This window comes from Actinocrispum wychmicini (assembly GCF_004345645.1).
Taxonomy (GTDB): domain Bacteria; phylum Actinomycetota; class Actinomycetes; order Mycobacteriales; family Pseudonocardiaceae; genus Kibdelosporangium; species Kibdelosporangium wychmicini.
Window position 1 is genome coordinate 516187 of the sequence record NZ_SLWS01000005.1, and the last position, 57671, is coordinate 573857.

General features: G+C 68.9%; 53 protein-coding genes, 2 tRNA genes and 1 pseudogene (1 of these 56 running past the window's edge). 43 read left to right on the forward strand and 13 right to left on the reverse strand.

Annotation, left to right across the window (positions count from 1 at the left end; genetic code table 11):
- The 3 genes from glmU to EV192_RS24390 form a co-directional block, all read right to left on the reverse strand.
- Positions 1–907: the 5' portion of a bifunctional UDP-N-acetylglucosamine diphosphorylase/glucosamine-1-phosphate N-acetyltransferase GlmU gene (gene glmU, locus EV192_RS24380; RefSeq protein WP_132119149.1), read on the reverse strand. It extends 560 nt beyond the left edge of the window; only the first 907 of its 1467 coding nucleotides appear in the window; it begins with the start codon at positions 905–907; its stop codon lies off the left edge, out of view.
- 47 nt (positions 908–954) lie between these two features.
- Positions 955–2697 (reverse strand): tetratricopeptide repeat-containing diguanylate cyclase, encoded by a 1743-nt coding sequence (locus tag EV192_RS24385; RefSeq protein ID WP_243727040.1) that lies wholly within the window; start codon positions 2695–2697, stop codon positions 955–957.
- 38 nt (positions 2698–2735) lie between these two features.
- Positions 2736–2806: transfer RNA gene (locus EV192_RS24390), tRNA-Gln, on the reverse strand.
- 242 nt (positions 2807–3048) lie between these two features.
- On the opposite strand from EV192_RS24390, the gene EV192_RS24395 reads away from it, so the two are divergent.
- The 5 genes from EV192_RS24395 to EV192_RS24415 all read left to right on the forward strand — a co-directional run bounded on the left by EV192_RS24395 (position 3049) and on the right by EV192_RS24415 (position 6172).
- The gene (locus tag EV192_RS24395) at positions 3049–4005 is read left to right on the forward strand and encodes an acyl-CoA desaturase (RefSeq protein WP_132119151.1); all 957 of its coding nucleotides are present in this window, start codon (positions 3049–3051) and stop codon (positions 4003–4005) included.
- Positions 4006–4066: 61 nt separating this feature from the next.
- Entirely contained in the window at positions 4067–4651 is a 585-nt protein-coding gene (locus EV192_RS24400; protein WP_132119802.1) for a TetR/AcrR family transcriptional regulator, read from the forward strand.
- Positions 4652–4762: 111 nt separating this feature from the next.
- Positions 4763–5104 (forward strand): hypothetical protein, encoded by a 342-nt coding sequence (locus EV192_RS24405; protein ID WP_132119153.1) that lies wholly within the window; start codon positions 4763–4765, stop codon positions 5102–5104.
- Between the two features lie 226 nt (positions 5105–5330).
- The gene (locus EV192_RS24410) at positions 5331–5738 is read left to right on the forward strand and encodes an SRPBCC family protein (RefSeq protein ID WP_132119155.1); all 408 of its coding nucleotides are present in this window, start codon (positions 5331–5333) and stop codon (positions 5736–5738) included.
- Positions 5735–6172 (forward strand): MarR family winged helix-turn-helix transcriptional regulator, encoded by a 438-nt coding sequence (locus EV192_RS24415; RefSeq protein ID WP_243727041.1) that lies wholly within the window; start codon positions 5735–5737, stop codon positions 6170–6172. Before EV192_RS24410 ends, EV192_RS24415 begins: the two co-directional genes overlap by 4 nt.
- Here EV192_RS24415 and EV192_RS24420 read toward each other — a convergent pair.
- Positions 6169–6603 carry an AMP-binding protein gene (locus tag EV192_RS24420; RefSeq protein WP_132119157.1) on the reverse strand — a complete coding sequence of 145 codons (435 nt, stop codon included), beginning with the start codon at positions 6601–6603 and terminating at the stop codon, positions 6169–6171. The genes EV192_RS24415 and EV192_RS24420 overlap by 4 nt on opposite strands.
- Before the next feature lie 5 nt (positions 6604–6608).
- Positions 6609–7805 (reverse strand): PQQ-dependent sugar dehydrogenase, encoded by a 1197-nt coding sequence (locus tag EV192_RS24425; RefSeq protein WP_132119159.1) that lies wholly within the window; start codon positions 7803–7805, stop codon positions 6609–6611.
- Positions 7806–7865: 60 nt separating this feature from the next.
- Here EV192_RS24425 and EV192_RS24430 point away from each other — a divergent pair, with 60 nt between their 5' ends.
- On the forward strand, positions 7866–8618 hold the full coding sequence (locus EV192_RS24430; RefSeq protein WP_132119161.1) for an enoyl-CoA hydratase/isomerase family protein: 753 nt from the start codon (positions 7866–7868) through the stop codon (positions 8616–8618).
- Here the strand turns inward: EV192_RS24430 and EV192_RS24435 are convergent.
- Positions 8615–8890, reverse strand: coding sequence for a hypothetical protein (locus EV192_RS24435; protein WP_132119163.1), 276 nt, complete (start codon positions 8888–8890; stop codon positions 8615–8617). The two genes, EV192_RS24430 and EV192_RS24435, sit on opposite strands and share 4 nt — an antisense overlap.
- 135 nt (positions 8891–9025) lie before the next feature.
- On the opposite strand from EV192_RS24435, the gene mfd reads away from it, so the two are divergent.
- The 4 genes and pseudogenes from mfd to EV192_RS24455 all read left to right on the forward strand — a co-directional run bounded on the left by mfd (position 9026) and on the right by EV192_RS24455 (position 17511).
- Complete coding sequence (gene mfd, locus EV192_RS24440) at positions 9026–12583, forward strand: transcription-repair coupling factor (RefSeq protein WP_132119165.1); 3558 nt, start codon at positions 9026–9028, stop codon at positions 12581–12583.
- Between the two features lie 28 nt (positions 12584–12611).
- Positions 12612–13604 (forward strand): hypothetical protein, encoded by a 993-nt coding sequence (locus tag EV192_RS24445; protein WP_132119167.1) that lies wholly within the window; start codon positions 12612–12614, stop codon positions 13602–13604.
- A gap of 5 nt (positions 13605–13609) precedes the next feature.
- Positions 13610–14299 (forward strand): annotated as a pseudogene (locus tag EV192_RS24450) (nucleoside triphosphate pyrophosphohydrolase); the annotation flags it as partial.
- 44 nt (positions 14300–14343) lie between these two features.
- Entirely contained in the window at positions 14344–17511 is a 3168-nt protein-coding gene (locus EV192_RS24455) for a S41 family peptidase (protein WP_132119171.1), read from the forward strand.
- On the opposite strand, the gene efeB is transcribed toward EV192_RS24455, so the two are convergent.
- The 3 genes from efeB to efeU are packed head-to-tail and all read right to left on the reverse strand — an operon-like array spanning position 17508 to position 20709.
- Positions 17508–18752, reverse strand: coding sequence for an iron uptake transporter deferrochelatase/peroxidase subunit (efeB, locus tag EV192_RS24460; RefSeq protein ID WP_132119173.1), 1245 nt, complete (start codon positions 18750–18752; stop codon positions 17508–17510). The genes EV192_RS24455 and efeB overlap by 4 nt on opposite strands.
- Positions 18749–19873, reverse strand: a complete 1125-nt coding sequence (gene efeO / locus EV192_RS24465; RefSeq protein ID WP_424923377.1) for an iron uptake system protein EfeO — start codon at positions 19871–19873, stop codon at positions 18749–18751. Before efeO ends, efeB begins: the two co-directional genes overlap by 4 nt.
- Positions 19870–20709, reverse strand: coding sequence for an iron uptake transporter permease EfeU (gene efeU, locus EV192_RS24470; protein WP_132119177.1), 840 nt, complete (start codon positions 20707–20709; stop codon positions 19870–19872). The genes efeO and efeU overlap by 4 nt, the downstream gene beginning before the upstream one ends.
- Before the next feature lie 146 nt (positions 20710–20855).
- Here efeU and EV192_RS24475 point away from each other — a divergent pair, with 146 nt between their 5' ends.
- From EV192_RS24475 to EV192_RS54005, 8 genes are all read left to right on the forward strand, one after another.
- Positions 20856–21644, forward strand: coding sequence for a lysozyme family protein (locus EV192_RS24475; protein WP_243727042.1), 789 nt, complete (start codon positions 20856–20858; stop codon positions 21642–21644).
- Positions 21645–21917: 273 nt separating this feature from the next.
- A complete protein-coding gene (locus tag EV192_RS24480; RefSeq protein WP_132119179.1) occupies positions 21918–22241 on the forward strand; it encodes a hypothetical protein in 324 nt (107 codons plus the stop codon).
- A gap of 134 nt (positions 22242–22375) precedes the next feature.
- Positions 22376–22888, forward strand: coding sequence for a hypothetical protein (locus EV192_RS24485; RefSeq protein WP_132119181.1), 513 nt, complete (start codon positions 22376–22378; stop codon positions 22886–22888).
- A gap of 94 nt (positions 22889–22982) precedes the next feature.
- Positions 22983–23969, forward strand: a complete 987-nt coding sequence (pstC, locus tag EV192_RS24490; RefSeq protein WP_207926214.1) for a phosphate ABC transporter permease subunit PstC — start codon at positions 22983–22985, stop codon at positions 23967–23969.
- Between the two features lie 21 nt (positions 23970–23990).
- Positions 23991–25124, forward strand: a complete 1134-nt coding sequence (gene pstA, locus EV192_RS24495) for a phosphate ABC transporter permease PstA (protein ID WP_207926215.1) — start codon at positions 23991–23993, stop codon at positions 25122–25124.
- Between the two features lie 5 nt (positions 25125–25129).
- Positions 25130–26752, forward strand: coding sequence for a substrate-binding domain-containing protein (locus EV192_RS24500; protein WP_132119185.1), 1623 nt, complete (start codon positions 25130–25132; stop codon positions 26750–26752).
- Positions 26752–29253: a hypothetical protein gene (locus tag EV192_RS54000; protein ID WP_165960576.1), complete on the forward strand. Its 2502-nt coding sequence runs from the start codon at positions 26752–26754 to the stop codon at positions 29251–29253. Before EV192_RS24500 ends, EV192_RS54000 begins: the two co-directional genes overlap by 1 nt.
- Positions 29250–30074, forward strand: coding sequence for a sortase domain-containing protein (locus EV192_RS54005; protein WP_165960578.1), 825 nt, complete (start codon positions 29250–29252; stop codon positions 30072–30074). Before EV192_RS54000 ends, EV192_RS54005 begins: the two co-directional genes overlap by 4 nt.
- Before the next feature lie 4 nt (positions 30075–30078).
- On the opposite strand, the gene EV192_RS24510 is transcribed toward EV192_RS54005, so the two are convergent.
- On the reverse strand, positions 30079–30828 hold the full coding sequence (locus EV192_RS24510) for a phosphate ABC transporter ATP-binding protein (RefSeq protein WP_243727075.1): 750 nt from the start codon (positions 30826–30828) through the stop codon (positions 30079–30081).
- Positions 30829–31155: 327 nt separating this feature from the next.
- On the opposite strand from EV192_RS24510, the gene EV192_RS24515 reads away from it, so the two are divergent.
- Positions 31156–32145 (forward strand): type 2 periplasmic-binding domain-containing protein, encoded by a 990-nt coding sequence (locus tag EV192_RS24515; protein WP_132119187.1) that lies wholly within the window; start codon positions 31156–31158, stop codon positions 32143–32145.
- Between the two features lie 51 nt (positions 32146–32196).
- Here EV192_RS24515 and EV192_RS24520 read toward each other — a convergent pair whose 3' ends face one another.
- Positions 32197–32571, reverse strand: coding sequence for a tetratricopeptide repeat protein (locus tag EV192_RS24520; protein WP_132119189.1), 375 nt, complete (start codon positions 32569–32571; stop codon positions 32197–32199).
- A gap of 154 nt (positions 32572–32725) precedes the next feature.
- On the opposite strand from EV192_RS24520, the gene eno reads away from it, so the two are divergent.
- The 12 genes from eno (at position 32726) to EV192_RS24580 (ending at position 46584) form a co-directional block, all read left to right on the forward strand.
- Positions 32726–34012 carry a phosphopyruvate hydratase gene (eno, locus tag EV192_RS24525; protein WP_132119191.1) on the forward strand — a complete coding sequence of 429 codons (1287 nt, stop codon included), beginning with the start codon at positions 32726–32728 and terminating at the stop codon, positions 34010–34012.
- 4 nt (positions 34013–34016) lie between these two features.
- Positions 34017–34472 (forward strand): FtsB family cell division protein, encoded by a 456-nt coding sequence (locus tag EV192_RS24530; RefSeq protein ID WP_132119193.1) that lies wholly within the window; start codon positions 34017–34019, stop codon positions 34470–34472.
- A 1-nt stretch (position 34473) separates the two neighbouring features.
- Positions 34474–34974, forward strand: a complete 501-nt coding sequence (locus EV192_RS24535) for a DUF501 domain-containing protein (RefSeq protein WP_132119195.1) — start codon at positions 34474–34476, stop codon at positions 34972–34974.
- Positions 34975–35167: 193 nt separating this feature from the next.
- Positions 35168–36376 (forward strand): lytic transglycosylase domain-containing protein, encoded by a 1209-nt coding sequence (locus EV192_RS24540; RefSeq protein WP_132119197.1) that lies wholly within the window; start codon positions 35168–35170, stop codon positions 36374–36376.
- A gap of 13 nt (positions 36377–36389) precedes the next feature.
- Positions 36390–37334, forward strand: a complete 945-nt coding sequence (locus EV192_RS24545; RefSeq protein ID WP_132119199.1) for a Ppx/GppA phosphatase family protein — start codon at positions 36390–36392, stop codon at positions 37332–37334.
- A gap of 139 nt (positions 37335–37473) precedes the next feature.
- Positions 37474–39117: a peptide ABC transporter substrate-binding protein gene (locus tag EV192_RS24550; RefSeq protein WP_132119201.1), complete on the forward strand. Its 1644-nt coding sequence runs from the start codon at positions 37474–37476 to the stop codon at positions 39115–39117.
- A 74-nt stretch (positions 39118–39191) separates the two neighbouring features.
- Positions 39192–40118, forward strand: coding sequence for an ABC transporter permease (locus tag EV192_RS24555; protein WP_132119203.1), 927 nt, complete (start codon positions 39192–39194; stop codon positions 40116–40118).
- Positions 40111–41085, forward strand: coding sequence for an ABC transporter permease (locus tag EV192_RS24560; protein WP_132119205.1), 975 nt, complete (start codon positions 40111–40113; stop codon positions 41083–41085). The genes EV192_RS24555 and EV192_RS24560 overlap by 8 nt, the downstream gene beginning before the upstream one ends.
- Before the next feature lie 78 nt (positions 41086–41163).
- Positions 41164–42156: an ABC transporter ATP-binding protein gene (locus tag EV192_RS24565; protein ID WP_132119814.1), complete on the forward strand. Its 993-nt coding sequence runs from the start codon at positions 41164–41166 to the stop codon at positions 42154–42156.
- Positions 42149–43147 (forward strand): ABC transporter ATP-binding protein, encoded by a 999-nt coding sequence (locus tag EV192_RS24570; protein WP_132119207.1) that lies wholly within the window; start codon positions 42149–42151, stop codon positions 43145–43147. The genes EV192_RS24565 and EV192_RS24570 overlap by 8 nt, the downstream gene beginning before the upstream one ends.
- A gap of 12 nt (positions 43148–43159) precedes the next feature.
- Positions 43160–44881, forward strand: a complete 1722-nt coding sequence (locus EV192_RS24575; protein WP_165960583.1) for a S8 family serine peptidase — start codon at positions 43160–43162, stop codon at positions 44879–44881.
- On the forward strand, positions 44878–46584 hold the full coding sequence (locus EV192_RS24580) for a S8 family serine peptidase (protein WP_165960585.1): 1707 nt from the start codon (positions 44878–44880) through the stop codon (positions 46582–46584). The genes EV192_RS24575 and EV192_RS24580 overlap by 4 nt, the downstream gene beginning before the upstream one ends.
- A 51-nt stretch (positions 46585–46635) precedes the next feature.
- Here EV192_RS24580 and EV192_RS24585 read toward each other — a convergent pair whose 3' ends face one another.
- Together EV192_RS24585 and EV192_RS24590 are read right to left on the reverse strand one after the other, a co-directional pair.
- Entirely contained in the window at positions 46636–47250 is a 615-nt protein-coding gene (locus EV192_RS24585) for a hypothetical protein (RefSeq protein WP_132119209.1), read from the reverse strand.
- A gap of 52 nt (positions 47251–47302) precedes the next feature.
- The gene (locus EV192_RS24590; RefSeq protein WP_132119211.1) at positions 47303–48736 is read right to left on the reverse strand and encodes a S10 family peptidase; all 1434 of its coding nucleotides are present in this window, start codon (positions 48734–48736) and stop codon (positions 47303–47305) included.
- A 33-nt stretch (positions 48737–48769) separates the two neighbouring features.
- Between EV192_RS24590 and EV192_RS24595 the strand changes: the two genes are divergently transcribed.
- From EV192_RS24595 to EV192_RS24650, 12 genes are all read left to right on the forward strand, one after another.
- Positions 48770–49462, forward strand: a complete 693-nt coding sequence (locus EV192_RS24595; protein ID WP_132119213.1) for a uracil-DNA glycosylase — start codon at positions 48770–48772, stop codon at positions 49460–49462.
- Positions 49463–49526: 64 nt separating this feature from the next.
- Complete coding sequence (locus EV192_RS24600) at positions 49527–50627, forward strand: type IV toxin-antitoxin system AbiEi family antitoxin (protein WP_132119215.1); 1101 nt, start codon at positions 49527–49529, stop codon at positions 50625–50627.
- A complete protein-coding gene (locus EV192_RS24605; protein ID WP_207926216.1) occupies positions 50624–51430 on the forward strand; it encodes a hypothetical protein in 807 nt (268 codons plus the stop codon). Before EV192_RS24600 ends, EV192_RS24605 begins: the two co-directional genes overlap by 4 nt.
- A 31-nt stretch (positions 51431–51461) precedes the next feature.
- Positions 51462–51737 carry a FitA-like ribbon-helix-helix domain-containing protein gene (locus EV192_RS24610; RefSeq protein WP_132119217.1) on the forward strand — a complete coding sequence of 92 codons (276 nt, stop codon included), beginning with the start codon at positions 51462–51464 and terminating at the stop codon, positions 51735–51737.
- A 2-nt stretch (positions 51738–51739) separates the two neighbouring features.
- The gene (locus EV192_RS24615) at positions 51740–52123 is read left to right on the forward strand and encodes a type II toxin-antitoxin system VapC family toxin (RefSeq protein WP_207926217.1); all 384 of its coding nucleotides are present in this window, start codon (positions 51740–51742) and stop codon (positions 52121–52123) included.
- A gap of 47 nt (positions 52124–52170) precedes the next feature.
- On the forward strand, positions 52171–52833 hold the full coding sequence (locus tag EV192_RS24620) for a DUF4129 domain-containing protein (RefSeq protein WP_132119221.1): 663 nt from the start codon (positions 52171–52173) through the stop codon (positions 52831–52833).
- Positions 52830–53303 carry a hypothetical protein gene (locus tag EV192_RS24625; protein ID WP_132119223.1) on the forward strand — a complete coding sequence of 158 codons (474 nt, stop codon included), beginning with the start codon at positions 52830–52832 and terminating at the stop codon, positions 53301–53303. Before EV192_RS24620 ends, EV192_RS24625 begins: the two co-directional genes overlap by 4 nt.
- Before the next feature lie 20 nt (positions 53304–53323).
- On the forward strand, positions 53324–54271 hold the full coding sequence (locus EV192_RS24630; protein ID WP_207926218.1) for an AAA family ATPase: 948 nt from the start codon (positions 53324–53326) through the stop codon (positions 54269–54271).
- Positions 54268–55605, forward strand: coding sequence for a DUF58 domain-containing protein (locus EV192_RS24635; protein WP_243727043.1), 1338 nt, complete (start codon positions 54268–54270; stop codon positions 55603–55605). Before EV192_RS24630 ends, EV192_RS24635 begins: the two co-directional genes overlap by 4 nt.
- Complete coding sequence (locus EV192_RS24640; protein WP_132119227.1) at positions 55602–56105, forward strand: hypothetical protein; 504 nt, start codon at positions 55602–55604, stop codon at positions 56103–56105. The genes EV192_RS24635 and EV192_RS24640 overlap by 4 nt, the downstream gene beginning before the upstream one ends.
- 70 nt (positions 56106–56175) lie before the next feature.
- Complete coding sequence (locus EV192_RS24645) at positions 56176–57504, forward strand: NAD(P)/FAD-dependent oxidoreductase (protein WP_132119229.1); 1329 nt, start codon at positions 56176–56178, stop codon at positions 57502–57504.
- Between the two features lie 81 nt (positions 57505–57585).
- A tRNA-Leu gene (locus tag EV192_RS24650) sits at positions 57586–57659 on the forward strand.
- Positions 57660–57671 lie beyond the last annotated feature (12 nt).

The following is a 57671-nucleotide window of genomic DNA, read 5'->3' on the forward strand; positions in this document are numbered from 1 at the left end:
CCTCCCCGACAGTGGTCGACCCTTGCAGTTGGACGCCGGGACACAGCACGACATCCCTCGACAGGGTTACCCCGGCGTCGACCCAGACACTCCCCGGATCGACCACGGTCACGCCGTCGCGCATCCAGCGTTCCAGCACCCGTCGGTTCAGCTCGGCGCCCAACCTGGCCAGTTGAACCCGGTCGTTGACCCCTTCGACCTGCCACTCGTCCTCGCACACCAGCGCGCCGACCCGCCTGCCGTCGGACCGGGCGATGCCCAGCACGTCGGTCAGGTACAGCTCGCCCTGGGCGTTGTGCGGGGTGATCCGCCGCAAGCCGTCGGTGAGGACGGCCGCGTCGAACGCGTAGATCCCGGAGTTGATCTCCGCGATCGCGAGCTGCTCGGCGGACGCGTCCTTGTGCTCGACGATCGCGGTGACCGCGTCGGCGGTGTCGCGGACGATCCGGCCGTAGCCCGACGGGTCCGACACGACCGATGTGAGCACAGTGACCGCGTTGCCCGAATCGCTGTGCTCGGTCAACAGTGCGGCGAGCGTCGACGTTTCCAACAACGGGACGTCACCGTAGGTGACGACCACCGTTCCGGTCACTGTGCCCGGCAGTTCGGCCAGGGCACAGGACACCGCGTGCCCGGTGCCTTTCTGCTCGGCCTGCACGGCCACCGTGATCTTGCGGTCCAGCTGCTCGGTCAGGCCGTCGAGATGCTCGGTGACGGCGGCCCGGCCGTGCCCGACGACCACCACCAGATGGTCGGGCGCCCGGCCCGCGGCGGCCCGCACCGCGTGCTCGACCAGCGGGCGCCCGGCGATCGGATGCAGCACCTTGGGGGTGGACGACCGCATCCGAGTTCCCTCGCCCGCGGCCAGGACAACAATGCTGAGCTGGGCGTTCCCACCCTCTGGCATCAGCGATCTCCCTGCGGAATCCGTTCGGATAACACCAGGTGACGATCCTACGTCGCCTCGGGACCCACCCACGCGGGGTCATCGACCAACCGGCCGGACGCCGCTGTCTCCGTGCTCATGGTCACCGCGGCGACACCGTTGCCGCCGCTGCGTTTCGCTTCGTACATGGCCGCGTCGGCACGCGCGAGCGCACGCGCCGCGGTCTCCTGAGGACGCAGTGCGACCACACCGACGGACAGAGTCACGCCGTGCGAGAGATCCGCCGGGAGTTTGGAAACGGCGCTGACGGCACGGTTCAGCGCGGCTTCGGCGGCGTGCAGTGGCGCACCGGGCAACAGAACGACGAATTCGTCACCGCCGTAGCGCGCGACCATGTCTCCGCCGCGCAGCGCGTCGCGGACCGTGCTCGCCACGACGCGCAACACGTCGTCGCCTTCCGCGTGCGAGAACTGGTCGTTCACTTCCTTGAAGCCGTCCAAGTCCACCAGCGCGAGCGCCAACGGATGGTTGCCGGACGTCGCGGACAGCGCCTCAAGGCGGTCGTCGAGCGCGCGGCGGTTGGGCAGACCGGTCAGCGGGTCCTGCAACGCCTGCTTCTCCATGGCGCCGTGCTTGCGGGTCAGCCGCTCGTGCTCGCGGCGCGTGTTGAGCGTCGCGATCCGGGACGCGCGCATGTCCCACAGCTGGGTTTCCAGCTCGGTGGCGTAGTTCTCCAGCGCGCTCATCGTGCGCTCGCCGCCGTCCGGGCCGGACAGCCGGGCGAACTCACGGATCAGGCACAGCCGCAGGGTCGCCTCGGACGGGTCGTCCTCCAGCGCCTCCCTGGCCTCGGCGAGGACGTCCACGGCCTCGTCGACCAGCCCGGTGTGCTCAAGGCAGCGGGCCAACGCGATCGCCGTGATGATCAGCTCACGGCTGTACCGGGCGCTCGGCCGCAACGTGAAAAGCCGTTCCACGTGGTCGGCCGACGGCAGCGCGAACGCGTGCGCCGCCGCCACGATGGGCAGCTGGTCGGCGGCGGAGAGATCGGTCCGGCGGGGGAACAGCGACTCCTTGAACGGGCCTTCGACCGACATCGCCAGCGCGGCGGCCCGTTCGAACTTGGTGGCCGCGACGTCCTCCTGGCCGACCCGTTCCAGCCGCAGGCCCCAGCCGATCAGCATCCGGATCCGGTTGATCATGTGCACCGAGATCTGGTGCGGGCCGCCGCTGTCCCGGATGCAGCCGTTGGCCCGTGCCATCACCTGGTCGGCGTCCTCGTACACACCGAGCTGGGTGAGCACCAGGCCGATGTCCATCAGGGTGGACGCCAGCAGGATGTCCCACTTGCGGCGGCCGATCGTGACGTCCGGGTTCGGGTCGTCGTCCAGCATCGCCAACGCGATCGCGGCCTCGGTCAGCGCCGCGTCCTCGGCGCCGCCCATCAGCATCAGCCGGCCGCTCAGCGCGTGCGCGTCGGCCTCCAGGACGAGCAGGCCATGCCGTCGGGTGTGCATGAGCATCTCGTCGAGTAAAGGCTGCGTGGTGGTGGCCAGTCCGGAGGTCACCAGCCGCACGGCGACAGCCGCCCGCAGCAACTGGCCGACCATCCTCGGCTCGCCGCGGTGCTGCGCCTCGGCGAGCATCTGGTCCACTTCCTCGACGTGCTGGACCTGCTCGGGATGCGCCGCGCTCTGCGTGGTGGCCAACAGTTCGCTGGCACGACCGACCAGCCACGCGTCGGACTTCTCGTCCAGCGCGGGCGGGTGCTCCTCGTCCGGGTTCTGGCGCAGCGGTGCACCCCCTGCCAACGGTTCGGCTTGCCGACTAGGACTGACCAACCTGACCGCTCCGCCGCCAGGGATCGAACCTGGACCATCAGAACCAAAATCTGAGGTGCTGCCTTTACACCACGGCGGACTGGACCAGCGAGGTCCCACGGTTGGACATCGTCGCACGAGCAGGGGTGGGCGGCGAGAGACACCCGGCCGAATTCGCTGCCATGTACTACCCGAATGGGCGTTAGCAGCGTCACATGCGATCGGCCGGCATGCGTGCTAGGCAACTGTTGAGGCTGGCGCGGGACGCGCCGATCAACCTACCCTGTCGTAAGTTACGAGTTCGTAGGTAAGGCTGACCTAAGTCAGACGTGAGGTGTGTGAATGACGACTACCCTCGACAAGTCCGAGGAGCGGGAGTCCTCCCAGGGGCCGCGGCCCCTGCTCGAGGGCCAGCGGAACCTGGCGACGCAGATCGCCGTGTACGCGTTCATCTTGCTGCCGTTCGCGGCGCTCATCGCGGCCGTTCCCCTGATGTGGGGATGGGGGCTGAGCTGGCTGGACGTCGGGCTGTTCGCGGCGTTCTACACGTTCACGCTCCTCGGTGTCACGGTCGGCTACCACCGGCTGTTCACGCACAACTCGTACAAGGCGAAACGGCCGATGCGGATCATGCTGGCGGTCATGGGCAGCATGGCCGTCCAGTCGCCGCCGATCACCTGGGTCGCCGACCACCGGCGGCACCACGCGTTCTCCGACCGCGACGGCGACCCGCACTCACCCTGGCTGTTCGGCACGTCACCGCTGGCCCTCGCGCGCGGCTTCTGGCACGCCCACATGGGCTGGATCTTCGAACGTGACGTGACCAACAAACAGCGGTTCGCCCCCGACCTGATGGCCGACAAGGACATCGTCCGGGTGAACAAGCTCTTTGTGTTCTTCACCACGTTGACCTTCCTGCTGCCCGCGGTGCTCGGCGGCCTGATCACGTGGTCCTGGTGGGGCGCGCTGACCGCGTTCTTCTGGGCCGGCTTCGTCCGGGTCGCGGTCCTGCACCACATCACCTGGTCCACCAACTCGATCTGCCACATGATCGGCGAGCGCCCGTTCAAGAGCCGGGACAAGGCGGCCAACTTCTGGCCGCTGGCGATCCTGTCGGCCGGCGAGTCGTGGCACAACCTGCACCACGCCGACCCGACATGCGCCCGGCACGGCGTGCAACGCGGCCAGATCGACATCTCCGCGCGGACAATCTGGATCTTCGAGAAGTTCGGCTGGGTGTACGACGTCCGCTGGCCCACCGAGCAGCGCCTGGCCCGCCTGGCCGTCGGCAAGGACTGATTTCGCCTACTGTGTCCGGGTGGCGGCCAGACGACGAGCACAGGCGGCGGCACGGGTCCGAATGACCGGGACCCAGCGCCGCCAGCAACTGCTGGACGTCGCCCGGGCACTGTTCGCCGAGAAAGGATACGACGGCGCGTCGGTCGAAGAGATCGCCAACCGCGCCGGCGTGAGCAAACCCGTTGTGTACGAACACTTCGGCGGCAAAGAAGGAATCTACGCGGTCGTCGTCGACCGCGAGATGGACGAACTGCTGACCGCCATCACCGCCTCGCTGTCCACCGACATGAACCCGCGGATCCTGTTGGAACGGGCCGCGTCGGCGTTGCTGGACTATGTGGACTCATCCACCGACGGCTTCCGGATCCTGGTGCGTGACTCGCCCGTGGCCAGCTCGACCGGAACGTTCTCGTCACTGCTGTCGGACATCGCCAGCCATGTGGAGCACATCCTCGGCGTGCACTTCAGCGCCCGCGGCTACGACGCCAAACTGGCCGCGCTGTACGCCCAGGCCCTCGTGGGGATGGTGGCGCTGACCGGCCAGTGGTGGCTGGACGTCCGCCGGCCACGCAAAGAAGAAGTAGCCGCCCATCTGGTGAACCTGGCCTGGAACGGCCTGTCCAACCTGGAACACAAACCTCGCTAGAGACGCGCCGGGGAGGGGCAGGAGTTACGCGGGCACGCCGGCTGTGGCAGGCGGCGGAGGCGGGTCGTGGCACCGGCGACAGGCAGTGACAGGCAGTGACAGGCGGCGGCAGTGGGCGAGCGGTTGTCGCTGGTGGCGGCGGCAGGCTGTGGCGGGCGGCAGCGGCGGCAGGTGGCGGTAACGCACGTGGTGGCAGGTGGCAGGTGGCGGGTGGCGGGGGAGGCGGGGCCGGCGTGGGCACGGCGGGCGGCCCGCAGCAAGCGGCAGCACTGGGCAGGCACAGCAAGCGGCAAGTGGTGGGGTGCGCGCGGGCATGGCGGCTGTGGCAGGCGGCGGCAGCAGTGGGCGAGCGGTTGGTCGCTGGTGGCGGCAGGCGGTGGCGGGCGGCAGCGGCGGCGGGTGGCGGTGACGCACGTGGCGGCGGTGGCGGGTGGCGGCGGGTGGCGGTGGTAGGCGAAGAACCCGTTGACAGAGGTTCGGTTTTACATGGGGCGCGGTGGTTTTAAGCTGGCTGCGGCGGCAGGCCCAAAAGACGCCCCAGCGAAGAACCTGGCGGAGTGAACCAGAGACCCCTTGGCCTGCCGGCGTAGTCGGCTTGCAACCGCCGCGGGGGTCCCCATGTCAAACCGAACCGGAAGACCCCTTGCCAAGATAATAAGCGCGCATATAATATGCACGCATGACAAACTACGAGTACGAACACACCGAGACCACGACCGCCAAGACCAACGCCGTCTGGGCACTCTGGGCGAACGTCAACCGCTGGACCGACTGGGACACCTCGGTGAAAAGCGTGACCATCGACGGCCCGTTCGAAGTCGGCAGCACCGGCACGATGATCATCGACGGGCAGCCGCCGATCCCGTACCGACTGGTCGAGGTCACCGCGGGTCGCAGCTTCGCCGACGTCACCGAGATCCCCGGCGCGACGCTCCGGTTCGTCCACACACTCGACGAGGTCGACGGCCGGACCGTGGTGACCCACCGGGTCGAGATCGAGGGCGAGCAGGCCGCCGAACTCGGGCCGATGGTCACCGAGGACGTGCCGGACGCCGTGCGGGGACTGGTGAAGCTGGCGGAGGCGTGACCGTCCAGACCCGGTTCGGCGGCCCGGAACGCAGCCCGGGTTTCCTGTTGTGGCGGGTGACGCTCGCATGGCAACGGGCCATGCGGGCCGCGCTCGCGCCGCACGACCTGACGCACGTCCAGTTCGTCCTGCTGGCGACCGGCTGGTGGCTGGGCCGCCACGAACCGCCGACCCAGCAGACGCTCGCCGAACGCGCCGGCACGGACACGATGATGACCAGTCAGGTCATCCGGAAACTCGCCGAGCGCGGACTCGTGACCAGGCAGGAGGATCCCGCCGACGCGCGGGCGAAACGGATCACGGTGACCAGCGCGGGCCTGAAAGTGCTCAAGTCCGCGCTGGCCGATGTGGAACAGGTCGACGTCGAGTTCTTCGCCCGGCTGGGCCGGCGCACGGATGGCTTTGTCGACGGGCTGGCGTCCCTCGTGGACTAGGTGATCACCGCGACCTCGCCGCGCAGCAGGCACAGCAGGAAACCGTCCAGGCGGTCCGACAGGTCCTCGTAGGTCTGGGGTTGGCCGGCGTCGTCATACCGGGCGACGTGGTCCGGCTTGGTGGTGATCAGCAACGGCTCCTCTTCGGACGCAAGCAGTTCGTGGATCCGCGCTTCGGTGACCACGATGTCCCCGCCAACCGTTGCGCCCAAAGCGAAACAGGCCAGGTACGTGGCCACGGCCTCAGGGGTGACCGCGGTGTCCACCGTGACGCCGACTCCCTGGCGGACACCGTTCGCGCGCAGCCCGCCGGCGATACTGCGGACCATCGCGAGCAGTTCGGTGTTGGTCACCTTGCGGCCGTCGTGCTCGATCACCACACGTCCGGGCTCGGCGCGCAGCGCGGTGAACACATCGTCAGGGAATGTCATGCGCACTAGTCTCGCGTGACCCGCAGGAGCTTGTCGTCGGACCCGTTCGACGTGGTGATGTAGAGGGCGCCGTCCGGGCCCTGCCGGGCCGCGCGCAGGCGGCCGAACTTGTCGTTGAACTCGGGCGGGATCGAAACCGACTGCACGTTCGCCTGGGCGTCGAGCTTGAACAGGATCACCTTCGCGCCCTTGAGCGCGGTCACCACGAGGTCGCCGTCCAGGTCGCCCCACTGCGGGCCGGACAGGAACGTCGCCGCGCACACCGCCTCGGTCGTTTCGCCAGACTCCCACTTCGCCGGGATCGCGTTCGGGAACCGCTTCAGGTCCGTCATGGGCACGTTCTCGTCGTAGCCGCCCTTGGTCCCGCCCTTGGACGGATCCCAGCCGTAGTTGCCGCCGGCCTGGATCAGGTTCACCTCGTCGTTCTTGTCCGGACCGTGCTCGGCGGTGACGATCTGGCCGGTGCCCGGACGGATCGCGACACCCTGGAGGTTGCGGTGGCCGTACGTGTAGACGAGCCGCTCCTTCGGGTTGCTCGCGCCGGCGAACGGGTTGCCCTCGGCCGGGCCGCCGGTGGCCAGCGTCAGCCGCAGGACCTTGCCGCCGAGCTTCGTCCGGTCCTGGGAGACGTCCGCGGCCGCGGTGTCGCCGGTGCCGACGAGCAGGGCGCCGTCCGCGGCGATGGCCGGCCGGCAGCCGGAGTGCCGGCCGCTCTGGTTCACCGGCAGCCCCGCCAGCAGGACACCCACCTTGGTCGCGCTCGTGCCGTCCTCGGACAGCTGCCAGCGGACCAGCCGGATGTCCACCGCCCTGCCGTTCTCCTGGTGGTCCTGGCACGTGATGAACTGCCGGGTGATCGCGAAGTCCGGCTGCGGGACCATGCCAAGCAACCCGCCCTCACCGGCCACGAGCACGTCCGAGAAGTCGGCCCGCACCTGCGTGACGGTCGCGCCCGGCCGGGTCGACGACAGCAGCGCGAGCTTGCCGGGCCGCTGGCTGACCAGGGCCTTCCCGTCCGGCAGGAACGCGATGTCCCAGCCGTGTTCCAGGCCGCCGGCCACCTCCTCGATCTTCAACGCGGGTGGACGGGCCTCGCTGGGTTTCGTCGTCCCGCCGGGCGACCCCGGGACCTGCCCGGGGGAGCTGGTGGCGGTGCATCCGGACATCAGGCCGACCAGGAGGAGCAAGCCGATTCGCCGCATGGCCCACAGAATGCGTCACAGTGTGTCCGGTAGGTGTGTGATCTCCCCGAGAATGGGCCCATGCACCTGAGGCTGGAGACCGCCGGGGCCGTGGCGACGCTGACGATCGACCGCCCGGCCAAGCGCAACGCGATGTCGTTCGACATGTGGTCGGCCATCCCCGGCCTGCTCGCGGCGGTCCCGGACACCGCGCGGGTGCTGCTCATCCAGGGCGGCGACCACTTCTCCGCGGGCGCCGACATCAGCGAGTTCGAGACGTTGCGGTCCGGCGCTGACGGCGCGGCGCGCTACAGCGACGCCGTGCACGCCGCCGAGCGCGCGATCGCGATGTTCGACCGGCCGACCATCGCGGTGATCAACGGGGTCTGTGTCGGCGGCGGATGTGAGATCGCCCTCGCGTGCGACCTGCGGATCGCCGCCGACACCGCGCGGTTCGGCATCACCCCGGCCAAGCTGGGCATCGTCTACCACTTCACGTCCACGAAGAAGCTGGTCGACGCGGTCGGGCCGGCGTGGGCGCGGCAGATCCTGTTCACCGCCGAGATCGTCGACGCCGCCACCGCGTTGCGGATCGGCCTGGTCAACGAGCTGCACCCGGCGCCGGCCCTGCAGGACCGCGCCAAAGAACTCGCCGAGACCATCGCGTCCCGGTCCCAGGTGAGCCTGCGCGGCGCCAAGACGATCATCCAGATGATCACCGAGAACCAGCCCGAAGATGCCGACGTGCACGCGCTCTACGACAACGCCGTGCACAGCGCGGACTACGCGGAAGGCGTGCGGGCGTTCCTGGAGAAGCGGTCACCGAGGTTCTAGTTCGTACGCATGACGATTCGCGCAAGGGTGGCCTTGGCGAGGACCTCGGCGTCCGGATCGCCTTCGAGACCTCGCATGATGGCCCGCAGGCGTTCGTCCGGGTCGTCGAGCAGCATCGACAGCTCCTTCCACGCGGGCGGGAACCCCGGGAAGCGCCGCACGAGGCCCTGGCGGATCTCGGTCTTGCGCACTCGGTCGGCCAACCATTCGAGCTGGATGAACGCCCTGCTGAAGCCGGGGACGAGCGTTCCGGCACGCTCGCGGCGGAGCATGTCGAGTGTGGTCTTGCAGGTGAGATCCCCTGGTGAGAGGCGTCCTGCGGCGCGGCTGTCAGACCCCCGACGTAAGCTGATTGGCGAGTACGTCGCGGGTCTGTCCGCCCGCGTTCTCGGCCAAGGGGATGCCAGGTGACTCACGCTCCGCTCGCCGGTCTGTTGGCCGGCTTGTCCGACGATCCCGCGACCAGGGCGGTCGCTGAGGCTGTCGGCGCGCCCACCTACGAGCTGGAAGGCCCGCAGTCGGTGCGTCCGCTGGTGGCCGCGACGATGGCGGCGAGCTCGACTGTGCTCGCGGTCACCGCGACCGGCAGAGAGGCCGACGATCTGACCGCGGCCCTCGGCGACCTGCTCGGCAACGAGTCGGTGGTGTCGTTTCCCTCGTGGGAGACGTTGCCGCACGAGCGTTTGTCGCCGCGCGCGGACACGGTCGCGCAGCGGTTGTCGGTGTTGCGGCGGCTCGCGCATCCCGACGGCAGCCCGATCAAGGTCATCGTGTCCACGGTCCGCAGCCTGATCCAGCCGATGGCGCCGGGCCTGGGCGAGCTGGTCCCGGTCGAGCTGACCACCGGCACCGAGCACGACTTCGAGGGGATTGTCGAACGGCTCGTCGAGTTGGCTTACTCCCGCGTGGACATGGTCGAGAAACGCGGCGAGTTCGCGGTGCGCGGCGGCATTCTCGACCTGTTCCCGCCGACCGCCGACCATCCGTACCGGGTGGAGTTCTGGGGCGACGAGGTCAGCGAGATCCGGCCGTTCGCCGTGGCCGACCAGCGGTCCCTGCCGACCAAGGTGACCACGGTGGTCGCGTCGCCGTGCCGGGAGTTGCTGCTGACCGAGGACGTGCAGCGGCGCGCGGCGGACCTCGCGACCGAGCACCAGCACGACACGCACCTGGCCGAGATGCTGGTCAAACTGGCCGGTGGGATCCCGGTCGAGGGCATGGAGGCGCTCATCCCCGTGCTGTGCGTGGGCGAGTTGGAGCTGCTCACGGACGTGCTGCCGGACGGGTCGCACGTGCTGGTCATCGACCCGGAGAAGATCCGGACGCGCGCGCACGACCTGGTCCGGACCGGTCAGGAGTTCCTGGAGGCCTCCTGGATGGCCGCGGCGGGCGGCGGCAAGGCACCGATCGACCTGGGCGCGTCGGCGTACCGCGAGCTGGGCGAGGTGGTGACGCACGCGCGGGACACCGGCCGGTGCTGGTGGACGTTGAGCCAGCTGACCGGCGCCGACGGTGTGGTCCCGCTGGGGATCAAGCCGGTCGACACGTACCGCGGGGACATCGAGCGGGCCTTCACGGACCTGCGTGCGCACACCGCGGCGGGTGGCGCGGCCGTCCTGGTGGTGCCTGGTTCGGGTACTGCCCAGCGTGCGGTCGAGCAACTGGGCGAGGCGGAGGTGCCCGCGCGGTTCGCGTCGGACGGTCTCGTCGAGGCGCCCGCCAAGGGTTTGGTCACGGTTGTGCGCGGCGCGTTGGAGGACGGGTTCGTGGCGCCGGACTCGGCGCTGGTGGTGCTGACCGAGACGGACATGACCGGCGGCCGGCACGGAACGTCCACAAAGGACATGTCGGCCAAGATGCCGTCCCGGCGGCGCAACGCGGTCGACCCGCTGGCGTTGCGGACCGGCGACTACGTCGTGCACGAGCAGCACGGCATCGGCAAGTACATCGAGATGGTCCAGCGGACGGTCGCCGGAGCGACCCGCGAGTACCTGGTGCTGGAGTACGGCTCGTCCAAACGCGGCCAGCCGGGCGACCGGCTGTTCGTGCCCACCGACCAGCTGGACGAGGTCTCCCGGTACGTCGGCGGCGAGATGCCCACGCTGAACAAGCTCGGCGGCTCGGACTGGAAGAACACGAAAGCCAAGGCGCGCAAGGCGGTCAAGCAGATCGCGGCCGAGCTGGTCCAGCTCTACGCGGCCCGGCAGTCCGCGCCAGGGTACGCGTTCGGGGCGGACACGCCGTGGCAGCGGGAGCTGGAGGACGCGTTCCCGTTCACCGAGACCGTCGACCAGATGGCCGCGATCGACGAGGTCAAGGCGGACATGCAACGCGGTGTCCCGATGGACCGGGTGATCTGCGGCGACGTCGGCTACGGCAAGACCGAGATCGCGGTCCGCGCGGCGTTCAAGGCGGCGCAGGACGGCAAGCAGGTCGTCGTGCTCGTGCCGACCACCTTGTTGGCGCAACAGCACCTGAACACGTTCGCCGAACGGATGCGGTCGTTCCCGGTGAACGTCAAGGGCCTGTCCCGGTTCACCGACGCGGGCGAGTCCGAGCAGGTCATCGCCGGCCTCGCGGACGGCGAGGTGGACATCGTGATCGGCACGCACCGGCTGCTACAGACCGGGATCAGGTACAAGGACCTCGGCCTGGTGGTCGTCGACGAGGAGCAGCGGTTCGGCGTCGAGCACAAGGAGCACATCAAGGCCCTGCGCACGCACGTGGACGTTCTCACCATGTCCGCCACGCCGATCCCGCGGACGCTGGAGATGTCGCTGGCCGGCATCCGGGAGATGTCCACGATCCTGACCCCGCCGGAGGACCGGCACCCGATCCTGACGTACGTCGGCTCGTACGACGAGAAGCAGGTCGGCGCCGCGATCCGGCGTGAGCTGCTGCGCGACGGCCAGGTGTTCTACGTGCACAACCGGGTGTCGTCGATCGAACGGGCCGCCAAGCGGATCCGTGAACTGGTGCCGGAGGCGCGGGTGGTGACCGCGCACGGGCAGATGAACGAGGACCGGCTGGAGAAGATCATCCAGGGCTTCTGGGAGCGGGAGCACGACGTCCTGGTGTCCACCACGATCGTGGAGACCGGCCTGGACATCTCCAACGCCAACACGTTGATCGTCGAACGCGGTGACCTGCTGGGACTGGCTCAGCTGCACCAGTTGCGCGGACGCGTGGGCCGCGGGCGCGAGCGTGGGTACGCGTACTTCCTGTACCCGCCGGAGGCGCCGCTGACCGAGACCGCGCACGACCGGCTGGCGACCATCGCGCAGAACACCGAGTTGGGCGCCGGGATGGCGGTGGCCATGAAGGACCTGGAGATCCGCGGCGCCGGCAACATCCTGGGCGCCGAACAGTCCGGACACATCGCCGGCGTCGGGTTCGACCTGTACGTCCGGCTTGTCGGCGAGGCCGTGGAGGCGTTCCGGAAACACGCGGGCGCGGACACGCCGGAAGCCGAGGAGGAGCTGGCGGACGTCCGGGTGGATCTGCCGGTGGACGCGCACATCCCGCACGACTACGTGCCCGGCGAGCGGCTGCGGCTGGAGGCGTACCGCAAGATCGCCGCGGCCCGCGACGCGGCGGAACTGGCGGGTGTGGCCGAGGAGCTGAAGGACCGGTACGGCACGCCGCCGCTGCCGGTGGAGCGGCTGTTCGGCGTCGCCACCTTCCGGCACACATGCCGGGCGCACGGCGTCACCGAGGTCACCACGCAGGGCAGCTCGATCCGGTTCACCCCGCTGGACCTGCGGGACTCCCAGCTGGTCCGGCTGAAGCGGCTGCACCCCAAGGCGAACTACAAGGCGGTGACGAACACCGTGACCGTGCCCCGGCCGACCGAAGGCCCGGCCGGTGGCCGGATGGGCGCGCCGCCGCTGCGCGATCAGGACCTGCTGGACTGGTGTGCCAGGTTCCTGGAGTCCCTTGTCATCGCCCCGGCCCCGGTCGGGTGACCCCAGGCACTATGAGAGGCTTGCGACTGTGACGACTGCCATGCGCCGTTCCGTTGTATTGATCGCCGCGGCTACCACGCTGGTAGCGGGTTGCAGTACCGGTCAGGGCGACCCCTCTGTGGCCGTGGCCGTCGGCGGGGTGAACTTGGCCACCGTCGACCAGGTGCAGCAGCAGCTGAGCGACCTGCTCACGAACAACCAGCAGGCGCAGGACATGGCCAAACAGCGCCAGCTGGACCAGGTGGCCCGGGGCATCGTCACCCAGGACGTGTTGCACGTGCTGACCGCCGAGGCGGCCAAGCAACAGAACGTGACAGTCGACGAGAGCCTGGTCACCCAGCTCGCGCCGATTCTGACCGCCCCGCCGCAGCAGCAACAGGGCACGGACGCCGACCCGGCCGCCCAGACGACCGCGGTCGTGAACGCCGCCTTCCCGGCCACCGACGTGGCCCGGGACAAGGTCATCCAGATGCAGTTGGGCCGCAAGTCGGTCGGCACCGTCAGCGTCACCGCCGACGTGGCCATCCTCAGCGACCAGAACGAGGCCCGCTCGCTGGCCAACCGGATCGCCCAGAGCCCGGACAAGGCGGTCCCCCTGATCCAGAGTGCCAAGTCCATGGTCCAGGATCCCTTTGTCGACCGCAGGTTCGGCTATCGGGCCAGCGACAAGCAACACGATCCGGCGAACCAGATCGTGGGCGTCGCCGCGCAGCCGTTCATGTACGTCCCGGCCGGCAGCGTGCTCATGTGGCGGCTGACCGGTGAGCAGGGCGGCTACGCCGTGATCTACATCAAGGACCGGCAGACCGGCCCTGCTCCGGCCGACCTGGACCTCAGCCAGGTCAATCCCCTGCAGTTCGTCGACGTGGGCAAGTTCTCCCTGGTGCCGCTCGCGTTGCAGCGCGGCGTCAAGCCGAACCAGCGGTACGGCGAGTGGGACATGGTCAACATGCAGGTGATCTCCGCCAGCGAGGCCGCCACCGGCAGTTTCGTGATCGCCCCGGCGAACCCCAAGCAGTGACGCGCGGCGAACGTCTGCTGGAGGCGGTGGCGGTGATGAACCGCCTCCGGTCTCCCGGCGGATGCCCGTGGGACGCCGAGCAGACCCATGACTCGCTGCGGAAGTACCTGATCGAGGAGTGCTTCGAGCTGATCGAGGCCATCGAGGACGGCGACCGCGCGGCGCTGCGTGAGGAACTCGGCGACGTGTTGCTGCAGGTGCTGTTCCACGCACGGGTGGCCGAGGAGGACCCGGCCGACCCGTTCTCCATCGACGACGTCGCCGACGCGCTGGTCGCGAAGCTGGTCGGCCGGCACCCGCACGTCTTCGCGGGCGGTGACCCGGCGGTCCGGGACAGCTCCACCCAGCAGCAGCGCTGGGAGGAACTGAAGCAGGACGAGAAGCAGCGGGAGTCCAGTATCGACGGTGTCGCCATGGGACAGCCGGCGCTGGCGCTGGCGGCGAAGCTGGCCCAGCGGACCGGCCGCGCCGGGTTCCCGGCGGACCTGCTGCCGTCCGGTGACGGGGCGGCGGCCAGGATCTTCGCGATGGCCGCCGAGGCCCGGCTGGCCGGCGAGGACCCGGAGGGCGAGGTCCGGGCGGTGGCGCGGAAGTTCGCCGAAGACGTCCGAACGGCCGAACGCGCGGCCCGGGACGCCGGCAAGGACCCCGCGACCATGACGGCCGCCGACTGGCACACCTTCTGGCCGCACTGACGCGGGCGCGGAAAGGCGGATGCGGGGGCGGGTAAGTTGGTCGAGTGAGTGACGCTTACCTGCGATTTCCCCATGTACACGGCGATCTGGTCACTTTTGTCGCCGAGGACGACGTCTGGATCGCCCCGCTCGACGGCGGCCGGGCCTGGCGGCTGTCCGCCGACCAGGTGCCGGTCAGCCGGCCCCGGATCTCCCCGGACGGCGCGCATGTGGCCTGGACGAGCACGCGGGACGTCGAGCCCGAGGTCCACGTCGCCCCGGTGGACGGCGGGCCGAGCCGGCGGTTGACGTACTGGGGTGCGGTGCGGACGGCCACCGCCGGCTGGACGCCGGACGGGGAGGTCGTCGCGGTCAGCTCGGTCGGACAGGCCCAACCCCGGCGGACGTGGGCGTACGCCGTTCCGCTCACGGGGACCGCGCGGCGGTTGCCGTTCGGGCGGGTCGGGGACGTCGCGTTCGGCCCGGACGGCGCGGTCTTACTGGGGTCGCGGGTCACGGTCGACCCGGCGTGGTGGAAGCGTTACCGCGGTGGGACCGCCGGGCGGCTGTGGGTGGATCCGACCGGGGCCGGCGAGTTCACCAGGATTCTGTCCGATGTGGACGCCAGTCTGGTGTCGCCGATGTGGGTGGGGGACCGGATCGCGTTCCTGTCCGACCAGGACGGGGTCGGCAGTCTCTACTCGTGCCTGCCGGACGGGAGCGACCTCCGCCGGCACACGTCACACGAGTTCTACGCGCGCAACGCGACGACCGACGGCACGCGCGTGGTGTACCACTCGGCCGGCGACATCTGGCTGCTGGACAGTCTCGACGCCGAGCCGCGGCAACTGCAGGTCAAGTTGGGCGGGCCGCGGACGTCCCGGCAGCCGTACCCGATCTCGGCGCGATGGTCGTTGGGGGACGCGGCGCCGGACCACACCGGACGGGCCAGCGCGGTCGAGGTGCGCGGAACCGTCCACTGGTTGACGCATCGGGACGGACCGGCGCGGGCGTTGGGGGTCGAACCGGGCGTACGGGCGCGGTTCCCGCAGGTCCTGGGGACGACGGACCATGTCGTCTGGGTGACCGATGTGGACGGCGAGGACGCGCTCGAAGTCGTTCCCGTGGCCGGTGGCGCGCCCCGGCGGTTCGGGTCCGGGCAGTTGGGCCGGGTGATGGAGGTGGTGGCGGCGCCGGACGGCCGGCACGTCGGGCTGGCCACCCACGACGGGCGGGTGCTGCTGGTCGAGGTCGAGGCGGGCGAGATCCGGACCGTCGCCGAGACCCCGGACGGCGACCCGACCGGGCTGCAGTTCTCCCCGGACTCCGGCTGGCTGGCGTGGTCGCATCCGGGTCCGGTGCCGTTGCGGCAGATCCGGATGGCCGACACCACCAGTCTGTCCGTTGTGGACGTCACGCCGTTGCGGTTCGACGACCACGAGCCGGTGTTCACCGCTGACGGCAAGTACCTGGCGTTCCTGTCGGCGCGGAGTTTCGACCCGCACTACGACGTGCACGTGTTCGACATGTACTTCGCCGGCGGCTCACGGCCTTACCTGGTTCCGTTGTCGGCTACCACTCCTTCGCCGTTCGCGCCGCAGTCACAGGGGCGGCCGTTCACGGAGTCCGACGACGACAAGGAATCCGACGAGGAGGAGACCACCCCACGGGTCGCGGTCGACGTGGAGGGGTTGGCCGAACGGGTGGTGCCGTTCCCGGTCGCGGCGGCCCGGTACTCGTCGATGTACCCGGCCAAGGGCGGTGTGCTGTGGATGACCCGGCCGTTGTCCGGTGAACTCGGGCACGATCTGGCCGAGTCCGACGACAGCCCGCCGCGGCCGGCGTTGGAGCGGTTCGACTTCGAGAAGCGGCGCACCGAGATTCTGGTGGACGGACTGGACGAGTTCTGGGTTTCCGGTGACGGCAAACGGATCGTGGTGCACGACGGGCGGTCGTTGCGTGTCCTGCCGTCGGAGCACAAGGCTGACGACGACAGTCCGGACAACGTGGACGTCGACCTGTCCCGGATCCGGGTGACCGTCGACCCGTCCGCCGAGTGGCTGCAGGCCTACGACGAGGCCGGCCGGTTGATGCGGGACAACTTCTGGCGGTCCGACATGGGCGGGGTCGACTGGGCCGGCCAACTGGCCCGCTACCGCGTCCTGGTGCCCAGGGTCGGGTGCTACGACGACCTGGTCGACGTGCTCTGGGAGGTCCAGGGCGAACTGGGCACGTCGCACGCGTACGTGAACGAGGTGCCGGACTCGCCGGACTCCCGGGTGCGGGTCGGGCTGTTGGGCGCGGACATCGCGCCGGACGACGCCGGAGTGTGGCGCGTGGACCACATCCTGCCGGCCGAGACCTCGGACCCGGAGGCGCGGTCGCCGCTGCGGGCGCCGGGTGTGGGTGTCCGCGCCGGTGACTCGATCCTGGCCGTCGACGGCCGTCCGGTCGGGGTGGACGGGCCGTCGCCGCTGCTGGCCGGCAGCGCCGGGAAGCCGGTCGAGCTGACCATCGGTCCGGCGGCCGGGGGCGAACCGAGGCGGGTCGTGGTCGTGCCGTTGCTCGACGACATGCCGCTGCGCTACCAGGCGTGGGTCGCGGACCGGCGGGCGCATGTGCACGCCGAGAGCGCGGGCCGGGTCGGGTACCTGCACGTGCCGGACATGGTCGCGGCCGGGTGGGCACAGCTGCACCGGGACCTGCGCCTGGAGATGCGGCGGGAGGCGCTCGTGGTGGACGTGCGGGAGAACCGCGGCGGCCACCTCTCCCAGTTGGTGGTGGAGAAGCTGGCGCGCAAGGTGATCGGCTGGCAGACCAGCCGGAACGGGTATCCGGCGGAGTCGTATCCACAGGACGCGCCGCGCGGGCCGATCGTCGCGGTGGTCGACGAGTTCTCCGGCTCGGACGGCGACATCGTCACCGCCGCGGTCAAGGCGCTCGGTCTCGGCCCGGTCGTCGGCATGCGGACCTGGGGCGGTGTGATCGGGATCGACAGCCGGTTCCACCTCGTCGACGGAACCGTTGTGACGCAACCGAAGTACGCGACCTGGCTGCGCGGGCCCGGGTGGGACGTGGAGAACCACGGCGTCGACCCGGACGTGGAAGTCCCGACCACGCCACAGGACTACGCGGCCGGCCGTGACCCCCAACTGGACACGGCCATCCGCATGGCCCTGACAGCCTTGGAGACCAACCCCGCGGTCACCCCACCGGAGATCCCCCCGCTTTAGGCGAAGAGGGTTTCGCCCCAGTGGCCGCCGGGCTTCGGGCCCGGCGGCACCGCGAAGTGGCCGGAACCCGTGTGCAGCAGGTACTCCATCATGTGGTCCTTTGTGGACAGATTCTGCTGCATCGGGACGAACTGCTTGCGGGTGTCCCGGTTGAAGCAGATGAAGAACAGGCCCGCGTCCAGGTGGCCAAGGCCGTCCGACCCGTCGGTGAAGTTGTAGCCGCGGCGCAGGATCCGCACGCCGCCAAGGCTTTCCGCGCTCGCCAGACGGATGTGCGCGTCGTCGGCGATCAGCGGCTGCCCGCCCGCGCCGCGCACGTGCAGGTCGATCTCGTCGAACTCGTCCACCTGGCCGAGGGGTGCGCCGACGCCCTTGGTCCGGCCGACGGTCTGCTCCTGCTCCGACAACGACGTGCGGTCCCAGATCTCGATGTGCATCCGGATCCGCCGGGACACCAGGTACGTGCCGCCGGTCATCCAGTCCGGGCCGTCACCGTTGGCCACCCACACGTGGTCACGCAGGGCGTCGGTGTCCTCGGCCTTGATGTTGTGGGTGCCGTCCTTGAAGCCGAACAGGTTTCTGGGGGTGGCCTGGGTCCGGGACGTCGACGACGTGCGGCCGAACCCGAGCTGGGACCAGCGCACGGACACCTTGCCGAAGCCGATCCGGGCGAGGTTGCGGATCGCGTGCACGGCCACCTGCGGGTCGTTGGCGCACGCCTGCACGCAGATGTCCCCGTCGCTGCGTTTCGGGTCGATGCTGTCCTTGGGGAACGTCGGCAGGGTCACCAGCGCCGCCGGGCGTTTGTCGGCCAGGCCGAACCTGGCGTCGAACAGCGACGGCCCGAAGCCGATGGTCAACGTCAGCGACGAAGCCGGCAGCCCGAGCGCTTCACCTGTGTCCGCGGGCGGGGCCTCCGGGCTGCCGCCGACCGCGCCCCGCTCGGCCGCCTCGGCGCCCTCGGTCATCCGCGCGGCGGCCGCCGTCCAGTCCTTCAGCAGGGTGACCAGTTCGGCGCGGTCCTTGGTGGTCACGTCGAACGACACGAAGTGCAGCCGGTCCTGCGCCGGGGTGACGATCCCGGCCTGTTGGGCGCTGAAGAACGGGATGGCGGCGGCCTCGGCCGCCACCGGCACGACGTCGGGGGACGACGTCATCAGCCGGTCGCCGACAACGCCGGCGGCGACCCCGGCCGCGCCGGCGCCGACCATGCCGAACAGGCCACGTCGAGAGACGCTCATTTCGCGGTCACCACCTCGGCGACCTTGCTCACCGGCTCGCCGAGCGCGTCCACGGCGGCCGCGAACTCCTTGATCTCGTCCTGGGTCAGCTCGTTGTACAGCTTGAAGCCGTCGCCCTTGCGCTGCTTCTCCAGCAGCTTGTCCACCGCGGCGAACTTCTGGTCCAGGGTGGTGCCCAGGGTCTTGTCCTTGCTGTCGATCACCGGGCGCAGGGCGGCCACCGCGGCCTGTGATCCATCCACATTGGACCGGAAGTCGTACAGGTCGGTGTGCGAGTACTGGTCCTCCTCGCCGGTGATCTTGCCGGTGGCCACCTCGTCGAGCAGTTCCTTGGCGCCGTTGGCGAGCTGGACCGGGGTCAGCTCGACCGACTTGGTGCGGCCGGCCAGGTCGGTGATGTCGGCGAGCAGCTGGTCGGCGACCTTCGCGGAGTCCGGCTGCAGGCCGCTCACCCACAGGTCCTTCTCCAGCCGGTGCCAGCCGGTGAACTCCTGGCCGGGCTTCAGGTCCGGCTCACGGGTGTCGGTCTTCTCGTCGATGTCGCTGAAGCTCTCGGCGACCGGCTCGATCCGTTCCCAGTAGATCCGGGCCACCGGGTACAGCGCCTTGGCCTCGTCGACCTTGCCGGCCTTCACCGCGTTGACGAACTCGGTGGTCTTCGGCACGAGCGACTCGGTCTGGCTGTTGACGAACCGCTGGTAGTTCTTGGTGGCCTCGCCGAGTTGGGCGTTGGCGTCGGCCGCCTTGGGCACGCCGCCAGAGACGGTGAAGTCGCCGCGGATGCCGTTGCCGACCATGCCCGGCTTGCACGCGGTCTGGAACTTGCCGCCGTCCGGCACCTCGACGATCAGCCGCCGGGTCAGCCCAGGGCCGATGTTCTCGACCTCGCCCAGGATCCGGTCGCCCTCGGCGTACAGGTAGAACTCGGTGACCTTGGTGCCCTTGTTGGCGATCTCGAACGTGATGTTCCCGGCGTCGGCCGCGGTGCGGGCGACCTTGCAGGCGTCGTCACTCGCCTCGACCGTGATCGGGCCGCCCGCCGCGGCGGGCTGATCCTTGTTGCCACTGCACGCGACGAGCAGGACTAACGGTGCCACGGCGAGCGCGGGACGGATGTTCACGAGGACCTCACGGGAATCGGCTTGTTGACAACGGTTTTCGTGGGCCACAGGAAGAACGTGAGCACGACGCCGACGTACAGCACCCATGCGACGGCCTGCAGCACTGTGGTCTGCTGCGAGTAGTTGAAGATGCTCTTGAGCAACGTGCCGTACCAGGACGACTCGGGGATCGGCCCGGACAGGTCGAACGCGAGCGTGTTCAGGCCCGGCAGGAAGGCGGCTTCCTGCAGGTCGTGCAGGCCGTACGCGAGCACGCCGGCCGCGACGATGACCAGGAACACGCCGGTGATCCGGAAGAACCGGGTCAGGTTGAGCCGGACGGCGCCCCGGTAGAGCAGGTAGCCCAGGACGACCGCGAGGACGATCCCGATGACGAACCCGATCAGCGGCTGGGTGGTCCCGCCGCCCGCGCTCTGCACGGCGGCGTAGAAGAACACCGCGGTCTCCAGGCCCTCCCTGCCGACCGACAGGAACGCGACGATGATGATCGCCCACGGGCCGAGCTTGACCGCGTCGGACAGCTTCCCGCGCAGGTCGGACGCGATCGTCCGGGCGGTGCTGCGCATCCAGAAGATCATCCCGGTGACCAGGGCGACCGCCAGGATGGACAGGCTGCCGCCGACCGCCTCCTGAGCCTTGAAGGTCAGGCTCTCGGTGCCGTACGTGAGGATCGCGCCGATCGTCACGGAGAGTATGACCGCGGCGGTGACACCGGTCCACACCCACTTGAGGGAGGCCCGGTCGCCTGTCTTGACCAGGAACGCGATCAGAATGCTGACGACCAGTGCGGCTTCGAAGCCCTCTCGCAGCCCTAACAGGGCGTTACTGAACAGCACGGTCATTCCTTCGATCGGGCACAGACTTAGGTTAGGCTCGATTGAATTTAGGTAAGGCTCCCCTGCTGTGTCCAGTCGGGTACCTCGGATGGCCGGAAAGTCCGGTTGGAGTTCGTCGAAGCCCGAACATGCGTAGCCTGGCCGTGATGTCCTCCTCGCCGCCGGTGGCGCCGCCACTGACCAACCCGTCCCCGCCGCGCCGCCGTGGCCTGCCGAAACTCCTGGTCATCGGCCTGTTGCTGGGGGTAGTCGCGGCCGTCGTGCTGGTCCTGCGGGACACCGGCGACAAGCCGCCGACGCGCCGCAAACCCGCCGACTTCCCGGTGCCGGAACTGACCTCGCAACCCCGGGAAGCAGCTCCCTTCCAGGCAAAACCCGTCGACCCCAACACGGTCGGCGACCTCGCCCGAAAGATGAACATCCCGCAGCGCGCCCTGCAGGCGTACGCGACGGCCGAGATCAAACTGCGGCAGAAGTCGCCCAAGTGCGGGATCTCCTGGACCATGCTCGCCGGCATCGGCCGCAAGGAGTCCATGCACGGCCGGTACGGCGGCGCGACCATCGGCGACGACGGAAAACTCTCCCAGCCGATCATCGGCGTGCCGCTGGACGGCTCGCCGGGTGTCCGGGCGATCAAGGACACCGACAAGGGCGAACTCGACGGCGACCCCACCTGGGACCGGGCCGTCGGGCCGATGCAGTTCCTACCCGCGACCTGGCGGAAATGGGCGGCACGGGCCAGCGAGGACGGCGCGCCGCCGGACCCGCAGAACATCGACGACGCCGCCCTGTCCGCCGGCCGCTACCTCTGTGCCGTCGGCGGCGACGTCACCACCGCGGCCGGCTGGTGGACCGCCGTGCTGACGTACAACTCGTCGGTGCGCTACGGCCAGGAAGTCTTCAACGGCCAGGACGCGTACGCCCGAGCGAGCTAGTGGTTAGTTCGCGGTGTTTTGGGCCACTTGGGCACGGTATGTGGTGGTCCTTTCGGCTGAGTCCCAGCGTCTGACTACCGGCCGTTAAGCCGATGCGCGTGTGGCGTTCACCTGCAGGCCGTAAAGCGGTCCACCCATGGGATGAATTCTCGGGCCGCGGCACGGTCGGGTCAACGGTCAACAAGGGGGACGGCCGCGCCATGGGCTCGGAGGGGACGAATGGCGCGATTTCAGTGTTTCCGGACCGACTCCAGCGGCGTCAGATGGCGCTTGTTGGGCGGTAACAACAGAGTGCTCGGCCTGTCCGTACGCGGGCACGCCGACCACGGGGCAGCGGTGCAGGAGGTGGACACGGTACGGGTACTGGCCGGCGACGTCCGGCTGGAGTTCGAACGGGCGGCGACCGGCCACTGGTGGTGGCAGCTGTCCATGGACGACCTGCCGGTCGCCCGGTCGGCGCAGGGCTTCGCCCGCAAGATCGACGCCGACCTCGCGGCCAAACGGTTCATGGACCGGGTCCGGGAGGCGTCGGTCGACTCGTCGGTCATGGTGTTCCAGCCGGGACACCGCGGCCGGCAGACCAATCTCCTTAACTGACAACGAAGTGAACGCACCCGCTCCCACCCCCGGCGGATTCGCGAACTTGCCGCCGGGTGGGTTCCGCGAAGTGTCCCGGATGTCGAGTATTCGGTTCGCGAATTCGCTTGTGATGCTTGTGAAGGAGGAATCCCATGCGTACTCGTCTTGTCTCCGGGGTCATCGGCGCGGTGCTCGCCGTCGGGTTGACCGTCACCGCGGTCGCACCGGCGTCGGCGGAGACGGTCCAGCAGACCAGATTCATCAAAGGCCAGACGGCGGTCACCGTGGACGCCCAGGCCGTGGTGGCCCTGGACTTCTTCGATGTCAAGGTGAGCGTCGTCTGGCCGGCTTCCGGCACGTCGCCCGCGTTCACCTTCCCGGTGTACGGCAACCCCAACGACGGGACTACCGAACTCGCCGGTGGCCTGGTGTTCCAGGCCAACGACAAGTGTGCCGACGCGATCCTGCCGGTGATCGACACGAACACCGGCGTGGTCCGGGCGTGGGTCAACAGCGGCCGGCGGGTCGAGGTGTTCAAGGTCGACGGCGACAAGCTCGTGCTGACCGCGGCCGGCGCGCAGTGGCTCAACAGCAGCCTCGGCTTCAACGGCCTGTTCACCGCGGGCTTCCTGTTCGGCACGTTCAAGACAACTCTTAACCGGTAACGGCAAAAGGCCGTGTGGCGGCAGCGGCGCGTTGGGTGTGCGTTCACCTCTCGTGCCGTTGCCGGTCACAGCGGCACGATCTGCTGAGGCAATGATGACCACGGACGTTGACCGGCCGCGTGCGGTCCGGCCGTCGATCCCCGTGTCCGACCGGGTGTTCCGCGGCGTGGTCCGGGGCACCGGGCTGCTCGTGCTGGTGATCATGGGGGCGATCGGGATCTTCCTGGCCTACCAGGCGATTCCCACGCTTCGCGACTACGGCCTGGGTTTCTTCACCGAGCCGACCTTCGTGCCGAACTCCGGCAAGCTCGGCATCGCCGCCGTCTCGCTGTTCACCTTGCAGGTGGCCGGTGTCGCGATCGTGGTGGCGTTTCCGTTGGCGCTCGCGACGGCGTTGTTCATCTCCGAATACGCGCCCGCCCGGTTCAGGCGGTCGCTCATCGCCGTGCTCGACTTGATGGCCGCGGTGCCGAGTGTGGTCTACGGCCTGTTCGGGTTCGTCTTCCTGACGCCGCAGATCATCTACCTGTCCCGCTGGCTGTCGAAGTACCTGGGCTTTCTGCCGTTCTTCCACGTCGACACGGACGTCAACGCGGCCGCGTGGGAACAGTCGAAGTACACGTCGTCGCCGTTCATCGCCGGGATCGTGGTGGCGATGATGGTGCTGCCGTTCGCCGCCTCGATCATGCGCGAGGTGTTCTCGCAGGCACCCGCGGGAGAGCGGGAAGGCGCGCTGGCACTGGGATCCACGCGCTGGGGCGTGATCCGGTCGGTGGTCCTCCCGTTCGGCACGGGCGGGATCATCGGCGGCTCGATGCTCGCGCTCGGCCGGGCGCTCGGCGAGACGATCGCCGTGCTGATGATCCTGGCGCCGTCCTTCGAGATCAAGTTCCACCTGCTGGAGAACGGCGCGGTCACGATCTCGTCGCTGATCGCCCTGCGGTTCGGCGAGGCCACCCCGGGGCAGCTGTCCGCGTTGCTGGCCGCGGGCCTGGTGCTGTTCCTGTTCACGCTGGCGGTCAACACGCTGGCCTCGATGATCGTCGCCCGCAGCCGCAGCGGGTCGGCCACTGAAATCTGACCCGGATCTGAAGGAGAGGGTGTGGCCGCGCCGACGATCGAAGAGTCGACGACAGTACCCGAAGAGTCCACTGTGGAGATACCGGACCCGAGGGTGGTGGTCGCGGAGGACGAGGCACGCAAACGGAATCTGAGCGGGCGAACGGTCGACGACGTCCTCGCCGCGACGGGCTCGCTGCTCGGCGCGCTCGGCCTGGTGTGGGTGCTCTACGAGAACCTGTTGCCGACGTCGGGTCCGCTGGGTTTCGTCGTGTCCTGGTTCGGGGTGTTCGTGCTGATGTACGCCGGTGTCACCGCGATGCGACACCCGAGGACGGTGGTCGTCGACCGGGTGATCGGCGCGGTGGTCAAGGCGTTCGCGGGTCTGGTCGGGTTCGTGGTGCTGTTGGTGATCGGGTACACGCTCGTCCGCGGGATCGACGCCCTGGGCTACGGCAACTTCTTCACGTCCGACATGTCCGGCGCCGGTCCGCTCGACCCGCTCAGCGTCGGCGGCATGCTGCACGCCCTGGTCGGCACGTTGGTGGAGATCGGCATCGCCGTCGTGATCACGCTGCCGCTCGGCGTCGGCTGCGCGCTCTTCCTCAACGAGGTCGGCGGCCGGCTGGCTCGTCCGGTTCGGACGGTGGTGGAGGCGATGACCGCGCTTCCGTCCATCGTCGCCGGCCTGTTCGTGCTGAGTACGGCGCTGCTGATGTTCGGCCTGCCGCGCAGCGGGTTCGCGGCGGCGCTGGCGATCAGCGTGATGATGCTGCCGATCATCGCCCGGTCGGCCGAGGTCGTGCTTCGCGTGGTGCCCAACGGGTTGCGGGAGGCCAGTCTCGCGCTCGGCGCCTCGCAGTGGCAGACGGTCTGGCGGGTGGTGCTGCCCACCGCGCGTCCGTCCCTGGCGACCGCGCTGATCCTGGGGATCGCCCGCGGTATCGGTGAGACCTCACCGGTCCTGCTGACGGCCGGGTACACCACGTACCTGACCTTCGACCCCACGTCCGGGCCGATGGTCTCGCTGCCGCTGATGACGTACACGCTGTCGCGTTCCTCCGAGGCGGTGGACCAGTCGCGGGCGTTCGGCGCCGCGAGTGTGCTGCTGCTGGTCGTGTTGCTGTTGTTCGTGGTCGCGCGCCTGGTGGCGCAGCGGCAGAAGACCGGAAGGTAGTGACAATGAACCGGCACACACGGCGGACCGTCGCGTTGCTTGCCATCGCCGTCCTGCTGGCGCTGACCGGGTCCGTCGGGCCGGCGAGCGCCCAACCGCCGTACCTCACGATCGACGGTTCCGGGTCGACCTGGAGTGCCAACGCGATCAGCCAGTGGATCGCGGACGTGAAGAGCTTCGGCATGCCGGTGAACTACAGTTCGGTCGGGTCCAGCCGCGGCCGGCAGGACTTCGCCAACCAGCTCACCCACTTCGGCGTGTCCGAGATTCCCTACCAGGGCACGGACAACAACGTGCCGGACACCCCCAACGGCCGGCCGTTCGCCTACATGCCCATCGTGGCAGGCGGTACCGCGTTCATGTACCACCTGACGGTCGGCGGCCAGCTCGTGCGCAACCTGAGGCTGTCCGGGCCGACGATCACCAAGATCTTCACCGGCCAGATCACCAACTGGGCGGATCCGGCGGTCACCGCGGACAACAACGGCCGCGCCCTGCCGTCGAAGAAGATCATCCCGATCATCCGGTCGGACGGGTCGGGCACGTCGGCGCAGTTCACGCTGTGGATGGCCAAGCAGCACGGGGACATCTGGTGTCCGTTCTACGGCAAGTGCGACCAGCAGGAGGGCAAAACCTCCTACTACCCGCAGTTCCCCGGGTCGGTGGCCAAGAGCAGCTCGATCGAGATGGCGACGTACATCTCCGCGGAGTACGGCGAGGGCACGATCGGGTATGTCGAGTACTCCTACGCGCGCACGCAGAACTACCCGGTGGCGAAGGTGCTCAACAAGGGCGGCTTCTACACCGAGCCGACGGACTACAACGTCGCGGTGGCGCTGACCAGGGCGCGGATCAACACGGCCAACCCGAACGACCCGGCCACCTACCTGACCCAGATCCTCGACGACGTCTACAACTCCAACGACGCCCGGACGTATCCGCTGTCGTCCTATTCGTACATGATCCTGCCGACGTCCGTGGACCGCAAGCTCACCACGAACGCCGGCCGCACGCTCGGCGACTTCGCGTACTACTTCCTGTGCCAGGGCCAGCAGAAGGCCGGACCGCTCGGATACTCGCCGTTGCCGCTGAACCTGGTGCAGGCCGGGTACGAGCAGGTGCACAAGATCCCGGGCGCGGCTCAGAAGTCGTTGGACGCGACCGGATGCAACAACCCCACGTTCGACCCGGGCAACCCGGGCTCGAACAAGTTGGCCGCGACCGCACCCTTCCCGCCGGACTGCGACAAGGTCGGCCAGGGGCCGTGCGGCACCGGCGGCGGTGGTGGTGGCGGAGGCGCCGGTGGTAGAGCCGGTGGCGCCGCTGGTGGGGCCGGCAACGGAAACGGCGGCGGTGCGGGCGGTCCCGGCGGCGGGGCCGGTCCCGACGGTACGCCGCAGGTGGACCCGGTCACCGGCGAGACCATCGGCGGTGACGGAACCGCCGCCGGAGGTTCAGGTTCAGGCGCCGTCGCCACTGAACTCGCGGCGGCACGGGCGGGCACCGACACGGCGATGAGCGTGCTCGCCGCGGTCGAACTCCTGCTCGTTCTGGTGGTTCCCGTGCTCGTCGCGCGGGCGTTCGGCAAACGGCGGGCCAGAAACGCCGGACAAGAGGGGACTTCGTGATGACGAGCCGAATCATTCGAGCATGGCTGGCTCTGACCGGTGTGGTCAGCCTGCTCGCGCTGCTCGTTCCGATGACGGCGAGCGCGGACCCGGGTTCCGCCGTCGTGCAGAGCCGGCAGCTGGACGAGAAGTACGACTCCGTCAAGGATCCCGCCCATCCTGTGATCCACAAGGCGACCGTGTCGGTGTCCCAGACCACCGGACTGGTCCACCAGAAGGTGAAGGTGAGCTGGTCCGGGCTGATCCCGACGACCGCGGGCGGTCCCGGCGGTTCGGCGTACCCGGTGGTGGTCATGCAGTGCTGGGGCACCGAGACCGAGATCACCCAGCAGACCTGTTGGTCCGCGGGCTCGAACGTGGGGACGAAGCTGGACTACAGCGCCTACGACTCCCGGCCGCTGGACAAGAAGATCTTCGGCGAGAACCCGGACGCGGACACCACGTATGCGCCGTTCAAGGCCAAGGACGACGGCCTGCTCTACAACGGGGAGGGGACCGGGGGCTGGCCGCCGGGCACGGTGGTGCCGCACAACCCGCCGGCGTTGTCCCCGGCGACCCAGAACGCCGTCATGCCCGTCGCCTACCAGGGCTTCACCAACCCGGACGGCACCGGGGAGACCGACTTCGAGATGCTGACCGGCTTCGAACTGCCGCACCTCGGCTGCGGCAGCACCGCCGCGTGCACGCTCGTGGTGGTCCCGATCGGCGACCCGACCTGCGTGCCGGACTTCTCGTGGGTGTGCGAGATCGCGGACGCCAACATCCTGCGCGACTCGCACACCTGGGTGTCCCCGACGAACTGGTCGCGGCGCTTCGCGTTCCCGTTGTCCTTCCGGGAGTCGCCGGCGACCTGCCAGTTCGACAACAGGCAGGAGACCGGCTTCGCCGGCTCGTACTACCTGTACCAGGTGCTGAACAACAGCTGGCGCCCCAAGTTCTGCAAGGACCAGAAGCTCTTCCGGCTCGGGTACACCGCGTTGAGCGACGGCGACGCGCGCAACCAGTTCAGTGCCTCGTTGGTGGGTCCATGGCAGGACGGGTCGACCAACGCCCTGCTCACGTCCCGGCCGTTGACCGGTGATCCACCCAAACCCGTTGTGTACGCGCCGGTCGCGGTCACCGGGGTCGCGGTCTCGTTCGTCCTGGACGACGAGAACGGCAAGGAGGTCACCAAGGTGAACCTGAACGCCCGGCTGCTGGCGAAGATGATCACACAGTCGTACCGGACGATGGGGGCGGCGGGCACGAGCAACCCCGGCATCAGGGGCAACCCGGACTGGTGGGGCGAGGATCGCGAGTTCCTCGCGCTGAACCCCGGGCTGGCCGGGGCGATGTTCCGGGTCGGCCGGGAAGGCGCGAACTACCCAGTGATCTCGCTCGGCGACCTGGACGCGATCTACGCGCTCACGTCGTACATCGCCGCTGACAAGGACGCGGTGGCCTGGCTGAACGGCGCCGACGACGGGTACGGCACGGTCGTCAATCCGAAGTTCCACCAGTACCCGGTGCCGGTCGGCCAGCTGGAGCTGCGGGACGACTTCAAGGACAACAACCGCAACAGTCCGGTGTTCGGCCAGATCCTGCTGTCGGCCTACGCGAACGTGGCGGACAACCCCTACAACGCGGCCGTCGCGGACGCTCAGGCATGGCCGTACGCGGGCCTTCGACAGTCCTGTGTGGACCCATCGAAGCCGGAGACGTGCACGCTCAAACGAGTGGACACGCGGCAGAACGGCGGGCAGCGGGCACTGCTGGCGATCACGACGATGGGCGACTCCAGGGTGTTCGGACTCCGGCAGGCCGCGCTGGCCACATCAGGGGGCAAGTTCGTGGCGCCGGACGACTACTCGATCGCCCTGGCCCTGCGGGGCACCAAGCTGGACCAGAAGACCGGCATCCTCGGCACGGACTTCCCGAAGCTGCACCCGCTCGCGTACCCCGGAATGTCCATTGTGTACGCAGCGGTGCCGACCATCGGGCTGAGCCCGGCGACCGCAGGCGACTACGCCAAGTTCCTCGACTACGCCGCCGGCCCCGGACAGGTCCAGGGGACCGAACTGGGTCAGTTGCCGGACGGGTACGTGCCGCTGAGCGACCCGTTGCGGGAACAGACAAGCAACGCGGCGCGGGCGGTCCGGGATCAGAAGGGCGAGATACCCGCGCCACCGCCGGGCCTGGCCACCGACCCGGCGGCCGGACTGCTGCCGCCCGCCAGCGACGGTGGCACCAACGGCAACGCGGCCGGCGGAAATCAGCCGCCCGGCGCCGCACCGGCCGCGGCGCCACCGCCCGGCAGCGCGACCAGCGCCGCGCCGAACGTGCAGAAGCTGGCGACCTCGGCGGCCACCCGGACGGACACGTCCGACTGGGCGAAGTGGGCCTTGCCGGGTGTCCTTGGTCTGGGCGTGCTGGCCGGCCTGGTGGCGTTAGGGGCGACTGTCTGGACGCAGCCGCAGCACGCGATCCGTCGGGCGCTGCGCGCGGTGTTCCGCCGGTCATGAACGTTCGTCATGTCAGCCAGGCGCTGGTCATCCTGGCCGTGCTCGCCGTCGGGTTCGTGGGCTACCTGCTGGTCCTGTCGCCGATCCAGCAGGACCGCAGCCAGACGGTGCTGTACGCCCAGGCCCGCCAGCAGCTGGCGGAGACCAGCATGCCCACCGGTGGGGTCATCACGGCGGGCAAGCCAGTGGCGCTGCTGGAGATTCCCGGCCTGAAGATGACCCAGGTCGTGGTGGAGGGAACGACGGGCACCGAGCTCGCCGAGGCACCCGGGCACCGGCGCACCACGCCGTTGCCCGGCCAGCCGGGCACGTCTGTCCTCATGGGACGGGCCGCGACGTTCGGCGGGCCGTTCAAGGAGATCAGCAAGCTCCAGGAGGGCGACGAGGTCACCGCGACCACCGGCCAGGGCCGGTTCACGTACCGGGTGGACCGGGTTCGCCGGGACGGCGACCCGACACCGCCAGTCCTGCCGAAGGGCGGCGGCCGACTGATCCTGGTCAGCGCGGAAGGTGGCGACCTCACCGGACCGGACCGCACGGTGTTCGTGGACTCGACGCTCGTCGGCGACAGTGCGCTGGCGCCGGCCGGGCGTCCCCGCACCCAACTGCCCGAAGAGGCGCCGTTGAAGAGCGACCGGGGCGCGTTGGTCGAACTGGTGCTGTGGCTGCAGGCGCTGGTGCTGGCCGCCGGTCTGGTCGCGTGGGCGCGGCTTCGCTGGGGCCGTTGGGAGACGTGGCTGGTCGGCCTGCCGGTGGTGGTGGCGGCCACCTGGCAGGTCTACCAGGCCGCCGCCGTCGCGCTGCTGCCCAACCTGTTGTGAGGCGTCAGCCGAAGCGGCCGTTGACGTAGTCCTCGGTGCGTGGGTCGACCGGGTTGGCGAACATCACCTCGGTCGGCCCGGCCTCCACGATCTCGCCCGGCGCGCCGTCCTCGGCCAGGAAGAACGCGCACTGCTGGGAGACCCGGGCGGCCTGCTGCATGTTGTGGGTGACGATGACGATCGTCACCTCGGCCCGCAGTTCCGCGATCGTCTCCTCGATCCGCCGGGTCGACGTCGGGTCCAACGCCGAGCACGGCTCGTCCATCAGCAACACGTCGGGCCGGACGGCCAGTGAGCGCGCGATGCACAGCCGTTGCTGCTGGCCGCCGGACAAAGCGCCGCCGGGTTGCCTGAGCCGGTCCCGGACCTCCTTCCACAGCCCCGCTTTCGTCAGGCACTGTTCCACCAGGTCCAGCTTTGCCGACCGGGACGCCTTGGCGCCGGTCAGCTTCAGCCCCGCGGTCACGTTGTCCGCGATGGACATCGCCGGGAACGGGTTGGGCTTCTGGAACACCATGCCGATCCGGCGGCGGGTCTCGGTGATCCGCCGGCCCTGTTCGTAGATGTCCCGGCCGTCCAGCAGGACCTCGCCGGCCAGCGACGCGCTCGGCACCAGCTCGTGCATCCGGTTGAGAATCCGGAGAAACGTGGACTTGCCGCAGCCGGACGGTCCGATCAGCGCGGTCACACCACCGGCCGACATGGTCAGGGACACCCGTTGCAGCACCTTGTGGTTGCCGAACCACGCGGAGATGCCGACGGCCTGGAGCGTGCTCCCGCCCGGCTCGACGAACTCGTCGACCGTGGTGGGTGTCAGCTCCTCGGTGTCAGTGGACACGGATACTCCCTTGTGGACAGTGCGCGTGCGTCAGGCCTGCAAGCTATGCCGGGCAACCGACCGGTCGGTGAACAGGAGGTTCACCGGACATGGCCCCGTTACCAGTTTGTTGCTCGTTAAGCAGCTAGGCGTGTGGCGAGAAACCAGTTTTCGCACGATCAAGGTGGTCGGCCCAGTGCGGGTGAGGGACGGTTGTCCTAGCCCCGATCGGGGCAAAACCGTTGAAGGACAAGGAGATTGTTGATGCGCTCCATCCTCGGGAAGGCAGCGGTCACCCTCGGCGCCGCAGCGGCCGTGCTCGGTCTCGCCGCAGGCAACGCGGTCGCCGACCCCGGCGCCACGCCGCTGACCGGCGACATCGTGGGCGTCGGCTCGGACACCACCGAGTTCGTGTTGAACGGCCTGGCCGCTCAGTACAACAGCGAGCACGCGCGGCCGGCCGACTGGCTGGCGTCGTGGGACGCCACCGGCTCCGGCTCGATCACGACCAAGGCCGGCGCCCCGGCGCCCATCACGCGGCCGAACGGCTCCAGCGCCGGCATCAACGCGCTGATCGCCGACGGCACCGCGCACAACATCGACTTCGCGCGGTCCTCGCGGTTCGTCGGCTCGAACCCGGCCGAGGCGAACTACCGGTTCCTGCAGTTCGCGCGGGACGGCCTGACCTACGCCACGGCCACCACGTCCAACGTGCCGACCACGCGGACGACCCTGCAGCTCAACGACATCTACAGCCGCAGCACGCCGAACTGCGTGCCGCTGGTGAAGCCGTACATCCCGCAGTCCGGTTCCGGCACCCGGTCGTTCTTCCTGGCCAGCATCGGCCTGTCCGAGGCCACCCTGGGCAACTGCGCGCAGGTCTCGCAGGAGCACGACCCGGCGGTCATCCTGAACGACCCGAACGCCATCGCGCCGTTCTCGGTGGCCCGCGGCTGGGGCGTCACCGGCCTGAAGCTGAACAAGATCGACGACTCGGTCCGGCCGGCCGGTCTGCCGGCCAACGTGACCGCGACCGACACCCCGCCGAACGGTGCCGTCTCGCCGATCACGGTGTACGACCGGGGCCTCTACAACGTGGTCCGCAACGATGACGCCACCCAGGCGAAGTACTCGAACGTCTTCGGGCCGTCCGGCTGGATCTGCACCGACTCGGACGCCAAGGCCGTCATCACCGGCCAGCACTTCCGGCTCGCCTCGGCACTGAGCTGCGGCCGCCACACCTCCGCCAAGTAGTCCCGCTCGACCTGGCGACGGCCGCTCTGTCCACGGACAGGGCGGCCGTTTCTACCGGTCCTCGTTGAGCGCGATCCTGGCGTTCACCTCGCTGAGCGCCTCGTGGTACTCCGGGACCGGGTTCATCGCGGTGGCCAACCGGTACTGCCGGCGGGCCTCGACGAACCTGCTCTGCCGTTGCAGCGCGCGGCCGAGCGCGAAATGGGCGTAGTGGTCCGTCGGGTCCAGTTCGATCACCCGCCGGAACGCCTCCTCGGCCCGGCGCAACTGGGCGGAGCCCAGGTAGGCCCGGCCGGCCAGCAGCTGCACGCTCGGTTTGTCCGGTTCGGCCTCGAGCAGTGGTGCCAGCGCCGCGAGGGCGTCCAGTGGGCGGCGCTGGGAGACCAGGAACTCCGCCATCCGAAACGCCTGCACCATGTCCGTCATGATCGCCTTACGCTACGCGTCGTTCGCCTGCTGTTCGACTGCCGTCCGAGTGGCGGGACCAATCTCACCTCGCCTTGCGTGCCTTCGACCGGGCCGTCCACCCGCACAGCTAGTCTAGGCGGGGAATAGATGCGGTGAGCTGGGAGGGAAACCAGTGGCGGTCATTGAGCAGGTCGGCGCACGCGAGATCCTGGACTCGCGGGGCAACCCCACCGTGGAGGTGGAGGTCGCGCTGGACGACGGCACGTTGGCCCGTGCGGCCGTCCCGTCGGGCGCGTCGACGGGCGAGCACGAGGCCGTCGAGTTGCGGGACGGCGACAGCAACCGGTACCTCGGCAAGGGGGTCGAGAAGGCGGTCACGGCCGTGCTCGACCAGATCGGGCCGGAGCTGAACGGGATCGAGGCCGTCGAGCAGCGGGTGGTCGACCAGAAGCTGGTGGACCTGGACGGGACGCCGGACAAGTCGCGGCTGGGCGCGAACGCGATCCTGGGCGTGTCGCTGGCGGTCGCCAAGGCCGCCGCGGAGTCCAGCGGGCTGGAGCTGTTCCGGTACGTGGGCGGTCCGAACGCGCACGTGCTGCCGGTGCCGATGCTGAACATCCTCAACGGCGGCGCGCACGCGGACACCGACGTGGACATCCAGGAGTTCATGATCGCCCCGATCGGCGCGGACTCGTTCCGCGAGGCGCTGCGCTGGGGCGCGGAGGTCTACCACTCGCTGAAGTCCGTGCTGAAGAGCCGTGGCCTGGCCACCGGTCTCGGCGACGAGGGTGGGTTCGCGCCGAGCCTGGGCAACAACCGGGAGGCGCTCGACCTGATCCTGTCGGCCATCGAGAAGGCCGGGTACCGGCCGGGCCGGGAGATCGCGCTCGCGCTGGACGTGGCCGCCACCGAGTTCTTCGCGGACGGCGCCTACACGTTCGAGGGCGGCAAGCGCAGCGCCGAGCAGATGAGCGCGTACTACCGCGAGCTGCTCGACAAATACCCGCTGGTGTCGATCGAGGACCCGCTGGCCGAGGACGACTGGGACGGCTGGGTGCGGATGACCGCCGAGGTGGGCGAGCGGGTGCAGATCGTCGGCGACGACCTGTTCGTGACCAACCCGGAGCGCCTGGAGGAGGGCATCTCCCGGCGTGCGGCCAACGCGCTGCTGGTGAAGGTGAACCAGATCGGCACGTTGTCGGAGACGCTCGACGCCGTGTCGTTGGCCACGTCCTTCGGCTACAAGAGCATGATGAGCCACCGGTCCGGGGAGACCGAGGACACGACCATCGCGGACCTCGCGGTGGCCACCGGGGTCGGCCAGATCAAGACCGGCGCGCCGGCCCGCAGCGAGCGGGTCGCCAAGTACAACCAGCTGCTGCGCATCGAGGAGATGCTCGGCGACGCCGCCCGGTACGCGGGCGACCTGGCGTTCCCTCGGTTCAACCCAGAGAGCTGACGGCATGAGCGAGACCAGCGACGACCGGCCGGAGCGCGCCTCTCGCAGGCGGCCAGCTCCGCGGCGTCGCTGGTTCACGCGCGGCTGGTTCGGCATCTCGACCACCAGACGGGCCGCGGTGGTCGCCACAGTGGTGTGCGCGCTGGCGCTCTCGATCGCTGTCCCGCTGCGCACGTACTTGTCCCAACGGGACGACGTCGCCGCCCAGGAGAAACGTCAGGCAGAGCTGCGCGCGCAGGTCCAGGAGCTGGAGGAGCGCAAGGCGCAGCTGTCCGACCCGGCGCAGATCCAGGCCGAGGCGCGCCGCCGGCTGCGGTACGTCATGCCGGGGGAGACCCCGTACATGGTGCAGCTGCCGGGCGACAACGGGATGCAGTCGAGCCGCCAGACCCCGCAGGCGCCAGGACCGCAACAGCCCTGGTTCCAGAACCTGTGGGACTCGGTCATAGGAAGCAGATAGCGTGCGCTTGGAACCGGTCACGGACGAGGACCGTCAGACGATCGCGGCACAGTTGGGGCGGGCGCCACGCGCGTTGCGGGCCGTCGCCTACAGGTGTCCGAGCGGTCATCCCGCGGTTGTCCAGACCTCGCCACGGCTGGAGGACGGCACGCCGTTCCCCACGCTGTACTACCTCACGTGCCCACGGCTGACGTCACTCTGCAGCACCCTGGAAGCACAGGGAGTGATGAAGGAGATGACCGCGCGGCTGGCGGAGGACGCCGACCTCGCCGAGGGGTACCGCAAAGCGCACCAGACGTATCTGGCCGAACGTGACGCCATCGAACCGCTCGGTACGGACGTCAGCGCGGGCGGGATGCCGGCCCGGGTGAAGTGCCTGCACGTCCATCTGGCACACGCGCTGGCCAGCGGATCCGGGGTGAACCCGATCGGCGACGAGATCATCGCCCTGATCGACGGCGGTTGGCCGGCCGGAGATTGTCAGGCAGCTAACAACCGGTAGCCAGTAACTGTAAGTTTGCTGAGGGATCCGGCCGAACAGACCAAAGACCCGTGAAATCCCGGCCCGTTTCGGGCACGCTGGGGGCCGGGCCGCCAAAGGTCGCGGGAAAACGTGAAAGCCGAGAGATTCCGGGGAGGCCGGATCCGTGTCGTTCGTGCCAGCACCGTTCAACAGGGCTGCCCGACGTAGGTTGATGCGCTTCTTGCGGCGTCGACGTGGTCTGGTCGCAGTGGTCGTCGCTGTTCTGCTCGTCCCGGTGGCCGCGGCCGCGGACACCGCTGGCTGGGTGAACGCGGCGGACGCGAAGCCGCTCGTCCCGGTCGCCAACGGCCTCGGCCGTGGGTTCTTCGGCATGGACCTGGACGACCTGGGCGCGACCGGCCAGCTGCCGCAGGTGGACCAGCTGTCGGATCAGTTGCTGCGGCTCGCGGGTGACCCGGGCGCGCTGGCGTCGTCCGGCGACCCGATCTCGGTGCCCAGCGGACCGCTCGGCATCCCCGGCCCGGCGAAGACCGCCTACGACAAGGCCGCGGCCCTCCTCGCCACCCAGCAGCCGAACTGCCACATGCCGTGGTACCTGCTGGCGAGCATCGGCCGGATCGAGTCCAACCACGGCAACGGCGGCCAGGTCGACGCGAAGGGCAACGCGCTCACCCCGATCTACGGCCCGACCCTCAACGGCCTTGGCTTCGCCGCGGTCCCGGACACCGACCACGGCCAGTGGGACGCCGACACCCAGTGGGACCGGGCGATCGGCCCGATGCAGTTCATCCCGTCGACGTGGGAGCAGTACGCGTCGGACGGCAACGGCGACGGCGTGAAGAACCCGCAGAACTTCTACGACGCCGCGCTCGCGGCTGGGAAGTTCCTCTGCTCCGGCGGCCTGGACATGGCCAACGACCAGCAGCGCGGGATCGCGGTGTTCCGCTACAACCACTCCGAGAGCTACGTGCGGACCGTGCTGATCTGGGCCAACGCGTACGCCAACAACATGACCGTGATCCCGCCGGACACCGGCGTCACCAACGTGGCCAACACCACGAACAACACGCCCAGCAACAACCCCGGCACCCAGCAGCCGCCGCCCCAGCAGCCGCCGACATCGACACCGACGTCAACGTCGAGCAGCTCCACGACGTCGTCGAGCTCGAAGGTCACAGTCACCATCCCGGCCACGACGTCGTCCTCCAGTTCGTCGTCCTCGTCGTCCACGCCTCCGTCGTCGAGCTCGAGCTCCTCCAGTTCGTCGACTCCGCCGACGTGCTCGTCGTCGAGCGCGCCGCCGGACTCGAGCGCGCAGCAGTCGGCTCAGCCGACGAGCACGAGCCAGGCGAGCGCGGCCGAACACGCCGCCGCGGCGGCCGCGGACGATCCATGCAAGCCCGCGGCGGGCAGCAAATAGTAGATTCAGCGGTATGCCAAGGGTTGCCGCGATCGACTGTGGAACGAACTCCATCCGCCTGCTCGTGGCGGATGTGACCGAACGCGAGGACGGCACCTCGTGGTTGCGTGACGTCCATCGGGAGCAACGGGTGGTCCGGCTCGGCCAGGGCGTGGACGCCACCGGGCGGCTCAACCCCGAGGCGCTGGAGCGCACCCGGGTGGCACTCGTGGACTACACGGCCATCCTGCGCCGCAAGGGCGCGGAGAGCGTCCGCATGGTGGCGACCTCGGCGACCCGGGACGCGGTCAACCGGGACGACTTCTTCGACATGACCGAGGCGGTGTTGGGCGTGCCGGCCGAGGTCATCTCCGGCGACGAGGAGGCCACGCTGTCGTTCACCGGCGCGGTCGGCGACCTCGACCCGTCGGCCGGGCCGTTCCTGGTGGTGGACGTCGGCGGCGGCTCCACCGAGTTGGTGCTGGGCACGTGGGACGGGGTCAGGGCCACGCCGAAGGCCGCGCGGTCGACCGACATCGGCTGTGTCCGGATCACCGAGCGGTGCCTGCGGTCCGACCCGCCGACGGCGGACGAGATCGCGGCCGCGGACCGGTTGGCCGAACAGGTGTTGGCGGAGGCGTTCGAGGTCGTTCCGGTGGCCGAGGCGAGGACGTGGATAGGCGTGGCCGGGACCGCGACCACCTTGGGCGGGATCGCGTTGGAACTGCCCGAGTACGACTCGGACGCCATTCACCTCTCCCGTGTTCCCAAGGAGCGGATCGGGGAGCTGAGCCGGCTGCTGCTCGGCATGGACCACGACGCCCGCGCGGCCATGCCGGTGATCCACCCCGGCCGGGTGGACGTGATCGGCGGCGGCGCGCTCATCTTCGAGGTCCTCGCCCGCCATCTGCCCGGTATCGCCGAACTCACCATCAGTGAGCACGACATCCTGGACGGTATCGCTTTGTCGCAGTTGTAGGACCGTGAGCGACTTTTGAACGGGACCAATCGGCGTAAATGCCCAACATCGTGATGGGCTTGTGACTCGTATCACCTCTTTTCCCCGGTTACCGTCCCTCTCGACCGGATGTCGCTGGGGGATGTCGAGAGGGAGTGATATGCGGACACGAACGGTACCGGCGGTGGCGATCCCGCTGCTGGCGTTGGCGTTGGCACTCACCGGATGCGGCGGCGGGAACACCGGCGCCGGAGGCTCGACGTCCAGCGCCGCCGCCGCGGCCGGCGGCAACGAGAACGGCGCGATCTCGATCTACGGCACCGAGCCCGAGACGAACATGTTGCCGGCCAACGCGACCGACGCGGGCACCGCGAAGTTCCAGGAGGCGATCTACGCCCGGCTGGTCGGCTTCAAGCCCGAGGACGGCTCGACGTACAACGACGTGGCGGAGTCGATCACCACCACGGACTCCAAGGTCTTCACCATCAAGCTCAAGAAGGGCTACAAGTTCCACGACGGCACCGACGTCAAGGCGCACAACTTCGTCGACGCGTGGAACTTCGCCGCCTACATCAAGAACAGCCAGCTGGCCGGCTCGTTCTTCGAGAGCATCCAGGGCTACGACGAGGTGCACCCGGACGACAAGGCCAAGGCGCCGACCGCGGAGAAGATGACCGGCCTGAAGGTCGTCGACGACTACACCTTCGAGGTCACCCTCAAGGGCCCGTTCTCGGTGTTCACGTCGATCATCGGCTACCTGCCGTTCTCGCCGCTGCCGGACAAGTTCTTCAGCACGACACCGGACGACTTCGCCAAGAACCCGATCGGCAACGGCGCGATGAAGTTCGTGTCCCGCACGCCGAACGTGGACATCAAGCTGACCCGGTTCGACGGCTACACCGGCCCGAAGAAGGTGCACTTCAAGGACCTGACCATCAAGATCTACTCGGCCCAGGAGGCGGCCTACAAGGACCTGCTGTCCGGCAACCTGGACTTCATGGAGGCGCTGCCGCCGTCGGCGAAGGCGGGCGGCAAGTACGAGAAGGACCTGGGTGACCAGGTGCTGCGGGCGAACCTGCTCGGGGTCAGCGGCCTGGCCGTGCCGGACTACCTGCCGCAGTACAAGAACCCGGACGTGCGCAAGGCGATCTCGATGGCGATCAACCGGGAGCAGATCACCAAGACCGTGCTGAACGGCACGTACGTGCCGGCGGACGGCCTGGTGCCGGAAGGCATCGAGGGCTACGAGAAGGACACCTGCGGCGAGGCGTGCCACTACGACCCGGCGAAGGCCAAGGCGCTCTGGGACAAGACCGGCTTCCAGGGCAAGGTCACCATCACGTCCAATGCGGACGGTGGCCGCAAGGAACCCCTTGAGGCCGCGTGCAACAGCATCAAGAACGCGCTCGGCGTGGAGTGCGAGTTCGTGCCGGCCACGAACTTCGGCCAGTACCGCCAGGTGGTCAACGCCGGCAAGCTCACCGGTCTGGGCCGGTCGGACTGGTCCGCGGACTACCCGTCGATCGAGAACTTCCTGAACCCGATCGTCCGGACCGGCGGCTCGTCCAACGACGCCAAGTACTCCAACCCGGCCGTGGACGAACTGCTCAAGAAGGCCGACACCACCGCGGACAAGGCGCAGGCGATCAAGCTGTACCAGGACGCGGCCAAGCTGGCCGTCAAGGACCTGCCGAAGATCCCGACGTGGGTGGAGAAGGGGGTCGGCGCCCGGTCCAAGAACCTCAAGGCGGCGCAGCTGAACTTCAAGCGCCAACTCGAGTACTCCTCGGTCGTCGTCGCATAGCACCTTCACCTCGTGAGTGGTTCCGCGGGCGGTAGCTCGCGGAACCACTCACGAGAGAGTCCTTGGGAGTGGCCATGGGTCGCTATGTGCTTCGACGACTTCTCCAGTTCGTCCCGGTGTTCATCGGGACCACTTTCCTGATCTACGCCCTGGTGTGGGCCGTGCCAGGGGACCCGTTCGCCGGCAAGTGCGGCGACCGGCAGTGCCCGACCGAGTTCGTGGCGCAGATGACCGAGAAGTACGGGCTCGACCGGCCGCTGGTCGTGCAGTACGTCGGCTATCTGGGCCGGTTGTTCAGCGGCGACTTCGGTACGACGTTCAACGGCAACTCGATCGGCCAGCAGATCGCCAACTCGTATCCGATCACGGTCCGCCTCGCGCTGATCGCGCTGCTGATCCAGACCGGCATCGGGATCACCGCGGGTGTGGTGACCGGCTTGCGGCGCAAGGGTTTCCTGGACAGCCTGGTGCTGGTCTCGACGCTGTTCCTGATCTCGCTGCCGGTGTTCGTGACCGGGTCGGTGCTGCAGATCGTGCTCGGGGTGGACCTCGGCATCATCAACCCGACGGTGTCGCCGCAGGCGAGCCTGGGCGAACTGATCGTGCCCGGGTTCGTGATCGGCAGCATCTCGATGGCCTACGTGACCCGGCTGACCCGGACCAGTGTCGCGGAGAACAAGGGCGCCGACTTCGTCCGGACGGCGATCGCCAAGGGCCAGCCGACCCGCCGGGTGGTGGGCGTGCACCTGCTGCGCAACTCGGCGATCCCGGTCATCACGTTCCTCGGCACCGATCTGGGCTCGCTGATGGGCGGGGCGATCGTGACCGAGGGCGTGTTCAACATCAACGGCATCGGCGGGCTCATCTTCCGCAACATCGCGGAGAAGGAAGGGTTCATGGTCACCACTATCGTGACCCTGCTGGTGCTGGTGTACCTCGCGATGAGCCTGATCGTCGATCTCATGTACGCCGTTCTCGACCCGAGGATCCGATATGACTGACCCCGGTTCCGTCGGCGGCGGTCCGGCGCTGCAGGACTTCGCCGCCGGCGAGGTCACCGACCTGGCGATGCTGGACGACAGTGCCGAACGCCAACGCAAGCCCCGCAGCCTGTGGGGCGACGCGTGGCTCAAGCTGCGCCACAAGCCGATGTTCTACATCTCCAGCGTGATCATCCTGCTGGTGGTGCTGATGGCCCTGTTCCCCAGCCTGTTCACGTCCCGGGCGGCGGACTTCAACAACCTCGACCACCAGAGCGAGTCGCCGTCGGCGGACGCCTGGTTCGGCTATTCCTTCCAGGGCTACGACATCTGGGCGCGGGCCATGCACGGTGCTCGGGCGTCGCTGCTGGTCGGGCTGCTGGCGACGGTCCTGACTGTCCTCATCGGATCGTTGATGGGCATCATCGCCGGGTTCTACGGCCGGCTGACCGACAGCTTCATCTCCCGGTTCGGCGACATCTTCGCCGGCCTGCCGTTCGTACTCGGCGCGATCGTGATCCTCACGACGCTCAACCCGCCGGGCAGCGACCCGGGCGAGACCCGGATCGTGTTCCAGGTCGTGGTGTCGATCGCGGTGCTGTCGTGGCCGGTGTCCATGCGGATCATGCGGTCGGCGACGATCGTGGCCAAGCAGCTGGACTACGTGAAGGCCGCGCGGGCGCTCGGCGCGAGCACCCGGCGGATCATCTTCCGGCACATGCTGCCCAACACCATCGCGCCCGTGCTGGTGTACGCGACGATCGCGTTGGGCGCGTTCATCGCGGTGGAGGCGACCCTGGCGTATCTCGGCATCGGCATCCGGGCGCCGGTCGTGTCGTGGGGTGTCATGATCAACGACGCCAAGGACTACGTGCAGACGTCGCCGCACGAACTGCTGTTCCCGGCCGGTTTGGTGACCATCACGGTGCTCGCGTTCGTCATGCTCGGTGACGCCATCCGCGACGCCCTCGACCCGAAGTCGCGGTGATCTGAAGTGACCACGGTTTATGACGGGGAGAAGGGCGAGTTCGTCGAGCCGGACGAACGCCGGACCGACACCACGCCGTTGTTGGAAGTGGCGGACCTGCGGGTCGAGTTCCGGACCAACGACGGCGTCGCGAGTGTCCTCAATGGAGTCTCGTACCACGTGAACGCGGGGGAGACCCTGGCCGTGCTCGGCGAGTCGGGCTCCGGCAAGAGCGTGACCGCGCAGACGATCATGGGCATCCTGGACGTCCCGCCGGCGGTGGTCCTCGGCGGCCACGTCCGGTTCCACGGCGAGGACCTGCTCGCGGTGAAGCCGTCCCGCCGGATGGCGGTCCGTGGCGAGGGTATCGCCATGATCTTCCAGGACGCGTTGTCCGCGTTGAACCCGGTGTTCACGGTCGGCTTCCAGATCGAGGAGCAGCTGCGGGTCCGGCGCGGGATGTCACGCAAGGACGCCCGGGTCCGCGCGATCGAACTGCTGGATCTGGTGCGGATCCCGAACCCCCGCGGCCGGATCAAGAACTATCCGCACGAGTTCTCCGGCGGTATGCGGCAGCGCGCGATGATCGCGATGTCGTTGGCGTTGGACCCGGAGCTGCTGATCGCGGACGAGCCGACCACCGCGCTGGACGTGACCGTGCAGGCCCAGATCATGGACCTGTTGGCGGAGATCCAGCGGGAACGGGACATGGGCCTGATCCTGATCACCCACGACCTCGGGGTGGTCGCCGAGGTCGCGGACCGGATCGCGGTGATGTACGCGGGCCGGATCGTCGAGCAGGCGGACGTGTTCACGCTGTTCCGCGATCCCGGGCACCCGTACACCGAGGCACTGCTGGCGTCCCTGCCCCGGCTGGATCTGAAAGGGCAGGAGTTGACCGCCATCAAGGGGTTGCCGCCGAGCCTGACGCGGATCCCGCCGGGCTGCCCGTTCCATCCGCGGTGCGTGCGGGCCGAGGACGTGTGCAAGACGGACGTGCCGGAGTTCCACCGCCTGCCGGGCGGCCGGTTCTCCGCCTGCCACTTCGCGGAGAACCTGGTGACCCACAGTGCTGGTGATCTGAATGACTGAGGCCATCCTGGAGGTCCGTGACCTCGTCAAGCACTTCCCGGTCCGGGTCGGCGTGCTGTTCAAACGCACGATCGGGCATGTGAAGGCGGTCGACGGCGTGTCGTTCGACCTGACCAGGGGCGAGACCCTCGGCGTGGTCGGCGAGTCCGGGTGCGGGAAGTCCACGCTGGCCCAGGTGCTGATGCGGCTGGAGCCGCCGACCAGCGGCACGGCCCGGTTCGAGGGCCGGGACATCTTCGCGATGAAGGGCGCGGAGCTGCGGAAGCTGCGCCGGGACATCCAGATCGTGCTGCAGGACCCGTACACGTCGTTGAACCCGAGGATGACGGTCGGCGACATCATCGGCGAGCCGTTCGAGATCCATCCCGAGGTGGCGCCGAAGGGCTCCCGGGAGGGCAAGGTCCGCGACCTGCTGGACGTGGTGGGTCTCAACCCGGAGCACATCAACCGGTATCCGCACCAGTTCTCCGGCGGGCAGCGGCAGCGGATCGGCATCGCGCGGGCGCTCGCGCTGCGGCCGAAGGTGGTCATCTGCGACGAGCCGGTGTCCGCTTTGGACGTCTCGATCCAGGCGCAGGTGATGAACCTGCTCGGCGAGCTGCAACGCGACCTCGGACTGTCCTATGTGTTCATCGCGCACGACCTGTCGGTGGTCCGGCACCTGTCCGACCGGGTGGCCGTGATGTACCTGGGCAAAGTTGTCGAGGTCGGCACCGAGGACGAAATTTACGGTCAGCCAACGCATCCGTACACCCAGGCACTGCTGTCCGCGGTGCCGGTGCCTGACCCTCGGCTGCGTGGCCGCCGGGATGTGATCCGGTTGGTAGGCGACGTTCCCAGTCCAGTGAACCCACCATCCGGATGTCGGTTCCGGACCAGGTGTTGGAAGGCGCAGGATATCTGCGCGGCGGAAGAACCGAAGCTTGTCACGCGGGTGGCGGGGCACCCGAGCGCATGTCACTTCGCCGACGCGCAAGTCGTTGTTCCGTAGCGAAGGAGAGTCGTGAGACGTAGAACCGTGCTGGCTGCGGCGGTCGGACCGCTCGTCGCCACACTGACCGTGGTGGCCGCGCCCACCGCGACGGCGTTACCCAACTTGTCGGGCAGAACCGTGGAGTACAACGTCCTGGCGTCGGACGCGACCGGTCTCGACGCGGCCATGGCGGCCGCGCGCGCGGCCGGCGGCACGGTCACCGCTCGCAACACTGCGATCGGCTTGATCACCGTCTCCGCGCCAGAACGCGGTTTCACCGAACGCGTCGGCCGGGCGAACGGCGTCTTCTCGGCGGCCCGCAGCCGGTCGATCGGTCAGGCCCCGAAGTCGGCGTCCGCTCCCCGACCGGACGCGATCGAGAAGGAGCCCGCCGGCCTCGCGGGCAAGGCCCGCACGGCCAAGATCCAGTCCGTGGGCCTGGACCCGCTGGACAACAACCTGTGGGGCTTGACGTCCGTCCGTGCGGACCTCGCCCGCGACAAGACCATCGGCGACAAGCGCGTGAAGGTCGGCGTGCTGGACACGGGTGTGAACGGCACGCACCCGGACCTGGCCGCGAACTTCAACAAGGCGTTGTCGCGCAACTTCGTCAAGGACATCCCGTTCGACGAGAACGGTGTCATCGTCGACGGCCCGTGTGAGTTCCGCGGCTGCGTCGACCCGGCCGACTGGGACGACAACGGGCACGGCACGCACGTCGCCGGCACGATCGCGGCGGCCGCGAACGGATTCGGTGTTTCCGGGGTGGCGCCCGGCGTGTCCATTGTGAACATTCGAGGCGGCCAGGACTCGGGCTTCTTCTTCCTGCAGCCTGTCGTGGACGCGTTGACGTATTCGGGTGACGCGGGCCTGAACGTCATCAACATGTCGTTCTTCGCCGACCCGTGGCTGTACAACTGCGACAACAACCCGGCGGACACGCCGGAACAGCAGGCGCAGCAGCGGACCATCAAGACCGCGATCACGCGGGCGATGAACTACGCGTACCGGCACGGCGTCACGCAGGTCGTGTCGTTGGGCAACCAGCACTCGGACCTGGGCGCGCCGCAGGACGACTCGAGCAGCCCCGACTACCCGGCGAACACCACGCACACCAGGAAGATCGACAACAGTTCCTGCCTGTCGCTGCCGGTCGAGGGTCCGCACGCGATCGGCGTGTCGTCGTACGGCCCGTCCGGTGCCAAGGCTGACTACTCCAACTACGGCCTGGAGAAGATCTCGGTGTCCGCCCCTGGCGGCTACGCGCGTGACTTCTTCGGCACGCCATGGTTCAACACGATCGAGAACCGGGTCCTGTCGACCATGCCGCGCAATGTCGGCCTGGCCAACGGGTTGATCGACGCGGCCGGCAACATCACACCGGCGGGCGCCCTGATCGGCGTCAAGAAGGACACCAAGCCCGACGGCACGGTCGGCTTCTACCAGTGGCTGCAGGGCACGTCGATGGCGTCACCGCACGCCGTCGGTGTCGCCGCGTTGATCGTGAGCCAGTACGGGCACTACGACAGCCACGGAAACGTGACCATGAACCCCGACCGGGTGCAGAAGGTCCTTGAGGGCACGGCGTTCAAGTCACCCTGTCCGAACCCGCGGACGGTCGACTACATCAAGGAGGGCCGGGACGCCTCGTTCACCGCGACCTGTGAAGGCGATCTGCAGTTCAACGGTTTCTACGGACACGGCCAGGTGGACGCTTTCGCCGCCGTGACGAGGGGAGCGGAGTTCCTGTGAGGAAGACGCTTATCGCCGCTGTTTCGGCGTTGCCGGCACTGCTGCTGACAGTGGTCGCGACGCCCGCGCAGTCCGCGACCGCGATCGAGTACGGCGTGCTGGCGGCCGAAGGTGTGTCTCCTGACGTCGTGGCAAGGGGAATCCAGGGTTCGGGCGGCACGGTTCTGCGGCGCAACGACGCCGTGGGCCTGTTCACCGTCTCCGCGCCCGACGGTTTCGCCGCCAAGGTCGCCAAGGTCCGTGGTGTGTTCTCGGTGTCGCTGTCCCGGCCCATCGGCCAGGTGCCCACGGGTGCCAAGCTGAAATCGAGCCGGGACGCGGTCGAGAAGGAAGGCGTCGGCTCTCCCGCCGGCCTGGCCGCCAAGAACCGGGCGCCCAAGCCGGTTGGCACGGACCCGTTGGACGACAACCAGTGGGGCCTCAAGTCGGTGCGGTCCGACCTGGCCCGCACCAAACAGGCCGGGGACAGGCGGGTGAAGGTCGGCATCCTGGACACCGGGGTGGACGCCACCAACCCGGACATCGCGCCGAACTTCGACCGCGCGCTGTCCCGCAACTTCACCCGGGACATCCCGTTCGACGAGAACGGCAACGTGGTGGACGGCCCGTGTGAGTTCCGCGGCTGTGTCGATCCGTCTGATGTGGACAACGGCGGTCACGGCACGCACGTCGCCGGCATCATCGCGGCAGCGGCCAACGGCTTCGGCCTCTCCGGCGTTGCGCCCGGCGTGTCTATTGTGAACATTCGCGGCGGCCAGGACTCGGGCTTCTTCTTCCTGCAGCCGGTGGTGGACGCGTTGACGTATTCGGGTGACGCGGGTCTGAACGTGGTCAACATGTCGTTCTTTGTGGACCCGTGGCTGTACAACTGCGACAACAACCCGGCGGACACGCCGGAACAGCAGGCGCAGCAGCGTCTGATCAAGACGGCCATCACCCGGGCCCTGAACTACGCGCACCGCAAGGGCGTGACTCTGGTGTCGGCGTACGGCAACCAGCACACCGACAACGGCCGCCCGGTTCCGGACACCACCAGCCCGGACTACCCGGTCAACACCACGCACACGCGCACGATCGACAAGGCCACCTGTGCGTCCCTGCCGTCGGACGGCCCGCATGTGATCAACGTGGCGTCGTTCGGCCCGTCCCAGGCCAAGGCCGACTACTCCACCTACGGCCTGCAGGGTATCTCGGTGTCGGCGCCGGGCGGCTACTTCCGCGACGGCCTCGGCACCCCGTGGTACCGCACGCTGGACAACGAGATCCTGTCCACGTATCCACGTAATGTGGCGGAGACCGAGGGCCTGATCGACGCCGCCGGCAATGTCACCCCGGACGGTGTCGCCGCCGGCGTCAAGACTGTGACGACCAAGGGCGGCGCGCTCGCGGTCTACCGGCCGTTGCAGGGCACCTCGATGGCCTCGCCGCACGCGGCCGGCGTGGCTGCGCTGATCGTCAGCCAGTTCGGCAAGGTCAAGGGCGACAGGGTGACCATGGATCCGGACAAGGTGGAGCGGGTCCTGGCGGGCACGGCCGCGAAGATCCCGTGCCCGACGCCACGGACCGTCGACTACACCGTGGTCGGCCGGCCCGCGGACTGGAACGCGACCTGTGAAGGCACCCTGGACTTCAACGGCTTCTACGGCCACGGAGGCGTGGACGCCTGGTCCGCGGTGACCCACGGCGCCGATTTCCTGAGGTAGGACAAAGGTGACGGCCCTCCCCGCCGGGGAGGGCCGTCAGTCTGCCTGAGGTCAGTGGAAGACGACGGCGTGACCGGTGGCGATGCTGATCCGGGCGGCTTCGAACAACGCCAGCCAGGCGTCCCATTCGTTCGGGTACGGGCTGTCCGCGGCGCCGTTCGCGACCCGGGCCGCTTCCTCGTCGCTCAACGTGCCGTCTTCGCTGAGCGTGATGCCGATGTGCCTGGCGCAGTCCGCGAGTTCGCGCAGCAGCCGCTGGCTGGACCCGACCGAGCCGGTGTCCAGGTAGAGCGGGTCGTCGAAGTCCACCGGGATGTAGTAGCCGTCGCAGTCGGAGTGGCAGACCAGGTGCGACGACAGGTTGTAGATCTCCTCGTCCTCGGGCTCGTCGTCGAGTTCCTCGCCCGGCGGGACCGGCGTGACCTCGTCGTCACGGGCCTGGAGCGCGTACACCCGCCGCAGGTAGTGCACGGTCGAGTAGCCGAATCCGACCAGTCGCGCCCGGCTCGACGGGAGGTCCGCGGTCGCGTCCGGTTCGGCCCAGGTGATGCCGGTCTTCGCCAGTTCCGCGCTCAGTGCCCCGAACTGCGACCGGTAGTGCGCCACCGCCTCCTCGTCGTATCCGAGAACCTGACGTTCGATACCCACGCTGACAACCAGTCCCATGGCGGCACCCTAAGGGGTCGCGATGGGACTGACTGTCCCGAAGGGGCAGGCGTCAGCGCGTGCTCGCTGACCGGACGAACGCGGCGAGGTCCGCGGCCTGCCGTTGCCTGCTGGGTTCGTGGATGTACATCATGTGGCCGGCGGGGTAGTACTGCACGTCGATGTTCCCGCGCAGTTCGGTCGGGATCGCCAGGTGTGCCAGCACGTAGTCGGCGGCGTAGTACGGTGTCGCGCCGTCCAGGTAGCCGGACCCGACGTGGACTCGCAGGTTGTGGTTGGCGCGCATGGCGGCCGCGAGCTTGCCGGCGACCGTCACCGTCCTGTTCTCGAACTCCTTGAAGGACCATGGCCGGACCTGGTCGGTCAGGATCTCGTACGGCAGGTCGTTGGCGTAGCCGAGCTCGGACCGGACGTAGTGGTTGAGCGCGGCGGTGAACGGGCCGAGGATGGCCGAGTACGACGGGTCGTCGGTGAACCGCTCCAGCCCGTAGTCGGTCTCCCAGCCGGTGAACCGGGCGTCCAGCCGGCCGATCACCTGCCGCCGGGACCGCAGCAGCTCGGTGAAGAACCGGACGTGTTCGATCCGCAGGTCCACACTGTCCACATAGTCCGCGGACAGTCCGGTCAGCGCGGCCACACGCTCCACAATAGACTGACGGTCGGCGAGCCGGTGGCCGCGTTCCAGCGCCATCAGGTAGTCCCGGGACGCGAAGTCCTCGGCCTCCCGCAGCACCTCTTCGAGCGACCGCGACCCGTGCAGACCGTGGTAGTGCGCGATGGCGGCGTAGGTCGGGAGGTACAGCGCGTACGGCAGGTCGTTGCCTTCGGTGAAGTCCGCGGTCCCGTAGTCGAGGATCGAGGAGATCAGCATGACACCGTTCAGGTACATGCCGTGCCGGGTCTGCAGATGCTCGGCCAGCCCGGCGGCGCGTACCGTCCCGTAGGACTCGCCGGCCAGGAACTTCGGCGACAGCCACCGGCCGTGCCGGGACGTCCACAGCCGGATCACCTCGCCGACAGACTCCATGTCGGCGGTGAACCCGTGGTACTCACCGGGTTTCTCGCCCTTGACGGCCCGTGAGTACCCGGTGGAGACGGGGTCGATGAACACCAGGTCGCTGTGCGGCAGCAACGACTCGTCGTTGTCCACGACGGAGTACGGCGGCGGCGCGAGCGATCCGGCGTCTCCCATGACCACCCGGCGCGGACCCAGGATCCCCATGTGCAGCCAGACACTGGACGAGCCGGGCCCGCCGTTGAACGCGAACGTGACCGGCCGGTCGGCCGGGTCCGTGCCGTCCAGGGTGTAGCTGGTGACGAACACCTCGGCCTTGGCCTTGTGCCCGTCGAACGCCCCGTCGGTGAGCACCTCGCGCCGAAGCACCATCCGGCCCGTGGTGACCGTGTACGCCTTGTCGCCGAGGGTGTGACTGGACGTGACCAAGTCGTCCGTGGGCTCCTGCTGCTGCTCCTGATCATCTGCCATGTCTGCACCTTAGGTGGTGGAGAATGGTGAACCATGCTCAATTCCCTTACCGAATTGGACAAAGCGGTGACGTCGTGCCGGTCGTGCCCACGGCTGGTCAGCTGGCGGGAACAGGTGGCGGCGGAGAAGCGGGCGGCGTTCCGCGACCAGGTCTACTGGGGACGCCCGGTGCCCGGCTTCGGCCCGCCCGACGCCCGGCTGGCGATCGTCGGCCTGGCCCCGGCCGCCCACGGCGCGAACCGCACCGGCCGGATGTTCACCGGCGACAAATCGGGCGATTTCCTCTACGCGGCCCTGCACGCGGTCGGCCTGGCCTCCCAACCCACCGCCACCCACATCGACGACGGCCTGCAACTTTACAGTGTAAGAATAACCGCCCCGGTGAAGTGCGCCCCACCGGCGAACAAACCCACCCCAACCGAACGCGACACGTGCCGCCACTGGCTGGTCCGCGAACTCGAACTGATGCGCCCCACCCTCCGCGCGATCGTCGTCCTCGGCGCCTTCGGCTGGCAGGCCCTGCTGCCCGCCCTGACCGCCTGGCAACTCCCGACCCCCACCCCGAAGTTCGGCCACGGCCGCGAAGTCACCCTCCCCGCCACCGACAACGGACCCGAACTGCACCTCTTCGGCTGCTACCACGTGAGCCAGCAGAACACCTTCACCGGCCGGCTCACCCCCACGATGCTCCAGTCGGTCCTCACCCGCGCGAAGGACGTGAGGTAGGTTCACCGCAACGGGTGAGGGTGATCGGGAGCGCCAATCTGTTCCGCAATGTAAGCTGTTCCGTGTGTCACGGAACGAGCCGAAACGTGGAACAACCGAGGCGGAGCTGCTGCAGGCCGCCGAGAGCGCGATTCGGTCTGCGCTGCCCGACACATGGTCGATCATCAAAGATCGGCATGCCGCGGACGTCGGCTCGGATCTGCGGCTCACCATCGCCGCACCCGATGGCGCCATGGCTGTGGTGCTGATCGAGTGCAGACGAGCGATCGTGCCGAGAGACGTTGCTTTGATTGCCTCCCAACTCGATGCGTACATCGGCGAAGACATGAAGGTGGGGGCCGCGATGGTCGCGGCGACGTTCGTCTCGCCGATGACTCGTTCCCAGCTTGACCGCCACGGTCTCGGTTGGTTCGACACAACCGGGAACATGCGGCTCCGGCTCGATCGCCCGGCGGTCTTCATCGATCGTGCCGGTGCCGATCGAAGCACCTTTCGCGACCCCGGAGATCGGCTCCTCAAGTCCCTTCGCGGTCCTGCCGCGGCGAAAGTCGTGCTTGAACTGTGTGAGACCGCGTTACCCGTCGGCGTTCGGGATCTCGCCGAACGAGCCGAAGTCGGTGCGGCGACGAGCGCCAGGGTCCTCGAACTGCTCGACCGCGAGGCAGTCCTGGTAAGGAATGACGCGGCCGTTGTCACGTCCGTTCACCAACGGTCGCTGGTCGATCGCTGGGCGCAGGACTACCAGGTCATGACGTCGAACGAGGTGATGCGGACGCTCGCCCCGCGGGGTCTGAACCATGTGCTGAATTCGCTGGCATCGCTGGAAACGCGCGTTGTGGTCACCGGCTCGGCGGCGGCGCGGGCGTACCTCCCGGAGGACGTGACGGCTGTGTCGCCGTTGGTTTCACTGAGCCTGTACACCGAGGACCCGATCGGTCTGATGAACGAACTGGGTCTGCGATCTGTTCACAGAGGAACGAACGTGTTGGTCATGCGCCCGTACGACGACGTCGTGTTCACGAGGTCGCGACCGGTCGACGGAATGAACGTGGCCGCTCCCGCCCAGGTTGTGGCCGACCTGCTGACCGGCCCAGGGCGGTCGAGTGAAGAAGCCGAACAGTTGATGGAAGCGTTCGCGTCCGGCGAGCCAGGGTGGGAATCGTGATTCCACCGGAGTACGTCCAAGCGCGGTCCGTGCTGCTGGACGCCCTCGGCGGACTGGGACCGCACCGTGACGCGGTTGTCCTCGTCGGCGCGCAAGCTGTCTACCTGCACACTGGCGATGCCGATTTCGCGACCGCGCCGACCACGACCGATGCGGACCTGGCACTGGTACCAGACCGGCTGGCCGACGAACCGGTGCTCGCGGAGGCGATGCGGGCCGCCGGATTCGTTCCAGGGACACAACCGGGAATCTGGCTGGGACGCGGTCAGATCGCTGTCGACCTGATGGCTCCCGAGGGGCTGTGTGCGGGAGGGCGTCGATCCGCGCACCTGCCGCCGCCGCACAACAACAGAACGACTGCACGTAGGACGTATGGCTTGGAGGCGGCGGTGGTGGACAACGCGGTCCGCGTCATCGGTGCCCTGGCAGGCGACGACGGTCGATCCTTCAAGATCAAGGTGGCCGGGCCGGCCGCGCTACTGGTGTCCAAGGTCATCAAGATCGCCGAGCGCCGTGCCGATCCCAGGCGTTTGAAGCCGAAGGATGGCCTGGACGTGCTCCGGTTGCTTCGCGCTGTCGACACGGCCCAGCTCGCTTGGACCTTGACGGAGCTCGCTTCGGACAACGTGGCGGGCAGTGTGGTGGAGCAGGCTGTCCAAGCGCTTCGTGAACTCGCGGCAGGGCCGGAGGACGTGCTTCCGACACTTGCCGCGGACGCCGAGGCCGGCTTCGGTGATCTTGATGTGATCACGATGTCCATGGTCGTCCTGGTCGATGATCTTCTGGGCGAGCTCGATCCTTGATTTGCAGTCAAACTGACTGCAAAATAGAGTCATGGCTGTGCTGACGATCAGAGACGTCCCCGAAGAGGTGCGTGACGCGCTGGCGGAAGACGCGCGCGAGCACGGCCAGTCCTTGCAGGCGTTTCTGCTTGGTGTCCTCAAGCGGCAGGCCGCGTTCAGCCACAACCGGCGGCTCCTGGTCGACATCGAACGCGAACTCGCCACCGGGGGCGGCGCTGACACGGACGCCCCGGACGCCGCGGACGTACTGGCCAAAGCGCGCAGGGACCGCGAGGGCGACGATCACGAGATCGGCAAAGTCGAGTGATCGTGGTTGACGCCTCGGTGCTGTCGAACATGCTGCTGTACGCCGACGACAGGGGGCGCAAGGCGCGGATGGTGCTCGGCCGGGACACCGAATGGGCCGCCCCGGAACACTGGAAGGCCGAAGTGTTCTCGGTCATCCGAGGCCTGGTGCTTGGCGGGAAGATCGCGGAGACACGAGCCGGTTGGGCGCTGGACCGGTTGCCACGCCTTGGTGTGGATCATGTGTCCCTTGACGAGTTGCTGCCCCGCATGTGGCGGTCCGGCATCAGTGGGTATGACGCGGCGTATGTGGCGCTGGCGGAGGCGCGGGGGCTGACCTTGGTGACGTCGGACGGGAGGCTCGCCCGTACCGCGACGAGTTACTGCCGGGTTGAGCTCGTCTCCTAGGCAAAATTGGAGTCCCGTAACGGCATGCGGTGAGGCATGCTTTGCGGATGAAGGTCCGGGTGCCGGTTCTGCTCGCGGTGGGCGCACTGGTGCTGCTGGCTGTGGTGGCGGCGCGGGGGACGTCCGGCATTCCGACCGGGCAGCGGGTGTTCGGGCCGGCTTCGTCGGGGCAGGTGGGCGGGACGACCGGGACGGGGACGACGTCGCTTGAGCCGGTGGCGTACGGCGCGGCCTTGTTGATCGTGTTGATCGCGGTGATGTCGATGGTCGGGTTGTCGGTGTTCCTGGTGTCGCTGACCGCGATCCGGTTCTGGCGGCGCCGCGGCCGGCGGGTCCGGCAGCCCGCTCTGTTGGACGACGAGTCCACCTCGGGTGACGCCCAGGAGTGGGTGGCGCGGGCGGCCGGACGTGCGTTGTCCGAAATGGACAGACGGGAGGGTGGTCCGCCGAGTGACGCGGTGATCGCGGCCTGGGTCCAGTTGGAGCGGGACGCGGCCGCCAGTGGGACGGAACGCAAGCCGCACCAGACTCCCACCGAGTTCACCGCCGAGGTCCTGGCGACCATGCCGACCGATCCCGTTGCCCTGGAGCGACTTCGCACGCTCTACCAGCGGGCCCGGTTCGGGCCGGCGGACAGTGTCACTGAGGCGGACGTGGCGGCGGCGAAGCAGGCGCTACTGGCGCTGGGGCGCGAGAAAGTGAAGCTGTGAAACCGTTGCACGCCATCGTGACCGCGCTGCTTGCCGGTGGCGCGGTCGGTGCTTTGGCGGCCTGGCTGGTGGTGGTTCCCGTGCCGTGGGCCGTTGTCATCGCACTTCCGGTCACCGCGTGTACGTTGCTCGCCTTGCTCATGCTTGGGGTCGCGGCGCCGATCTGGCAGGCGTTGCCGGCGCCGGACGATTCCCTCACTGTCCACCAGGCGAGTGCGTTGTCCAGTCGGCTGGCCGAGGCCGCCCGGGACCAGCGGCGGTTCCAGTTACGGGTGCAGCCGCGGCTCGGCCAGTTGGCGCTCACCGCCTTACGGCAACGCCCGGGGCTGGGCGATCTCACCACGCTGACCGACCAACGAGCCGAACAAGCGCTTGGTCACGAACTGCACACCCTGCTCACCGATCCCGAGGCCACCCTGCCGGCACCGCCGCGGCTGGCCGAGCTGCTGCGCCGCCTGGAGGAGATTTGACCGTCCACACAGGACCTGAAGTGCAGGAGATCGCGACCGGCTGCCGGGCCGTGCTCGACGCTGTCGGCACGGTCGTGGTCGGCCGCGAACGGACCGTCCGGCTGGCCCTCGCCGCGATCCTCGCCGGCGGACACGTACTCCTGGAGGACGTCCCCGGTCTCGGCAAGACCTTGATGGCCCGCTGCCTGGCCCAGGCGCTCGGGCTGGATTTCCGGCGCCTGCAGTGCACCCCGGACCTGTTGCCGGCCGACGTCACCGGCTCGTACCTGTACGACCCGACCGAGCGCGACTTCAGCTTCCGCGCCGGCCCGGTCTTCACCGGGATCCTGCTCGCCGACGAGATCAACCGGACCCCGCCGAAGACCCAGTCCGCGCTGCTGGAGGCCATGCAGGAGCGCCAGGTCACGGTCGAGGGCCACACGCACGTGCTGCCCCGGCCGTTCCACGTGCTGGCGACCGCGAACCCGGTCGAGTACGAGGGCACGTACCCGCTGCCCGAGGCCCAGCTCGACCGGTTCCTGCTGCGCCTGGACGTCGGCTACCCGCCGGTCGAGGAGGAGATGGAGGTCCTGCTGCGACGGCTGGCCCGGCGCCGGGAGGAGACCGAGATCCCGGCCGTGGTGGACGCGAACCGGGTCAGGGCCCTGCAGGCCGGTGTCGAACAGGTCGAAGTCGACCGAGACGTGTTGCGCTACTGCGTCGATCTGGCTTCGGCCACCAGACGTCACCCGGCCGTCGAGATCGGCGCGTCGCCACGCGGCTCGCAGGCGTTGCTGTTGGTCGCGCGTTGCCTCGCGGTGCTGGCCGGTCGCGCGTTCGTCCTGCCTGAGGACGTCAAGGAGTGCGCGGTGCCCGCGTTGGCGCACAGGCTCACGCTGCGAGCCGAGACGTGGAGCACCGGCACCACAGGCGTACAGGTCGTCACGGAGTTGCTCGACGCTGTCCCAGGCCCGGCGAGTACGCGGTGAGCAAGCGCGTCGTCCGGTGGCTACGCCACCAGCGCGATACGAGCCACTGGCGCAACACCGACGCGATGTACCGCGCGATCGTGGTCGGCGTGGGCCTCGTCGGCGCCGGAGTCCTCGTGCACGCCATCGTGTTGGTCTTGTTCGGTGCGCCGTTGCTGCTCAGCGCGGTCATCGCGATGACGCGTCCGCAGCCTGGCGTGCCCGTGGTGCACATGCCGCGGGTGCCTCGGACGATGGAGCCCGGTCGGAAGACCGAGGTGGTGTTCGACATCGACGCACCGAACGTGGAGCTGATCGCGTTGCGCGCGCCGCATCCCAAGAACTCGGGTGTCGGCCACGTTCACCTCATCGCCGGCACGGTCCGCCAGGTACGTACCCAGTTGAACCGCGCCGGCTGGGGTGAGGGTGTGGACCTGCGGCCAGATCGCCTGTTCGCCGGCCCGGACGCGTTGCGCGTCTACGGTCCGCTGGTGGGTGTCGAGGGCCGCCGTACCCTGCTGCCGCCGGTCGACCTGTTGCCGACCGGTCCGCTTCCGCCGAGGCCGGCGGGCCTGGTCGGCGCGCACCGCTCACCCCGGCCCGGCGACAGCACGGAACTGCGCGACATCCGCGTCTTCCAACCCGGTGACCGGCTCAGGCGCGTCGACTGGCGGGTGTCGCTGCGCTCGTCGGCGGCCACCGGCGGTGTGCTGACCCCCAGCATGCTGCACGTCCGTGAACGGCACGCGGACGCCGAAGCGACCCTCGTCCTCGCCATCGACACCCGGGTCGACGTGGGCGGCGATCTCGGCGACTGGGCGACGGGCACGCCCGGGGCCCGCCTGCGGGAGAACGGCACCTTGGACACGGCGGTCCGGGCGGCGAGCGCACTGGCCGCGAGCTACCTGCGGCAGGGCGACCGGGTCGGGCTCGTCGACCTCGGCCGGCCGCAGCTGAGCCTCGCGCCGGGCACGGGAGCCCGGCATCTGCTGCGGCTACGGCACCAACTCGTGGTGTGCGCACGCGGCGCCGGCTGGGCGGCCAAGCCGGTTCTCCGGCCGCGGCAGGCGCCGGCGGGCGCGTTCGTGATGGTGCTCTCGCCGTTCCTGGACGACGCCATGGTGAACCTCACCGCGACTGTCGTCCGGCGCGGAATCCGGGTGGTGGCAATGGATCTGCTGCCCGAGGAGCTGACCCCCGCGGCCGGCGACCCGTGGGGCGAAGCGGTGCTGACGGTGATCCGTACCGAACACCGGGTCAGGTTGGAAACCTTGCGACAACACGGGATCGCGGTGATCCGGTGGGGTTCGGACATGCCGGGGACGCTGCGCCGGCTGGCCAGGAGGGCACGATGAGGCTGACCGCGGGAGTGCCCGCGTGGGTGGTCCGCGCCACAGTCGCGCTGGCGGTGGCCCTGATCATGGTCTTGTTGGCGGCGCAGGGGGTTTCCGGAATCCTGCTGGGTGTGGTCGGCGTGGTGGGAGCGCTCTCAGCGCTGGTGCCCGCGTCGCCCGCGCCGGCCATGGTGATCATCGCCACCGCCGTCAGCGTGGCCGTGGTGGTCGACGATCCGTTCGGTGTCGGCGTGTTGGCACTGTTGCCGCTGGTCCACGTCGTCCACATCGGATGCGCGCTGACCGCTGTGATTCCCGGCACTGCCCGGATCCACCTCCGCGCGCTGCGGCCGGTGGCGGTCCGGTTCGTGCTCGTCCAGACCATCGCGCTCGGCCTGGCCGGGGTGTCCTCGATCGTGCCAACCTCAGTCATGCCAACGGTTCTGGAGATCGCCGGGCTGCTGGCGGTGGCCGGGCTCGCGGCCGTGGCGGCCGGACTGATCTTGAAGCGTCCACTGTGAACCCGCGACCCGGGTCACACCCGGGCCAGGGCGATGGGCGGGATGGGGCTGGTGGTGCGACCATAGGAGCATGGCCAAGGGCAAGAAGCAGCCGAAGCGGATCCTCATCGTCGGCGGTGGGTATGTCGGGCTGTACACCGCGTTGGGCCTGCAGCGAAAACTGCGGTCCCTGGAAGCGTCGGTCACAGTGGTCGACCCGCAGCCGCACATGACCTACCAGCCTTTCCTGCCGGAGGCGGCGGCCGGCTCGATCGAGCCGCGGCACGTGGTGGTGCCGCTGCGCAAGGTGCTGCGCCGCTGCCACGTGCTGACCGGGCGGGTCACCAAGATCGACCACGGTTCGCGGACCGCGACCGTCGAGGCGATCGACGGCCACCGCGACGAGATCGAGTACGACGTGCTGATCTCCGCGCTCGGGTCGGTCTCCCGGGTGCTGCCCATCCCCGGCCTGCCCGAGCAGGGCATCGGCTTCAAGACCGTGGGCGAGGCGATCTACCTCCGCAACCACGTGCTGTCCCGGCTGGACCTGGCCGCCTCTACGGACGACGCGGACCTGCGCCGCAAGCTGCTGACGTTCCTGGTGATCGGCGGCGGCTACGCCGGGGTCGAGGCGCTCGCCGAGCTGGAGGACATGGCCCGGTACGCGATCAGGTACTACAACACCATCAGCGCCAACGACATGCGCTGGGTGCTGGTCGAGGCCACCGGGCGGATCATGCCCGAGGTGAGCGCCAAGATGGGCGTGTACACCGTGAAGGTGCTGGAGAAGCGCGGCATCGAGGTGTTCCTGGACACCCGGGTCAAGACGCTCGAAGGCGGCCACATCGTCCTGGACGACGGCACCGAGTTCGACACGGACACGGTGATCTGGACCGCCGGGGTGAAGGCCAACCCGATCCTGCAGCAGACCGACCTGCCGCTCGACGAGCGCGGCCGGGTGCGTTGCACGGCGGAGTTGCAGGTCGTGGGCCTTGAGGACGCGTGGGCCGCCGGCGACTGCGCGGGCGTGCCGGACCTGTCGCGGATCGAGGAGGACCCGACGGCCACCTGCAGCCCGTCCGCCCAGCACGCCGTGCGCCAGGCCAAGCGGCTGGTGCCGAACGTGCTTGCGTCGCTGCGCGGCCGCCCGCCGAAGCCGTACTTCCACAAGTACGCGGGCTCAGTCGCGTCATTGGGGCTCTACAAAGGCGTCTCAGATGTGTTGGGCGTGCTCCGACTGAAGGGGTTCCTCGCGTGGCTGCTGCACCGCGGGTACCACTTGAGCCGGATGCCCACGTTCAACCGGAAGGTCCGGATCATGTTCGACTGGCTTGGCGCATTCGCGTTCCGACGTGAGGTGATCTCCATGGGACAGATCCAGGACCCGAAGACCGAATTCACGCGTGCGGCCAAGAGCTGACCGGACCAATTCGATGGGCCAGCCGGATGAGTTGTAGCAAAGCAGCCCCAAAAGGGGCGCCGGAACGCTTAGGCTTCCTGCGCCCCCGTAGCCCAACAGGCAGAGGCGAGCCCCTTAAAAGGGTTTGAGTGCCGGTTCGAATCCGGTCGGGGGCACCCTGAACGGGC

Coding starts and splice junctions, on each gene's coding strand:
- EV192_RS24645 (WP_132119229.1), top strand. CDS start 56,176: ATGGCCAAGGGCAAGAAGCAGCCGAAGCGGATCCTCATCGTCGGCGGT.
- EV192_RS24620 (WP_132119221.1), top strand. CDS start 52,171: ATGAAGGTCCGGGTGCCGGTTCTGCTCGCGGTGGGCGCACTGGTGCTG.
- EV192_RS24395 (WP_132119151.1), top strand. CDS start 3,049: ATGACGACTACCCTCGACAAGTCCGAGGAGCGGGAGTCCTCCCAGGGG.
- EV192_RS24590 (WP_132119211.1), bottom strand. CDS start 48,736: ATGGCAGATGATCAGGAGCAGCAGCAGGAGCCCACGGACGACTTGGTC.
- pstC (WP_207926214.1), top strand. CDS start 22,983: ATGACCACGGACGTTGACCGGCCGCGTGCGGTCCGGCCGTCGATCCCC.
- EV192_RS24610 (WP_132119217.1), top strand. CDS start 51,462: ATGGCTGTGCTGACGATCAGAGACGTCCCCGAAGAGGTGCGTGACGCG.
- EV192_RS24570 (WP_132119207.1), top strand. CDS start 42,149: ATGACTGAGGCCATCCTGGAGGTCCGTGACCTCGTCAAGCACTTCCCG.
- EV192_RS24410 (WP_132119155.1), top strand. CDS start 5,331: ATGACAAACTACGAGTACGAACACACCGAGACCACGACCGCCAAGACC.
- EV192_RS24555 (WP_132119203.1), top strand. CDS start 39,192: ATGGGTCGCTATGTGCTTCGACGACTTCTCCAGTTCGTCCCGGTGTTC.
- EV192_RS24425 (WP_132119159.1), bottom strand. CDS start 7,805: ATGCGGCGAATCGGCTTGCTCCTCCTGGTCGGCCTGATGTCCGGATGC.
- EV192_RS24545 (WP_132119199.1), top strand. CDS start 36,390: ATGCCAAGGGTTGCCGCGATCGACTGTGGAACGAACTCCATCCGCCTG.
- EV192_RS24530 (WP_132119193.1), top strand. CDS start 34,017: ATGAGCGAGACCAGCGACGACCGGCCGGAGCGCGCCTCTCGCAGGCGG.
- efeB (WP_132119173.1), bottom strand. CDS start 18,752: ATGAGCGTCTCTCGACGTGGCCTGTTCGGCATGGTCGGCGCCGGCGCG.
- EV192_RS24435 (WP_132119163.1), bottom strand. CDS start 8,890: ATGCTCCGCCGCGAGCGTGCCGGAACGCTCGTCCCCGGCTTCAGCAGG.
- EV192_RS24400 (WP_132119802.1), top strand. CDS start 4,067: ATGACCGGGACCCAGCGCCGCCAGCAACTGCTGGACGTCGCCCGGGCA.
- EV192_RS24420 (WP_132119157.1), bottom strand. CDS start 6,603: ATGACATTCCCTGACGATGTGTTCACCGCGCTGCGCGCCGAGCCCGGA.
- EV192_RS24515 (WP_132119187.1), top strand. CDS start 31,156: ATGCGCTCCATCCTCGGGAAGGCAGCGGTCACCCTCGGCGCCGCAGCG.
- EV192_RS24585 (WP_132119209.1), bottom strand. CDS start 47,250: ATGGGACTGGTTGTCAGCGTGGGTATCGAACGTCAGGTTCTCGGATAC.
- EV192_RS24520 (WP_132119189.1), bottom strand. CDS start 32,571: ATGACGGACATGGTGCAGGCGTTTCGGATGGCGGAGTTCCTGGTCTCC.
- EV192_RS54005 (WP_165960578.1), top strand. CDS start 29,250: ATGAACGTTCGTCATGTCAGCCAGGCGCTGGTCATCCTGGCCGTGCTC.
- EV192_RS24550 (WP_132119201.1), top strand. CDS start 37,474: ATGCGGACACGAACGGTACCGGCGGTGGCGATCCCGCTGCTGGCGTTG.
- EV192_RS24475 (WP_243727042.1), top strand. CDS start 20,856: ATGTCCTCCTCGCCGCCGGTGGCGCCGCCACTGACCAACCCGTCCCCG.
- EV192_RS24595 (WP_132119213.1), top strand. CDS start 48,770: ATGCTCAATTCCCTTACCGAATTGGACAAAGCGGTGACGTCGTGCCGG.
- EV192_RS24540 (WP_132119197.1), top strand. CDS start 35,168: ATGCGCTTCTTGCGGCGTCGACGTGGTCTGGTCGCAGTGGTCGTCGCT.
- EV192_RS54000 (WP_165960576.1), top strand. CDS start 26,752: ATGACGAGCCGAATCATTCGAGCATGGCTGGCTCTGACCGGTGTGGTC.
- EV192_RS24430 (WP_132119161.1), top strand. CDS start 7,866: ATGCACCTGAGGCTGGAGACCGCCGGGGCCGTGGCGACGCTGACGATC.
- EV192_RS24485 (WP_132119181.1), top strand. CDS start 22,376: ATGCGTACTCGTCTTGTCTCCGGGGTCATCGGCGCGGTGCTCGCCGTC.
- EV192_RS24560 (WP_132119205.1), top strand. CDS start 40,111: ATGACTGACCCCGGTTCCGTCGGCGGCGGTCCGGCGCTGCAGGACTTC.
- EV192_RS24640 (WP_132119227.1), top strand. CDS start 55,602: ATGAGGCTGACCGCGGGAGTGCCCGCGTGGGTGGTCCGCGCCACAGTC.
- EV192_RS24500 (WP_132119185.1), top strand. CDS start 25,130: ATGAACCGGCACACACGGCGGACCGTCGCGTTGCTTGCCATCGCCGTC.